49 protein-coding genes and 2 pseudogenes (2 of these 51 only partly in view) are annotated in these 57,671 nt (G+C 47.8%); 9 read left to right on the top strand and 42 right to left on the bottom strand.

Translation table 11 applies throughout. From position 1 onward, the window contains the following. The 21 genes and pseudogenes from QZJ86_RS07795 to QZJ86_RS07695 form a co-directional block, all read right to left on the bottom strand. Positions 1 to 568: the 5' portion of a glycosyltransferase family 4 protein gene (locus QZJ86_RS07795; RefSeq protein ID WP_301937897.1), read on the bottom strand. 539 nt of this gene lie to the left of the window's left edge; the window shows 568 of its 1,107 coding nt (coding positions 1–568); the start codon lies at positions 566 to 568; its stop codon lies off the left edge, out of view. Between the two features lie 104 nt (positions 569 to 672). Next, on the bottom strand, positions 673 to 2,127 hold the full coding sequence (locus QZJ86_RS07790) for a lipid II flippase MurJ (RefSeq protein ID WP_301937896.1): 1,455 nt from the start codon (positions 2,125 to 2,127) through the stop codon (positions 673 to 675). A gap of 134 nt (positions 2,128 to 2,261) precedes the next feature. Further along, positions 2,262 to 2,918 carry a class I SAM-dependent methyltransferase gene (locus QZJ86_RS07785; protein ID WP_301937894.1) on the bottom strand — a complete coding sequence of 219 codons (657 nt, stop codon included), beginning with the start codon at positions 2,916 to 2,918 and terminating at the stop codon, positions 2,262 to 2,264. Further along, positions 2,915 to 3,451, bottom strand: a complete 537-nt coding sequence (locus tag QZJ86_RS07780) for a class I SAM-dependent methyltransferase (protein ID WP_301937893.1) — start codon at positions 3,449 to 3,451, stop codon at positions 2,915 to 2,917. The genes QZJ86_RS07785 and QZJ86_RS07780 overlap by 4 nt, the downstream gene beginning before the upstream one ends. Before the next feature lie 91 nt (positions 3,452 to 3,542). Then, entirely contained in the window at positions 3,543 to 4,295 is a 753-nt protein-coding gene (locus QZJ86_RS07775) for a glycosyltransferase family 2 protein (protein WP_301937891.1), read from the bottom strand. Beyond that, the gene (locus tag QZJ86_RS07770) at positions 4,295 to 5,257 is read right to left on the bottom strand and encodes a glycosyltransferase (RefSeq protein ID WP_301937888.1); all 963 of its coding nucleotides are present in this window, start codon (positions 5,255 to 5,257) and stop codon (positions 4,295 to 4,297) included. Before QZJ86_RS07770 ends, QZJ86_RS07775 begins: the two co-directional genes overlap by 1 nt. Positions 5,258 to 5,438: 181 nt before the next feature. Beyond that, positions 5,439 to 5,546 (bottom strand): annotated as a pseudogene (locus QZJ86_RS07765) (transposase); the annotation flags it as partial. 234 nt (positions 5,547 to 5,780) lie between these two features. Continuing rightward, positions 5,781 to 6,902, bottom strand: a complete 1,122-nt coding sequence (locus tag QZJ86_RS07760) for a glycosyltransferase family 4 protein (protein WP_301937886.1) — start codon at positions 6,900 to 6,902, stop codon at positions 5,781 to 5,783. Between the two features lie 12 nt (positions 6,903 to 6,914). Beyond that, complete coding sequence (locus QZJ86_RS07755; RefSeq protein ID WP_301937884.1) at positions 6,915 to 7,664, bottom strand: glycosyltransferase family 2 protein; 750 nt, start codon at positions 7,662 to 7,664, stop codon at positions 6,915 to 6,917. Continuing rightward, on the bottom strand, positions 7,658 to 8,680 hold the full coding sequence (locus tag QZJ86_RS07750) for a GDP-mannose 4,6-dehydratase (RefSeq protein ID WP_301937882.1): 1,023 nt from the start codon (positions 8,678 to 8,680) through the stop codon (positions 7,658 to 7,660). Before QZJ86_RS07750 ends, QZJ86_RS07755 begins: the two co-directional genes overlap by 7 nt. After that, positions 8,680 to 9,834 (bottom strand): glycosyltransferase family 4 protein, encoded by a 1,155-nt coding sequence (locus QZJ86_RS07745; RefSeq protein ID WP_301937880.1) that lies wholly within the window; start codon positions 9,832 to 9,834, stop codon positions 8,680 to 8,682. Before QZJ86_RS07745 ends, QZJ86_RS07750 begins: the two co-directional genes overlap by 1 nt. A 111-nt stretch (positions 9,835 to 9,945) precedes the next feature. After that, positions 9,946 to 11,268, bottom strand: coding sequence for a hypothetical protein (locus QZJ86_RS07740; RefSeq protein WP_301937878.1), 1,323 nt, complete (start codon positions 11,266 to 11,268; stop codon positions 9,946 to 9,948). A gap of 13 nt (positions 11,269 to 11,281) precedes the next feature. Beyond that, positions 11,282 to 13,699 (bottom strand): hypothetical protein, encoded by a 2,418-nt coding sequence (locus QZJ86_RS07735; protein WP_301937876.1) that lies wholly within the window; start codon positions 13,697 to 13,699, stop codon positions 11,282 to 11,284. 1 nt (position 13,700) lies between these two features. Next, positions 13,701 to 16,016: a hypothetical protein gene (locus tag QZJ86_RS07730; RefSeq protein WP_301937874.1), complete on the bottom strand. Its 2,316-nt coding sequence runs from the start codon at positions 16,014 to 16,016 to the stop codon at positions 13,701 to 13,703. Between the two features lie 5 nt (positions 16,017 to 16,021). Continuing rightward, positions 16,022 to 17,341 (bottom strand): NAD(P)/FAD-dependent oxidoreductase, encoded by a 1,320-nt coding sequence (locus tag QZJ86_RS07725; protein WP_301937872.1) that lies wholly within the window; start codon positions 17,339 to 17,341, stop codon positions 16,022 to 16,024. 13 nt (positions 17,342 to 17,354) lie between these two features. Further along, the gene (locus tag QZJ86_RS07720; RefSeq protein ID WP_301937870.1) at positions 17,355 to 18,419 is read right to left on the bottom strand and encodes a lysylphosphatidylglycerol synthase transmembrane domain-containing protein; all 1,065 of its coding nucleotides are present in this window, start codon (positions 18,417 to 18,419) and stop codon (positions 17,355 to 17,357) included. Next, positions 18,419 to 19,195 (bottom strand): glucose-1-phosphate cytidylyltransferase, encoded by a 777-nt coding sequence (gene rfbF, locus QZJ86_RS07715; protein WP_301937868.1) that lies wholly within the window; start codon positions 19,193 to 19,195, stop codon positions 18,419 to 18,421. The genes QZJ86_RS07720 and rfbF overlap by 1 nt, the downstream gene beginning before the upstream one ends. Before the next feature lie 8 nt (positions 19,196 to 19,203). Continuing rightward, positions 19,204 to 20,178, bottom strand: a complete 975-nt coding sequence (locus QZJ86_RS07710) for a glycosyltransferase family 2 protein (RefSeq protein WP_301937866.1) — start codon at positions 20,176 to 20,178, stop codon at positions 19,204 to 19,206. A 32-nt stretch (positions 20,179 to 20,210) separates the two neighbouring features. Continuing rightward, a complete protein-coding gene (locus QZJ86_RS07705; RefSeq protein WP_301937864.1) occupies positions 20,211 to 21,032 on the bottom strand; it encodes an NAD-dependent epimerase/dehydratase family protein in 822 nt (273 codons plus the stop codon). After that, entirely contained in the window at positions 21,029 to 22,117 is a 1,089-nt protein-coding gene (rfbG, locus tag QZJ86_RS07700) for a CDP-glucose 4,6-dehydratase (protein WP_301937862.1), read from the bottom strand. The genes QZJ86_RS07705 and rfbG overlap by 4 nt, the downstream gene beginning before the upstream one ends. Then, entirely contained in the window at positions 22,107 to 22,793 is a 687-nt protein-coding gene (locus QZJ86_RS07695; RefSeq protein ID WP_301937860.1) for a glycosyltransferase family protein, read from the bottom strand. Before QZJ86_RS07695 ends, rfbG begins: the two co-directional genes overlap by 11 nt. On the opposite strand from QZJ86_RS07695, the gene QZJ86_RS07690 reads away from it, so the two are divergent. Continuing rightward, a complete protein-coding gene (locus QZJ86_RS07690) occupies positions 22,792 to 23,823 on the top strand; it encodes an IS630 family transposase (protein WP_301670818.1) in 1,032 nt (343 codons plus the stop codon). The two genes, QZJ86_RS07695 and QZJ86_RS07690, sit on opposite strands and share 2 nt — an antisense overlap. Here the strand turns inward: QZJ86_RS07690 and QZJ86_RS07685 are convergent. The 14 genes from QZJ86_RS07685 to QZJ86_RS07620 all read right to left on the bottom strand — a co-directional run bounded on the left by QZJ86_RS07685 (position 23,792) and on the right by QZJ86_RS07620 (position 36,587). Beyond that, on the bottom strand, positions 23,792 to 24,106 hold the full coding sequence (locus tag QZJ86_RS07685; RefSeq protein WP_301937858.1) for a glycosyltransferase: 315 nt from the start codon (positions 24,104 to 24,106) through the stop codon (positions 23,792 to 23,794). The genes QZJ86_RS07690 and QZJ86_RS07685 overlap by 32 nt on opposite strands. 8 nt (positions 24,107 to 24,114) lie before the next feature. After that, the gene (locus tag QZJ86_RS07680) at positions 24,115 to 25,749 is read right to left on the bottom strand and encodes a glycosyltransferase family 4 protein (RefSeq protein WP_301937856.1); all 1,635 of its coding nucleotides are present in this window, start codon (positions 25,747 to 25,749) and stop codon (positions 24,115 to 24,117) included. Positions 25,750 to 25,757: 8 nt separating this feature from the next. Continuing rightward, on the bottom strand, positions 25,758 to 26,861 hold the full coding sequence (locus tag QZJ86_RS07675) for a class I SAM-dependent methyltransferase (RefSeq protein ID WP_301937854.1): 1,104 nt from the start codon (positions 26,859 to 26,861) through the stop codon (positions 25,758 to 25,760). A 6-nt stretch (positions 26,862 to 26,867) separates the two neighbouring features. Further along, positions 26,868 to 27,701 carry a class I SAM-dependent methyltransferase gene (locus QZJ86_RS07670; protein ID WP_301937852.1) on the bottom strand — a complete coding sequence of 278 codons (834 nt, stop codon included), beginning with the start codon at positions 27,699 to 27,701 and terminating at the stop codon, positions 26,868 to 26,870. Then, positions 27,691 to 29,076 (bottom strand): ABC transporter ATP-binding protein, encoded by a 1,386-nt coding sequence (locus tag QZJ86_RS07665; RefSeq protein ID WP_301937851.1) that lies wholly within the window; start codon positions 29,074 to 29,076, stop codon positions 27,691 to 27,693. The genes QZJ86_RS07670 and QZJ86_RS07665 overlap by 11 nt, the downstream gene beginning before the upstream one ends. A gap of 45 nt (positions 29,077 to 29,121) precedes the next feature. Continuing rightward, positions 29,122 to 29,556 carry a TA system VapC family ribonuclease toxin gene (locus QZJ86_RS07660; RefSeq protein ID WP_301937849.1) on the bottom strand — a complete coding sequence of 145 codons (435 nt, stop codon included), beginning with the start codon at positions 29,554 to 29,556 and terminating at the stop codon, positions 29,122 to 29,124. After that, positions 29,556 to 29,849: a hypothetical protein gene (locus tag QZJ86_RS07655; RefSeq protein WP_301937847.1), complete on the bottom strand. Its 294-nt coding sequence runs from the start codon at positions 29,847 to 29,849 to the stop codon at positions 29,556 to 29,558. Before QZJ86_RS07655 ends, QZJ86_RS07660 begins: the two co-directional genes overlap by 1 nt. A 33-nt stretch (positions 29,850 to 29,882) precedes the next feature. Further along, positions 29,883 to 30,701, bottom strand: coding sequence for an ABC transporter permease (locus tag QZJ86_RS07650; protein WP_301937846.1), 819 nt, complete (start codon positions 30,699 to 30,701; stop codon positions 29,883 to 29,885). Beyond that, positions 30,701 to 31,249 (bottom strand): dTDP-4-dehydrorhamnose 3,5-epimerase, encoded by a 549-nt coding sequence (gene rfbC, locus QZJ86_RS07645; protein ID WP_301937844.1) that lies wholly within the window; start codon positions 31,247 to 31,249, stop codon positions 30,701 to 30,703. Before rfbC ends, QZJ86_RS07650 begins: the two co-directional genes overlap by 1 nt. Next, positions 31,249 to 32,133 (bottom strand): glucose-1-phosphate thymidylyltransferase RfbA, encoded by an 885-nt coding sequence (gene rfbA, locus QZJ86_RS07640; protein WP_301937843.1) that lies wholly within the window; start codon positions 32,131 to 32,133, stop codon positions 31,249 to 31,251. The genes rfbC and rfbA overlap by 1 nt, the downstream gene beginning before the upstream one ends. Positions 32,134 to 32,136: 3 nt before the next feature. Beyond that, positions 32,137 to 33,033 carry a dTDP-4-dehydrorhamnose reductase gene (rfbD, locus tag QZJ86_RS07635; protein ID WP_301937841.1) on the bottom strand — a complete coding sequence of 299 codons (897 nt, stop codon included), beginning with the start codon at positions 33,031 to 33,033 and terminating at the stop codon, positions 32,137 to 32,139. A gap of 55 nt (positions 33,034 to 33,088) precedes the next feature. Then, complete coding sequence (rfbB, locus tag QZJ86_RS07630) at positions 33,089 to 34,159, bottom strand: dTDP-glucose 4,6-dehydratase (RefSeq protein WP_301937839.1); 1,071 nt, start codon at positions 34,157 to 34,159, stop codon at positions 33,089 to 33,091. A 112-nt stretch (positions 34,160 to 34,271) separates the two neighbouring features. Further along, positions 34,272 to 34,955 (bottom strand): sensor histidine kinase, encoded by a 684-nt coding sequence (locus QZJ86_RS07625; RefSeq protein ID WP_301937832.1) that lies wholly within the window; start codon positions 34,953 to 34,955, stop codon positions 34,272 to 34,274. Positions 34,956 to 34,958: 3 nt separating this feature from the next. Next, positions 34,959 to 36,587 carry a tetratricopeptide repeat-containing response regulator gene (locus QZJ86_RS07620; protein ID WP_301937826.1) on the bottom strand — a complete coding sequence of 543 codons (1,629 nt, stop codon included), beginning with the start codon at positions 36,585 to 36,587 and terminating at the stop codon, positions 34,959 to 34,961. 126 nt (positions 36,588 to 36,713) lie between these two features. Here QZJ86_RS07620 and htpG point away from each other — a divergent pair, with 126 nt between their 5' ends. The 4 genes from htpG to QZJ86_RS07600 all read left to right on the top strand — a co-directional run bounded on the left by htpG (position 36,714) and on the right by QZJ86_RS07600 (position 42,315). After that, positions 36,714 to 38,648, top strand: coding sequence for a molecular chaperone HtpG (gene htpG / locus QZJ86_RS07615; protein WP_301937824.1), 1,935 nt, complete (start codon positions 36,714 to 36,716; stop codon positions 38,646 to 38,648). Between the two features lie 282 nt (positions 38,649 to 38,930). Beyond that, complete coding sequence (locus tag QZJ86_RS07610) at positions 38,931 to 39,350, top strand: type 2 periplasmic-binding domain-containing protein (protein ID WP_301937823.1); 420 nt, start codon at positions 38,931 to 38,933, stop codon at positions 39,348 to 39,350. An 18-nt stretch (positions 39,351 to 39,368) separates the two neighbouring features. Then, entirely contained in the window at positions 39,369 to 40,619 is a 1,251-nt protein-coding gene (locus QZJ86_RS07605; protein ID WP_301937822.1) for a hypothetical protein, read from the top strand. A gap of 34 nt (positions 40,620 to 40,653) precedes the next feature. Beyond that, positions 40,654 to 42,315 carry a diguanylate cyclase domain-containing protein gene (locus QZJ86_RS07600; protein ID WP_301937820.1) on the top strand — a complete coding sequence of 554 codons (1,662 nt, stop codon included), beginning with the start codon at positions 40,654 to 40,656 and terminating at the stop codon, positions 42,313 to 42,315. Between the two features lie 389 nt (positions 42,316 to 42,704). On the opposite strand, the gene QZJ86_RS07595 is transcribed toward QZJ86_RS07600, so the two are convergent. The 6 genes and pseudogenes from QZJ86_RS07595 to tnpA form a co-directional block, all read right to left on the bottom strand. Further along, entirely contained in the window at positions 42,705 to 43,283 is a 579-nt protein-coding gene (locus QZJ86_RS07595; protein ID WP_301937818.1) for a hypothetical protein, read from the bottom strand. Between the two features lie 39 nt (positions 43,284 to 43,322). Further along, positions 43,323 to 44,990 (bottom strand): IS5 family transposase, encoded by a 1,668-nt coding sequence (locus QZJ86_RS07590; protein WP_301670507.1) that lies wholly within the window; start codon positions 44,988 to 44,990, stop codon positions 43,323 to 43,325. A 105-nt stretch (positions 44,991 to 45,095) separates the two neighbouring features. After that, entirely contained in the window at positions 45,096 to 45,857 is a 762-nt protein-coding gene (locus tag QZJ86_RS07585) for a reverse transcriptase domain-containing protein (RefSeq protein ID WP_301937816.1), read from the bottom strand. A 115-nt stretch (positions 45,858 to 45,972) separates the two neighbouring features. Next, positions 45,973 to 46,350 (bottom strand): annotated as a pseudogene (locus tag QZJ86_RS07580) (IS66 family transposase); the annotation flags it as partial. A 61-nt stretch (positions 46,351 to 46,411) separates the two neighbouring features. Further along, on the bottom strand, positions 46,412 to 46,786 hold the full coding sequence (gene tnpB, locus QZJ86_RS07575) for an IS66 family insertion sequence element accessory protein TnpB (protein ID WP_301937810.1): 375 nt from the start codon (positions 46,784 to 46,786) through the stop codon (positions 46,412 to 46,414). After that, positions 46,774 to 47,085 carry an IS66 family insertion sequence element accessory protein TnpA gene (tnpA, locus tag QZJ86_RS07570; protein WP_301937808.1) on the bottom strand — a complete coding sequence of 104 codons (312 nt, stop codon included), beginning with the start codon at positions 47,083 to 47,085 and terminating at the stop codon, positions 46,774 to 46,776. Before tnpA ends, tnpB begins: the two co-directional genes overlap by 13 nt. Positions 47,086 to 47,647: 562 nt before the next feature. On the opposite strand from tnpA, the gene QZJ86_RS07565 reads away from it, so the two are divergent. The 4 genes from QZJ86_RS07565 to QZJ86_RS07550 all read left to right on the top strand — a co-directional run bounded on the left by QZJ86_RS07565 (position 47,648) and on the right by QZJ86_RS07550 (position 57,209). After that, entirely contained in the window at positions 47,648 to 50,083 is a 2,436-nt protein-coding gene (locus tag QZJ86_RS07565) for a DUF1549 and DUF1553 domain-containing protein (RefSeq protein WP_301937807.1), read from the top strand. Between the two features lie 22 nt (positions 50,084 to 50,105). Next, positions 50,106 to 51,554: a DUF1501 domain-containing protein gene (locus tag QZJ86_RS07560; protein WP_301937805.1), complete on the top strand. Its 1,449-nt coding sequence runs from the start codon at positions 50,106 to 50,108 to the stop codon at positions 51,552 to 51,554. A 464-nt stretch (positions 51,555 to 52,018) separates the two neighbouring features. Beyond that, on the top strand, positions 52,019 to 54,937 hold the full coding sequence (locus QZJ86_RS07555; RefSeq protein WP_301937803.1) for a TonB-dependent receptor: 2,919 nt from the start codon (positions 52,019 to 52,021) through the stop codon (positions 54,935 to 54,937). A 562-nt stretch (positions 54,938 to 55,499) separates the two neighbouring features. After that, the gene (locus QZJ86_RS07550; RefSeq protein WP_301937801.1) at positions 55,500 to 57,209 is read left to right on the top strand and encodes an ABC transporter transmembrane domain-containing protein; all 1,710 of its coding nucleotides are present in this window, start codon (positions 55,500 to 55,502) and stop codon (positions 57,207 to 57,209) included. Positions 57,210 to 57,230: 21 nt separating this feature from the next. Here the strand turns inward: QZJ86_RS07550 and QZJ86_RS07545 are convergent, their stop codons facing one another. After that, on the bottom strand, positions 57,231 to 57,671 hold the 3' end of the coding sequence (locus tag QZJ86_RS07545) for a vWA domain-containing protein (RefSeq protein ID WP_301937799.1). 489 nt of this gene lie beyond the right edge of the window; 441 of the gene's 930 nt are visible here — the last part of the coding sequence; the start codon falls outside the window, past its right edge; it ends in the stop codon at positions 57,231 to 57,233.

Below are 57,671 nucleotides of genomic sequence, written 5' to 3'. Positions count from 1 at the left end.
ATGCTATAGGCGAAACAGCGTTGTAATGATTACGACTAAATTCCGAACTTATTGTATTGTAAATAACTGCAATCCTATCCTCCGGCCAACGATAACGATCAATAATTGCTTGCTTAGTAAACTCGGAAACCGTCAACAGGAAATGCGCACGCTTAAGATTAAATCGCAACATTGCCAAATAATATGCTCGGATCTTTAATGGATAAGCTTGAGGCAATTCATCCAGACATAAATCATGAACTGTCATGACGGAAGGTATGTGTTTGGGCAAACGTACATCGTGATAAGGTGAAAAAACAGCTTTAGGCTGAAGAGCACGAATTACGCCAGGAAACTGCACATTATCGTAATAAGGATGCCTACAAGACCTTGGCAGATAGTCTGGCCAAACAACTTCGTACTGACAAAGCCACTTAGGAATGGCAAAATTTTTACGATCAAAGTTAGGACCAATCATAGTTAATAGAGGACCGCTCGACGACCGTGCCCATGCTTGCAACAGAGGCGCAAAAAAATGGGCTATACCTCCACCGTAAAGCGAAAATGTTTTGGTATCTACTGCAAACACACTAATTTTCCATATAAACAAGACAAGCTAATAATTTTTAATAAAAAAACCATTTATTAAGTTTCATATAAAAAATATTAAAATAACCAGACGCGGCTTCAATGCTAGGCTTTAAAATTCAAATTTGGTTTATATATATCAATAAGTCTAAAAATATTAAGACCCAACCACGCAGCAACAAAAAACACACCACCATCAATCGCAGTGTAAACAATAGATCTATTCGCACCAAATTTAATTGTGAGTTGTTCATAGCATATACCTAACAGCATCACAATGATTGAAACTTTAAACAACCAAAAAAACCATATTCGAACTGTATATTCACTAATTTGAAATTTTCTAAAGAAAATTATCACACAAAACAATGTGCCAATTGAGTTTGAAATTAGCCAATGAAAAAGCACAAAGTTGTAATTACCTAAAAAGCTAGAAACTGCCAACACAGCAATACCTGAAAACGAAACAATAACACTAACTAAAGCAAATGCATAACCAGCACCGACAGACATCAAAAAACGCCCAAAAACAGAAAAAAAACCTATCGGTATAGCAGTAAAAATAGCAGCGCGAAAAGTCTTAGAAGCAAGATCAATAGAAGCGCTATCAAAAGCCCCACGAGCATAAACTATTTCAACAATCCTATAGGAATTAGAAAAACAAAATAAACATATTATCAATAAAACAGCATATAAAACTGCCGTTGATCTCAATGCTGTAAAGATAGCATCATCAATATTTTTTTCCGCATTACTATTTAAAAACCTAGGCCATAGCAAATTAGCCAAAGGGTAAGCTATAACACTAACAATCACATTAGTTAATGTCACCCCATATTGGAATGATGCAATAGTTCCCGACTTCATTGCCAACATAACTGACCGCTCATAAATAGCATAACCTTGCGCCAAAAAATAAGTTAACAAAAGCGACCAAAACAATTTATGAAACTTTCCGAGCATAAAAACTGAAAACCTGGGTTTAGCCAACTTTATACCTTGTACTTTTAACGCAATAGCTGAAAAAAACAATACGAATATCTGGCTTAAAACTACCCCGATCACCATACTTTTAACGCCAAGACTAGCGGCGTATAAAAAAAGGCAAGCAATCATTGCTACGCTCCCGGAAAGTCTAGCCATGGTTTGAAAAATGATTTTGTCGTAGCAAGCCAACAGCGCATTCATCGTTTCAGATAAAACGAAAAACAAGATAGAAGGCAGAAACCAGTAAAGAATTAAACCAATACTCCTATCATCAACCTCATTACCATCGGCAACAAGAGCCACCAACATATCTTGGATCAATATCAATAAAATTACTGATAAAATTGCAATCCCACTCAACAATAGTAGTGCTGCCGAAAGCACCCCACCAGCCTCTTTAGCATCCTTAGATTGATGCATAATAGGGACGAGAGCCTCCTTAAAAGCTCCCGTATAAAAACACAGCAAGTTAATTATTGAAAAGGCGACCCAATATTCATCTAAGCTTGACGAAGTACCAAAATAATAAGAAATAAGTAATTGACTACCAAAGCCCAGAAAATAACTTGCCAATGACAGAATTACCAGAGAACCAAACCGGCATTTTAAACTAACCAATATATAACGTCCAAGCTATAGTTATTAACTGAAACAGAACTAGCATAGCCGCTCGATAAAACAAATAAAACTAGACTTAACCATATATTCTATAATTTCCTTGCCTTTATTCTAAATTGACAAACATCAATATCAGAAATAAATAACCTAGCAACACGTGACACTACTCCTTTGAAACCTGAATAGTTATCTCTATTTACTTCTATAACTTCAATTTCAAGCCCACATTGAAAAAACAGCCGATTGATTTCTTCGCGCGTAAAAAAACGAAGATGCCCTATATCAAGCACACCCGAACTTTCATAGCTCCATCGACCTTGAACAATCAGGCGATAAAGAATACCGATATTACGAATATTTGGAACACTCGCAATTATCACGCCCTCAGGAATCAAGTGATCTGTAAAATGCATTAGTAAAGACCATGGGTCACGCAAGTGTTCAAGAACATCTGGAAAAATAATGCAATCATAATTTTTAGGGAATTCAGATAGGTCAAGCTCTTCAATATCACCAATCCAGAACTTCCTATAAGTGCCACGCAAATGGCTTTCTGCGGCGCGGTTTATTTCTATTCCATCGATTTCGCAGTCTCGCTTTGTTTTTAGACCTTGTCCTAGACAACCAAATCCACAGCCAACTTCAAGTATATTTCGGCTATTAATAGGTATAAGATCTTCTATATCAAATCGCGGCTGTTGGAAGTATTCATCCTCTTGTAACTGTAATCCCCGACTATAAATCATAGAGAGACTCGAGAAAAAACAAATAGATTACGATCCCACCGATCAGGGCAGCCGACGCGCAGAATTTTATACTTATTCCTGAGACATTCGCTTAAAACTGACTCAAAATCGCAGCCCCTATTTTCAAAAAACTCAATCCATTTTTGGTCTGATTTTATATTGATATGACCAGGCGTCCGTCGGTCTCGACTAATATTAAGCATCAGCAATGGAATATTGGCTGTAGTCTTCAATACCTCGCCTATTTGTTCATCAGTCATATGCTCAAAAACGTCGAATGATATAAAAACATCAAAATGCTGCGAATCAATATTTTCAAGATTGGCCATATATCTTTCTGGGTATTTACCAAAATGCTGCCCGTACAGGTGCCGCGCTTCGTCTGAATAGTCGCAGCCAACATAAAAAAAACCTGCGTCATTCATGTAATCAATCATTACTCCAGGGCCACAACCAAAATCCAGAAAGCGTTGCTTCGCTCCCAACTCCTTAATCAATTCGCCAAGCACATCTTTAAGAGTTTGCCATTCCATAAACCAAGCATCTCGAAAAAACTGCTCTCCATAAACTACCGTTCTATTAGGCAATAATCGTTGAATCCAATTCCGAATCATCTGTATTTTTTTATCCTAATAACCACTTTTTTACAAAGTAAGCTTTGTTACGCTCATGTAAAGTATGGCTGTCTATAGTTTGAGATAGGTATTTTATTTCAGAACGATAGGCACTAACGCCATGGTGATGGTAGTGGTTAATTTCCAGATTAGGTACAACCAAACACCGCATTCCTACTTTTCTTATGGTAAAACTCATATCGATTTCTTCAAAACCCGCAGGGGAGTAATTTATATCAAACCCTCCTACTTTATGAAAAATATCAGAACGAATGGCAAAACAGTAACCGGAAATAGCATCGGCTTCTTCAATATCATTCTCACCAACAAAACAATCGTGCTCAGCACCACGCCAACGAGCACCCTGCGGCCCCACCTCACCGACATCGGAGGCACCATAAAGTGTTTCATAGAGCATTTCAACGCTACCCTTACCAATCGAAACATCATCATTCAAGTAGAGCAGCACCTCACTTTCCGCCAATTGCGCTCCCATATTCCAAGATCTAGCCACACCTGCATTCTGGTTATTGATACAGAATTTATCAATTTGAGGATGAGTTTTAACTAGATCAATGAGCTCTGGATCATTACCATTGCAAACCACCACAACTTCATGAGTAATTGAAACGTTCTCCCGAATATCATGAAGCACTTCTCGTATCGTATATCGCGGCATAAAGAACCGCTTTTTGTTTAGTGGCCGGCTTAAATGAAGCACTGGAATAATGATACTGATTTTTGGCATGATAGATTGATTCATCAAAGATTTTCTATAGTTTCCCAGAACTCATCAGTAGCATTCCGAAAGTTTTCCAGACATGAAATGTCAAAGGGAAAGGACATCGCCCCCACATTATCGTTGGCAATCAAATTGCATCCGCACAATGCTGCTTCAATAACCACACGTCCTTGCGGTTCCGGCCAGCGCGGCAAAAAAACGAAATTCTTAGCCCGATTCATAAAATGCGGAATTTCATCGTATGGGACATGACCGTGATAGATGCCAAAATCGAGTTTAGTGCCTGGAAATAACTTACCGATCAGGTGAATATTTTTATCGCTAAATTGCTCGCGCATAGCGTTTAGACCTTTAGCTTCACCAATTATGCCGACAAATAGATAATCTATATCTCTATCCAAATTTTGGTTGAAAAAACGTTTGCCATCAATCACCGGTTTCATGATGAAACTTGGAGCTACTTCTATAAGATTAAGTAATTTATGACAAATCAGATGATGCAAAGGTGAAACAAAAACATTCAATTTAGAATGTTGAAAAAGCCGTTGAACCAGCTCATTTCGGGAAAAACACTGCGCCGAAAAATCTTTAGCAGCAAGGTTGCGTAGCAAGTGTGTTGGAGACTTGTGCGGACAAATTTCTAACGCATTATCGCCTGAACAGGGCAGATAACCAAGATTACAAACATCAGCATAGGCATTATTGAAATGGATAAAAGGTCGAGTATCGACGATTTTTTTTATAAACCCCTCTGAAAAATCGCGCCAAGCGCCGAGACTTTTAAGTGTACCGGGATAATTAAACACATCAGCAACAAGATCCAAATCGGCGGAATCGCTATAATTGCAATCACCTGGACGAACAGCGGAGATACCGAATTGATGTCCACGCGTCATTCCGGATTCAATAACGCAACGCATGACCATTTCCCCGCCGCCGCTATAAATAAGCGGATTGAAATAGCCGATATAATTAATTTTCACTTTTCAGAAATAATAATAAGAAGAGAACTCACCCAATGGGTAGTTTATTGCTGCTATAGGCTGGCATTGTACGGTACTTCAATTTCAGAGTATTTTTCTAAAATAAGCAAGACCAGTATTGGATTGCATTGCTTGGAATCGTCATTAGCTCCCCGTCAACAATCTCACAACCTTTCGGCTACGCCAACTCATAGAATATCAATCCTAAATGTTTGCGCAATTGGCCAAACATCACTTTTCGTCTTCGTTTCGGGATAAACACAACGTGATAATTGTAATTCCATCTCATGTGCCTCAGGCACTAGTACTCTCTCCTTTGGATTCCCCAAACTATTGATCAAGTTTCTGAGAATTCAATTGACCGTTTTATACGGTAAAACTTTTTGAGTCCACCTGCATAGCCTGGTGGTTTACCATCATTAATTATCATGAACAAACCCGCAATGCAGCCCCTTTGTACCTACAGATCGATTTTCATTGCGCACAAATATCTACAAAACGGAGATGTAGGACGATCAGCACACTATTTCTGCCGACACTTTAACAAATCGCTGTATAAATCCACATAAGCTTTAACCATCCTCTCGGCTGTGAAGTGTTTCCAATAGCGTCGCTCGGCTCGCTGGCCCATCATTTCAGTTTCATCGGGGTGCTCCCACAAGTAACGCATTGCTTGCCGCAAAGCAACTGGGTCACTGGGTGGAACGACCAATCCGGTTTCCCCGCCAATATTGATGAAAGTCGTGCCAGTACCAATCTCGCTGGAAATCATTGCTTTGCCGTACATGGCTCCTTCCAGTAGAGAAATACCAAATGCCTCTGACCGCAAATGAGAGGGAAAAACCACTGCATAACATAATTGTAAAAGGGCAACCTTATCATCATCGGGTAAATGGCCAAGGAAATAAATATTTTGTAACCCTAATAAAGCGGCCTGAGCTTTCAGTTCATGTTCGATAGGTCCAGCGCCAACGATAACCACAGGATAATCTGTTCCTTGGACAGCTTCCAATAAAATATGCAGCCCTTTGTAATAACGCAGAACACCAACGAATAAAAAAAACTTAGGCCCAATCATCCGGCGCCAATATTCCAACTTTTCTGGCAAAGGCTCCGGATAAGTATTTTTATCCAAGCCTATTGGAATAACGCTAACTTTGTCAGAATATTTCCCTAATACATCACTAGTTGCGAAATAATTCGGCGATGTCGCAACAATCCGATCGACACTCGCCAAAAATTTTCGCTTTAGCGGACGATAAAGTTTTAGTAGGTATTGTTGACGAATAATGTCGGAATGGTAGGTCAATACGGTTGGCTTGTTCACCCTTGTTGCAAAATGGACCAAATCCATAAAAGGCCAGGGAAAGTGGTAATGAATGACATCCGCTTTTTGCGCCAACTGATAAAAACGTAAAAACGCTGATACTGATAAACCCGTAGATGCAAATTCTAAATCTAATCGTGCTCGATGAGCTAAGTAGCCGTTGATTTCAATCGCGTCTGTCACACGATCCGATGTTAAAGAGAGCACATCGGTTTTGACACCAAATTCGCAGGCACCTCTAGCAATCTGATTAATGACCTGTTCAACCCCCCCAATGGTGTCTGGAAGCGAGGTTTTGTAAAAGTGTAAGACCCTCATTTGACCTTTTTATTAAAACTTCGCCACTATCGATTTAAACCACACAGCATAAGGCTGAGCCAACCACCACTTCAATGGCACCGACCCATGATATTTACGAATAACATTGATAGCCTCCTGATAATGTGTCCGACGCTGAGTATTTGTCTTCGTACCAGCATGCTCACGGTTAATTGCTACAAACTCATCCAAAAAATATAGCGGTCCTAAATTTTTAAATAAACGCCACCATAAATCATAGTCCATAACCATATGTAAACTTGCGTCAACGCCGTCAACAAACTCCCAGGCTGAACGCCTAACCAGAGTGGCGGGCTGAGAAATTATACAGCGCAAAGCCAGGCGGCGTTCATTAAATGGCTCGACCCATACAGGATAGTAGTTGCCGGACTTCTCTACCAGGTTCCATGAACGCCCATAAACAGCAGGCGCTTCAGGATGCTTTTCTAACTCAGTCAACAATTTCTTTAAACCACCGGGTAAAAATCGATCATCGCTATTCAACCAACAAACATACGGCGCAACACCTTGCGCGATTCCTTCGTTAATGGCGGCTCCCTGCCCTTCATCTGGAGCACTGCGCCAGCCAGCCAATTTATGTTCCCATTGACGGATAACATCAACCGAGGCATCCGATGACCCTCCGTCAAGTACAAACACTTCAACAGGTATTTCCTGTAGAAATATTGACGCCAACGCATCATCAAGGAATTGACTTTGGTTAAAAGAGGGGACCGCTATCGTCACTAACGGTTCTAACATGTCTTAATTGGAATAGTCTTTAATCTTTGAATCTGAGCATGAACCATTTTCTCGACCATTTCCTCGAAACAAATAGCTGGCTCCCAACCCAATTTTAACCTTACTTTTGTAGGATCGGCCAAAGTCTGGCCAGATTCCAAAGGACGGACAAGCGCCGCGTCACTTACAACAGATTCACGCCAATCTTTATCGACTGACTGATAGGCAAAATCACACAAATCCTTGAGAGTATGAATCTTGCCAGTACCAACCACATAATCATCAGGGGTGTCCGCCTGCAACATCATCCACATTGAACGCACAAAGTCACCCGCATAACCCCAGTCACGCGCAATATTTAAATTGCCCAGAGCGAGTCTCCCATTCTCAACGATAGGTCGCCCCATCTCATTTAGGTCCGGTGAATCAGTTATCTGTAAGGCTGCACAGGCAGCACCATAAGCAATCTTTTGAGTCACGAAATGCAAAGGCCGCCGCTCACTTTCATGGTTGAATAAAATACCACTGGCTATAAAAAGCCCGTAGCTCTCACGGTAAATCTTAGTCATTTGGTGAGCATATACTTTGGCGGCCGCATAAGGATTAACTGGATTGAAAGGGGTTTGCTCGTTCTGAGTCGCGCTGGTTGCTTGCCCAAACATTTCGGAAGAAGAAGCATGATAAACCCGGCTATCTGGACAGTGATGACGGATTGCTTCAAAAAGACGTATTGTCCCCAACCCATTGACTAGCAAAGTTTCTGCAGATCGTACCCACGATTCGCCAGGTCGAGATTGAGAAGCAAGATTATAAATTTCATCAGGCTTTGCGTCCTGAATAGCGGAGGCAATATCAACCCCTTCGGACATATCCCCAAATAAAACCTCTATACGCTGATTTAAATGGCTAGCGCAATTTTGCCGATACCAGCTTTCTCTCCTTGCAAAGCCGAATACCTGATAGCCCTTTTCCAGTAATAATTCCGCTAAGAAAGACCCATCTTGACCGGTAATTCCGGTAATCAACGCCTTCTTCATTACACCATCCGTCGTTTTGGAGAAGCCAGCGCTTCTTCATAAAGTTTCAACAAAGCAGCTGCACTTTGTCTCCAGTCAAATCGCAATGCCTGTTCTACTGCAGCGGCGCTTAATCGATCCCTTTCTAACTTATCCACTGCCAACCCTAGCATCGCTTGCGTCCAACCCTCAATATCCTCAGGAGGCAGCAGTATAGCTGCATCGCCCGCAACTTCCGGAATCGAAGTGGTGTTTGAGCTCAAGGTGGCCGCCCCAAACTGCATGCCTTCCAAAACAGGCAATCCAAAACCTTCAAACAGCGACGGATAGAGATTTGCATAACAGTTTCGATAAAGCCAAATCAACTCATCATCGGACACGTAGCCAGTCATTACGATCTGAGCGCTAATCCCCAGCTCGTTTAAATGTACCTGGAAGTCCTCCATCAACCAGCCTTTACCGCCTGCCAACACCAAAGGCATAGCCTCACCGCCCAACGAAAGATAGCGAGCATAGGCTTCGACCAGCCGGCGTTGATTTTTTCGTGGCTCCACAGTACCCACATTTAGCCAAAATTTACCCGGCTCAACACCATTCAAAGCCTTTGGTCGTTTACCTTCTGCAGATGAATCCGAAAATCGCGAACAGGGGTAGATGACTCGAATGCGTTCATCAGGAAAATGAGGAAACACTTTTAAATAATGTTTTTTTGACGCTTCGGAAATAGCCACCACCCAGTCTGCGGTGATAGACGAACGAAACACGCCCTCAAAACAACCGACTCGGTTAGTTTCTGTTGTCCAGCAGGGGTCAACCGCAAAACCCATATCATAAAATGTGTAAATTAGGCGGCCAGTTGACAATTGAGTTGGACACCAAAAATTGTTGGAATGAATAATGCTTGGTGTTTCTAGAGAATTTTCGACACTAGAGCCATTCCAAAATTGCGCTGACAGTTCTCGTGTTAAGTGCCTTGGACCGTAATGTACGTTATTACCAAAATACGGATTGAGCATGGGCATTTTGGCATCAAAATAAAAATTGCCAAAGCTTGGGAAAAGCGAATAACGGTGTTCTGGTGCAAGCTCAAGCATGGCTCCTATCATTGCATGAGCAAAATACCCGCAACCGGCTTTGCCCGAACCTGTTTGGGAAATGTCGAAACCTATATGCATGGATTTACTCTTTTATTCAAAGTTATTGTTATGAACTTGATGCGATTCAAATAATTGAGACTGCTTATTATTCAATTAATCGCACAAGCTGAAGTAACGTATGCGCAGTATTTATGATTCAAGTCCCGCCCCTATTTTATACACGGAGTATCTACCGACAACCTTTCTGACAGGAAATCGTGTTGCAAGGCGAGCATCTGGACTTGACCCGGTAGGAGCAATCAAATAATCATAACGCTGCTCAAGCTCAGCCCATATTTTATAGTCGTTCTGTGTGAAGCCACCCCAAAAATGTTTAGCACGAAGTCTTCCTTCGGGGGGCATATATGAATCCGTTCGAAGTGGTGAAAAATCAAAGTCTATTTGGCGACCCGAAAACGCCACAAGTTCCTGCTCAGTCGAAAACAACGCGATCCTGGAACGCATAGGAAGACTGTGGATATAACAGACGAAATTTTTTAATCCTGGATCGATAGGGTGCCACGCTGACTGAACAAAATACCTTGTTGTCGGATAATTAACTATGGCAATACCGACAAACAGTGCAGCGACGGCTAAAATTCCCACTACTTTGATCCGTTTGTGTGTGATTTTGCTAGCTAGCATTAGCAGGCCTACCCCGGCAAGCGGAACTAGAGCAATTCGAACCCACAATCCAGACTTGATGCCGGCGCCGGGGTATCCGCCAAACAAGAGCCCAATTAAACCCACCATAACCATTACAGCCAAGCAAATAATTATACGGTTAATACTTCGAACAATGTCGAGAACCGTCATGGGCAATGCTATTGCAATGACCATTACAGCGAACAGAAAAGTTTCAAAAATCGCTAGAGGATTGCCAACTAACTTGGCGATAAACGCCGGTGGAAAATAGAAAAGAAAATTGTACGCAAAAATCTCGTTTGAGAAGAATGGATTGGGCGGGGGCCAATCTTTTGCTTCATAAAGCGAAAGCATTGCAAAAAAATGTTTTGGCAAGTCGAAAATTTCTGGAAACCGGTATTCGGGTTCTACTGTCAGCCAGCTCATAGGAACAAAGGTAAGTGCAATGGCAACTACCCAAGAAACAAGAACTGCAGCAATCAAACCTTCCATTATCTTCTGTACAAAATCATGTGAATTCGGCTGAGTCAGAATATCAATATGAGCTAATTCACTAGCTAAAGGTTCGGTTTTTCCATCAATAGTTCGAGAAGAGTTGAACCGACGTGTTGTCATTGCACCAAGTAATCCGGCAAAAATCAATGCGCCAATCAGGGGGCTATCTAAGTACTTTAAAGATAAAAGTAAGGCTAGCCCAAAAATTCCATACCCTAAAATTAAACTGCCCCCCATTATTGACAGATTATTTACTCCACAGATTGATAAAAGCGACCTACCAAACATGGCGCACCCGCCAAGTACCGCAACGCTAAGGATAAAAACCACCATTATTTTTTCTTTATTAGTTCATTAGTTCAGAAACGTTGGTAGAAAGATTTTTTCTATCTGTTATATGCAACTGAAAAACTTCAAGCTTGATTAATCGCAGATGACCGCTTCCTAAAGCCCATCCACCTAAACCAAAAGATAAACGTTGTCGCGATTCAGATCCGAAGCTAGGCACTATACTCTGATAAACTTTCGAACTGGAGTAGCTGCCAGAGAGCAAAGTTATGATAGGTTGTTTACTATGCACTGATAGATGTGCTGCATGCCCCTCTGATCCTGCTATATCACCATCAAAACTCGCTCTAATAAACATCAAGTGATTAAAATTGAATTCTTGACTAATAAAGCCGGCATCCACCAACTGGTTACTTTCAATCTCTGGCATTCCATCAAGAATCATTAACTTCGTTCCTTCAAGGGGGTTACCCCAAGGTGTCCACTGAACTTTTTTTAACTCACTAATTGGGGTTAATTCAATCCGTGACTTTGGAAATGCGATCACATACTGTGAATTTTCAACGATAATCCAATATCCTTGCTTCTCCAAGACAGAATTTAGATTTGGATCACGACGCTCGATTTTTTGAACGATGGCTAAGGCGTCCCATTGCGGTATCGCCGCTGACGCAATAAAAGCGGGTACGTCTGCTACCGTTTGAAGTTTATTTTGAGCATGGCTGCCAAATAAAGGTATTAATGAGGTATCTATATCTTGGAAAACTAAAATGTTAAGCGGATTATCAGAATCTAGGCCAAGCGCCTCGACTGCCGCGCTTTGATATGGCCCCTTGACAAATAGACTAATTCTTTTGAGGGGTGTGTTTGCTTGTTCAATCTCCATAGCCAAAGCACGAAGATGCCGAGCGGGAAGAACTTCGCCTGGACGTAAAGTGATCGATAAATTAACCGTAACCACCAAGACAGTCGAAAGGGCAAATACCCCTCCCCACCTTGACAAGGTGTTTCTATGAATGATGGTCGCACCTATGACTACCAGCAGCGTTATGATTTCTGGTGCAAAATAACGGAAGACCCAAGGATAAGCCTCCGTGAGTGTCATCAGGGCAACAGTGATTACTAGAATTACCATTGCTACCAAAATCAACCACTTCATACTCGCTTCATGCCCGCTCAGATCAGCGATTCTACAAGTAGAATTATCACCCTCATCTACAAACATCTCGATTGTAGGCATATGATACTGAGCCGACGCTGGATGAAATCGACTAGCAATATAAATCAATGACAGCAAGGCTACGCTGGCAATAAACCAAGCGGCCCACCCCATACTCCCAGCAAGCGCCCACATTGCCCCCTTCCCCAGCGTTTCCTCCCAGACCCCAAACATTCTGTTCCCGACAAGTTCTAGGTTACCGAACATGTGTTTCAAGCTAAATGAGGCTTTCTCCACATCAATACGCTTTAGGGGGTTCCCATAGGCAACCCAGTTTGCCCAGAAGCGGGAGGAAAAAACCAACACGCCGACAACAAGTCCCAGCTTTGGAAGAACCGGTAATCGCCAAAGACCTCGGATGCCGGATCTACCCATTAAGGTGATAGCAAAGGTAAGTATCGCTAATACCGGGGGCACTATCGAAACTTTGGATCCCACAGCTAATGTTGCAGATAGCACTAGCATCCCGAATGCCATCGGGTGTGATCCACCTCTCCTGATATGGATAAGCCAACCAAAAACCATCATGAAAGCTGTGCATGCTAGAAGATCGCCTTTAATCGTACTTGCTAAGCCAAGCATGGCAGGCGAGGAACCCAATACCGCCGAAAGGCAAAGCGCCCAAAATATAGGTGCTCCAAGCAAGGAGGCCACCCAAGTAATCGTGACAAACAGCACCAATAGCACTTCGAAATTGCCGAATCCGAATCCGAAATAGCCCCCTGAAGCAAGCGCATACGCCAGAGCATTGAGTTCTGCATTCCATTCATTCACAAATACATTCAATTGCAAAGTCGGCATGTGTACAAACACAGTACCGTAATTTAGCCAAAACGCCAGTCGAGGAAGTCCGTAAGTTTGCGCATCCCATGTGTAATCATAGAAAAAAAGTGCCCGCAGCCACATGGTGAACAAAACGAAAAATATCGCAATAAGTGGCAATTGGTTTCGCCACGACTTATGATCTGGCCAAGAGTCAAATTGTACTGATCGTGTACACCAATAAATCAAGGAAGCAGATAGGAACGAGAAGGCCAGGAAATAAGGACGGTGCAATTGACCGACTGCTGAGAGGCCGAGAATGATCCCGGACTGCAGCACTTGAATCAGTAGCCAACCAGCAATTAAGCTAGAAACCTGATCGAAAGCCCATTTTAACCGGATGAGTTTAGCTATGGAAATGACCAAGAACAGCTTAAACGTCAAATATGCGAACGCACTACCAGCCTCAAGAAACAATGACGTGGTGAGTATCATTTCAGGGTGACACCGGAGTGATAGTTACATTGCGAATGATCCAGGCCGCCATTCTCGTATCTCGCTCTCCGAGTTGAGATGCTTTTCCATCGGTTTCAATACTAACTTCAGCAAACTCAGTCGGCGGCAAGTCTATGAACTTGTCAAACACTGCTTGCGCATTGTCTTTAGTTTGCAGTAAGAATTCTTGAGTAGAGGCATCGTGTTTGATTATCCGCAAAGTTAACGTCTGCTTTCCTCGGGTTCCATATTCAAAGCGCAGTTTCGTCTGGGTCGCATCATTGGGAATAAACAGAGGTTGCAATTTGAAGGTCACTTTGTGTTCCACCCAGTGCCACCAATTCATTCCGTCGCTTTCACGATCATAAGCACCAGTCACCGATTCAATTCGGATTTTTCCACTACCATCGAAAATACCAACTTTGAATGGTCCAATTTGCGTTCCTTGACTCAACCAACCATCCTGCCTATTACGCTCCACCACGCAATTACCGGGCATTAATTCCTGCGTCCTGCGTTCCTTTGAGAGATGAGTATAGATGTACCCATCATCCATCCAGTCCGATCTGACTTCCCGGTCGTACAGGTACAGTGTCGCCATTTGTCTGAATTTGTGGTTTTCACCACCAAGGGCCAGATAAATGGGTGTACTAGCGGGGCAAGTGGCAAACACCGTATCCCGTAACTTAAGATAGAACCGATTGAGATCACTCAACCCGTTGTAATACAGCATGAGTGGCATAGGTCCTCCTACGCTGGCAAGCGTGATACGAGCCAAACCGGTGAGTGCGGCGCTTACCACGCCAATCGCGAAAAGGGCTACCACTATACCATTGAATAACTTTCTCAATCTCGGTCGTAAACTGGCAATACTAAGCAAAACAAGCACCATCACGAACGGGTGCGACCAGTCAGTTAGTTTGAATTGACTCCAGCTTTGTCCCGCTCCCTTCTGGAAAGGTGAAGGAACGAAATATCGAAAATATACGGTACCAATGGCAAAAACAGTCAGCGCAGCTACGACTGGCATGATCGCGCTACTTATCGTGGTCAGCCATATTTGTCGTCTACCGAAAAACACGAGTGCTAACGTTAAGCCAAGCAGAACAAAACCAAATGCATAGGTCAACGAACCGGCTTTTTCAGGAACAGTCCATTGGAACATATCCCAGGCTCCACCATGAACACCAAAAGCATGCGCCACAAAACCCAACAAAGACCACACGACGGGTGAACCTACAACAGCCCCAGTTTGCATGCTTAGAGCCCAATAAACTCTTATCAATTCCGTATTCAGTAAAAGGATTGAAAGGCCGAGCAAAACACCCCCATATTGGAGCAGATTTTTCCATGCATTAAAGCGAAAAGCTAAAATTAATCCGCTACCGGCAACAGCTACCAGCAAGAATGGGGTAAGTTCTGAATAGGCGAAAGTTGCTCCAGTAAAAAGTGCCATACTTGGCAAAGCCGTTTTGCCAATGCTCTGCCAGTTAGCATTTGTCGTGGCGACCCATCGAAGCATAGGCCCTATCGAAAACAGAAAGCCCCCCCCCAAAGCAAGACCAATGGTTTGCGGCAAGAAACCCATATTGGCGCCAAACACCAAGCCACCGAAACTGAATGCAGGCAGTGCCAATATCGCCAGCCTGATATTTCTCCGAATTTGGCGCAATGCTTGCCCCAAGGGGAATCCTATTGCTAAACAACAGGCTGCTATGGCGGAAATCATGACAGCAGGATATACCTCAGATGACCATTGTAAATTGAGCAGCGCCTGTAGCATCCCAAGCAAGAACGAGCCGCCCATGCGTAACCCTGTTTGCTGGTAAAGGGTCACTTGCGTCGTTAATGGCGTCACCTTCTCCGTCGAAATAACTTCGTCAAAAGCATGATGCTGAAGCCAATTACTATGTGTCAAATAGGTAAAGGCATCATTGTGTGCATTGAAAGCACCGTAAGAGAAGAGCGGACCTAGAAGGCTTACACCACAAACGATTCCAAAAACACTTACCAATAGCGCATGACTCAAAACTTGCTTGTTATGCGACTCGCGAGCGAGCAACCACACCAACAGTAAAATGATTAGCCATGGCACGACAACCGAATTCCCCAGAGGGAGAATTCGCCCGAGAAGACTAGCAATAATGGTTAAGGATGCTAAACCAAGTGCGGGGGCCAGATAGAAGCGAGCATGAGCTCTAAAGCGACAGGGAAACGCATAGCTCCATCCTCGCCCTATTGCAGTTGCCAATGACAGAATGGCAACAACGGCGGCTAGAGTGGTCCAGAAAATTTCTGGACCTAAAATGTTGATCATGGATTCTATTCGGAAATAAGCTTAGAAATGTCCGCAGCAACAGCCCGGCCTTCCCTTATGGCATAGTTTGTACCGCGATCCTCCGGATAAATTTGCGCCATGCTGGAAATATGAGCATTACTAAAAGGCGTTTCTCTGCCAGGGACATAATGAGAATAATCACGCTCGGTAACAGGTTGAGCGTATTCAGCTCGCCAAACTCGGTGTTCCAGCACCCAAGATTCATCCATCTCTGGAAACATACGTTTAAGGTGTTCCAAAGCAAAGGCAACATATTGGCTGTCACTATATGCCCATACAGGATCCTCCACGGCAAGATAACGCGACAAAAAGGCGATATGCGAGCCTTTGTAGTTTTCAGGGGTATCAAAATTGGTATGCTCTATGACGCCGACAAAGGGAAAACCAGGATCGTTGACGTTAAGCCAATAGGTTTCGGAAAGACTATGTTTTAGCCGTAATACCAAGCACATATTGCCAAGATAGCGAACTCTACGCAAACGAGCCAGCCAATCAGCATCCGCATTGCCCTCAAATATATCGGCAATGATCGGAAATGCTGGCGTAAATAAAAACTGCCGACCGGCGATATCACCGTGAGTCGTAGTCACGCTAAGAAGTTGGTTGCCCTCTGTATGTAAGCCGGTCACTTTCTCAGTAAAACCAACTTCGCCACCGTTTCGTTCAATCGCTGTTACCATAGCTTCTGCAAGGCGCCCGAAACCCCCTTTAAAATAAGCAAGCTCTTCGCTACCTTTTTCATTCCGAGTACTACCTCGTAGCACCAGCTTTTTCCACATCCAAACTGCATTTACCGCTTCCGCATAGATTGAAAATTTGGATGTAATCAGCGGCTCCCAAACTACTTTGTAGACGCTCTTTCCACACAGAGACTCTAACCATTCACGAATGCTGAGATGCTCAATTGTCCGCCAATCCTTGACCCGCCTTACTTGAAACACCAATAGACCTAACCGAATTCGATCAATGAACGAAAGCGCTGTGAATCTAAGCAAATCCATAGGTGTAGATAACTTCCACATCTGACCATTGAAGTACATGCCTGTTCGAGACGGCAAAGTAATCACGTCTCCTTCCATACCCAACTCTTTGACTAGCTCAGGCACGTAAATATCGTTGTTAAACCAATGGTGATAAAATTTCTCAAGTCTCACTCCATCAGAAAATTCAAATATTCCTGCAAGTCCACCTGGAGTAACATCTGACTCTATAACCCTTACTTTGCACCCTTGCTTGGACAACACATAGGCCGCTGTCAGCCCAGTAAAACCACCTCCGACTATTACGACATCGTATTTTTTCATATTATTTCTGACATTAATTAGTTGACTCAATTGTTTCGGCTTTGGCTTTTACACTGCCAAACAACTGAGGATTGAATAATATTGCTAAAGCGCCAGCCAATGTCGTAGGCAACCAAACGCCAAGATGTGACAGAACAGCAAAACTCGCCGCTTCTCCCGGTGTCCCTCCCAACATTGAAATCGCCGCATAAGCCGCAAGATGAAATGGCCCAACATATCCTGGAGATGATGGAGCCAGGGTTGAAAGAGTTGCAATAGCCATAACAATCACCGCCGTCTCTGGTGCGGCCACAAGACCAAACCCTAATAACAGTGCCCAAAAAAGACCAGCTTCCCCCACCCACACAAGAACTGACAAACTAGTAAGCCAAATCAACACAGGCAAACGTGACATAGCATCGAAGCTGCTTAGTAAAATTCCAAGCATTTTCAATATCTTTCCCCGACCCGCATCTTCACCAGATGGAGCCTGTTTGGCTAGTCTAATAAACCAGCGCGACAATCGGCCACTTAGCAAAAAAACTAACATCAGCGTTACTCCACCAAAAACACTGAGGCTAACAGCGGTAGTTTCTAACCATTCCGGTAACTTAGTCGTTGGACTAATGGACAAACCGATCATCAAACACGCTAATAAGGTCATAAGATCAATCAACCGCTCCATTACCAAACTACCAGTCGCCGTTGTTTTTCCAACACCAATTGCAGATGGAAACACAAATGCTCTCACTACATCCCCTACACGCATCGGCAAGGTGTTATTAAGAGCAATTGACCCTAAAAATGGAGCAATACAAGCCGAAATATTAATCCGCGTTCCCGATGCTTTTAGCAGAGTAGCCCAGCGTATAATGCGCATTGAGTAACCACCCATTAACGAAAGTAATCCCCACACTAAATATATCCATTGAAAATTAGAAATTGCATTTCTAACTTCATCGAGATCAATGCGCCAAGCAATAAACCCCAAACAAGCCCCGGATACGGCAACCCCCATCAGATTGCGCAACCATTTTCTTAACTTGGCCTTTTTTGCAATGAGTTTAACTTTATTTTTTTTTGTCTTATGTAAGGACATTAATTATCCCACACTCGCCAAGGTGCGGAACCGCTATCCCATAAACATTCAAGATCACGCTTGTCACGCAACGTATCACAAGGCTGCCAAAAACCGGTATGCTGAAATGCTGCAAGCTGACCATCTCTAGCAAGATTACTAAGCGGAGCTCTCTCCCAAGACGTTGCGTCGCCTTCGATGTAATCTATAGCTTTTGGCTCAAGAACAAAAAAACCACCATTGATCCAACCTATTTCATCACTGGGTTTTTCTTCAAAACTAGTCACATGTTTATTTTTATCCATATTCAACACACCAAAGCGCCCCGGTGGTTGAACTGCCGCAACGGTTGCCAGCTTGCCGTTAGCACGATGGAAAGCTAACTCGGCAGTAATATCAATATTGGAAAGACCATCGCCATAGGTCAAGCAAAATGTTTCATCACCCAGATAGGAAGCTACTCGCTTTAATCGTCCACCGGTCATAGTCTCTGGACCAGTATCGATCAAAGTTACCTTCCAATCTTCGGATTGCGAATTTAAAATTTGGTGTTCACCAGTTTTTAAATCGATCAGTAAATCAGATGTATGGCGGTAGTAATTAAAAAAAAACTCTTTAATCACATAACCTTTGTAACCCAAACAAACCACAAAATCGTTGATACCATGATGACTGTAAAGCTTCATAATGTGCCATAGCAACGGTCGACCGCCAACTTCGACCATGGGTTTTGGTTTACTATCGGATTCCTCCGCTATACGAGTACCTAAACCTCCTGCAAGAATAACGGCTTTCATGTTTCCCCCTAAAGCTTAAGCTCGTCCTTCGAAAAATTAAGATTTTGTTCAATTATAGCAACGGGCTCGGCCCTTAAAATTAGATAAATTCGCAGTAAATATTCACCAATAATTCCCATTAACAGAGATTGCAAACCAATCCCAAATAAAACCAGTATGTGTATGCTGGCCATGCCTTGAGGGAGATCAGGATGAAATAAGCGAAGTATTAAATAATACAATGTACCTAACATGCTTATGCCAAGCATGGTGATACCAGCAACTGAGGCGATCCGTAACGGCACTGTGGAATGATTTAATACAGCGGTAAGACCTAGTCGAATTAGACGTGAAACATCAAACTTACTCTCCCCAGCCACACGTGCATCGCGATCATAAGGAACTCCGGTTTGCTGAAATCCAAGTCCTGCGATCATTCCGCGCAGATAGGGACTAGGCGTCTTTATTTTCACCAAAGCATCTATGACTTTCCGATCAATCAGACGAAAATCCCCCACATCACGCGGAATAGGGTGCTCACTAATAATATCGATAAACCAATAACCTATACGGCGAAAGGCGTGAATCATTTTGCCTTCTGGTCTTTTGCGCCTAACACCATAAACAACGTGAAAACCTTTTTGCCAGCGTTCAAAGAAAACTTCAAGCATCTCTGGAGGATCTTGCAAATCAGCATCAATCTGCATAACAGCATCCCCTCTCGTATGTATATAGTTAGCAAAAATAGACCGCTGAAAACCAAAATTCTTAGAAAATCGAATAGCCCGTATTCGATTATCTTGACTTGCCAATTCTGCTAACTTTTCCCAGGTCCTATCTTCAGAGTGGTTATCAGTAAATATAAACTCAAGACAGCAACGATCTGCCATTCTCGCCCCAACATCTTTTAATCGGCCGTATAAAATATCCAAATTTTCATATTCATTAAATACGGGAATGGAAATTGATATCAATGGTTTATTGGAGACAGTATTTTCACTCATAGCAAAAGGTGTGTAATATTTAATATTTACAATCAGGACAGATAAGAACGCAAATATTGGATAACATTTGGAAGTGTATCTCGAAAAACCATATCAGTGAGCTCTACTGTCCGCTCAAACAACAACCCATAATTATCATTAACCGGTTCAGGTAAGGCGCCTATTTTTAACAAATTAGCACACCTGTAACTCTCAAAAATATAAGTAGCCAATTCTCTAAGTGTTACAGGCTGACCATGACTAAGTTCAATCGCCCCGCTTAAGCCAGAGTCAACTAATCTATATATAGCAGCAACTTCATCATCAATATGGTGATATTCGCGCAGTTGCATCCCAGGCGTCATTTTAAATTCTGTCTGTGACTCAATAGCGTGAAGAATTTGACCAAGAAACATAAAACTGCTCGGTCTATCACCACCAAACAACGTATGTATTCTAATATGTAGCGCCAAGTTGCTATTAGAGCAAAATTCTTCAACAAAGTGCCCAAGCTTTGTTTTGCTTAAATAGTAAGGGTTTGTTGTTTTGTCACCAACAACCTTTTCCATAACCGTTCCAAACGTGACAACTTTTAAACCTAGCTTAGTTGCTCCTACAACTATATTTTTTGCCAATTTAAAGTTTATAAGTTCGTGATCTTCATAGTTTAGCTTTGGATCAATTATTCCTGCAGCATTATAAATAATACTCTTAGTATTTGCCGATTTCTCAAAAAAACGAGCAATAGCATCTGCAGAACCATCACGCCACCATTCGGCATAAATAGATCTATGAAGATTATTAGTCTGATTGGACAACGCTGAACCTGCAATTGCACGCCCTAAACGACCATGCGAACCAAGCACGAAAATCATTTCATTAATCCGTCACGCCAAGATTGTATTTGTACTGTGGTTAAATCACGTACTTTTGATGGCGCATTATAATAATCTCGGTACCATTTGGCAGTCTCGGCAACAACACGCTCTGTGTCCCAGGGCGGTATCCAACCAAGAATATTTCGGGCGATTGAACTATCTAACGCGAGAGCATTGGCCTCTGCCAACGGATTGTCCATATACTCTATATTTGGCCGCTGCCAATGCATCGACATCAATTCAAGCACGTTACGCACAGAGTATTGCTTGGGATCTTGTGGCCCCAGATTCCACGCACGTGCATAGAGCTCCGGCTTATCTGAAAGCATACCTGCTAGCAACATTAAATACCCTTGTACTAAAGCTAGAACATGCTGCCACGGGCGAGTCGCATCTGGATAACGTAGCGTCAGCGTACTGTTATTTGTAATAGCCCGCACAAAGTCAGGGATTAATCTATCTTCTGACCAATCTCCTCCACCTATAATATTGCCACCACGCGCTGTTGCAACAACTGGACCTTTAGCATCGCCCCCAAAGAAAGATGCTGCATAACTCTGAATTACCATTTCTGCAGCAGATTTAGATGCGCTATAGGGATCTTTGCCCCCTAATGGATCGTTTTCTCTATAGGGCCATTGCCATTCATTGTTTTTATATACCTTATCAGTGGTAATACATAAAACACCACGAACTCCTTCCACAGTTCTTGCTGCCTCAAGTACATTTGCCGTCCCAAGCGCATTGACTTCAAATGTCCGTAGTGGCTCACGGTATGAGCGGCGCACCAAGGGTTGTGCGGCAAGATGCAATATAAGCTCGGGGCGAAAATCTTCCACTGTTTTCAACAAAAGTGAGTAATCACAAATATCGCCATAAACCGTTTGGACGTGAGTAGCAATAGTTAAATCATCGAATAGACAAGGTATCGTTTCCGGCGGGAGCGAGAAACCAGTCAAGTTGGCTCCTATACTTCCTAACCAATGACAAGCCCATCCACCGGTAAATCCAGTATGCCCGGTTATCAAGATTTTCCGACCTGAGAGCACTGCCTCAAAAGGTAATAAATTATTAAAACTCATTTGTTCCTTTACTTTTTAGAATTGCTGATTTGCCCCATTGAATCAAACTACGTTTCATTCCCTGCGAAACTTTTCTATTCCACCAAAAAGCCGAGAAAATTGATACCAAAGATAAGCTCACCACAAACCATCTAGGCCACTCTGCCCTATTAGGGCTACTAGTCTCGACTGCCGCATGCGCATAATTAAACAACCACCTATCCGGCACTTTTCCAAACAGTTTTTTGAACATATCGTTAATTTCTTTATGCACTTTCACCCGAGAGCCTAAGGTCTTGTTATCTACATAGAGTCTGGACCCGGCTAACTTTTCTTCCAAATAGCCAAATTTCACCCCAGCTTTGCCTAACCTGAGCCAGTATTCATAATCCATACAATAGTTTAATGATTCATCCAGCAATCCACATTGCTCGGCTACGCGTCGCCTGAAAAACAATGCCGGTTGACAAATGAAACAGGTTTCTTTGAGTCGATCAAAATTCCAGGGTTCGCTAGGATAAGCTTCGAAGGCGTGGTCGTCCAAATCGATGTGATCGGCCATGCCATACACCATATCCACTTCCGGATGGTCCGCAAAATAAGCAACGACTCTAGCAACAGCCCCGGAGTAATAAATATCATCGGAGTTACTGCTCTTAAAATAAGTTAAGCCATATTCATGAGATAATATTTCCATGAAATGTAAACGAGATTCAGACGGCCGGGAAATTGATCACCATACTCTGCAAGTGATGCGACAGCAGGCGGTCAAAGCGGTGAAAAATGGGCAGACGGCGGCCAGTGTGGCGGCAGCGATGGGCGTCAACATTCGCACGGTGTTTCGGTGGTTGTCCGACTTTGCAACCGGCGGTCAAAATGCCCTGCTGGCCAAGAAGATTACGGGCCGCCCACCGCTGGTGACGCCCGACGAAATGCGCTGGATCGCCGAGACCGTGCGGGACAAAACACCCTGGCAAATGAAATTGGAGTTTGGCTTGTGGACCTTGTCGCTCATCGGGGAAGTCATCTATCGCCAGTTTGGCAAACGCCTGACCGCGCCGAGTGTGGGACGGATCATGCGGTTGCTGGGTTTTACGCCGCAAAAGCCCTTGTATCGGGCTTGGCAGCAGGACCCGGTCTTGGTGGAAAAATGGCAGTCGGAGGAGTTTCCTGCCTTGAAAGCCGAAGCCAAACGCACGGGTGCAGTGATTTATTTTGCCGACGAAGCCGGCGTGCGCTCCGACTTTCATGCTGGCACCACCTGGGCGCCAGTCGGTCGGACGCCGACCGTGAAGACAACCGGGCGACGATATGGTTTGAATCTGATCTCTGCGGTCAGTGCGCGGGGCGATTTTCGCTTCATGGTCCAGGAAGGCAACGTCACCGCCGACGTGTTTGTCGAATTCTTGAAACGCCTGCTGCGTGGCGCTGAACAGCCGATCATACTGGTCGTCGATGGCCATCCGATTCACAAGGCTAAGATCGTTAAAACGTTTGTGGAGCAACAGCAAGGCCGGTTGCAGTTGGCCTTTCTGCCGCCATATGCGCCACAACTGAATCCGGACGAACAAGTGTGGGGTTATATCAAACCACGCGTGGCCAAGCAGATGCCGGAAAATAAAATCGAATTAAAGAAACTCGTTCAATCTGCCATGCATCACTTACAGAAACTCCCACATGTCGTGAAATCTTTTTTCAGACACCCAGAATGTCAATATGCAGGTTAGTGACAATACTTTCTTTAAGAGCAGTAAGCCAGCCGATAATATCTCCATTCGTGGCGCGTATGCCCTTGTTGACTGCGTCGGTTTGACCATTGTCTTTTTCCGACACCCAGCGGACTGCCGGCTCAAAACGTTTTAAAACCTCAACCGTGTTATCGGTACTGCCGCCGTCAAAAACCACATGCTCGAGTTCAAAGTCAGGTGATGCCTGGTTGGCTACGCTTTGCAGCGTGCGCTCAATGAATTGCCCTTGATTGTAGGAAGGGGTAACGATACTAATTTTCATGCAACAGCCTATTCGGGATATAGAGTGACATATTTTTTTTCACCATCACACGCAACACAACGACACACCATAACTGCCAACTCACGATTATCGTCTCCCATCCCGTAAATGGCTGGCACAAAGACAGGAGAAAACCGTAATTCGTAGACTCCTCCTTGCTGAGTCAGGGGCAAGGATAAAACACCATGATTACCAGCCTGAATTTCAAATGATTTTTCTATTACCTCACTTCCACAATACGCTTCAATCGTCACCTTCGGGTGTGGTAAGAATTCCGGCGCAGAAAATTCGATTTCAAGCGTAGCCAGATCTTTCGCCGGCGCCACTTGAATATTCATGCATGGACTAGCCCAGCTATCAGAATAAATCCCAGTCAACAGGTTTTCACGATTCTTGTTTCTAACAGCAAGTTGAAACAGCTCCCAATAGTCATTGGCCATTCGTGTAGAGTCCGAAAATTCATTAGCTCGCTGCAATCCTGCTTGAATCAATCTTTCTCGAAGCTCAGCATTCTCAGTGAGTGAAATTATGGCCTGAGAAATATCAGTGGGCACACGCGGATCAAATAAAATGGCAGCATCCGCAGCGACCTCCGGCAAAGAGGTTCTGTCACTACACGCCACCGGCACACCAGCCGCCATTGCTTCGATGACAGGTAAACCGAAACCTTCATAAAGTGAAGGGAATACGACGCCCAAACAGCTCCCCATCAACATCGCCAGTTCAACATGAGGGAGGTACCCAGGAAAAATGATGCGTTGCCCCAGATTCATCGTCTGCGCCGCTTTCATCAACCATTCTTGCCGTTCACCTGGCGCTCCGGTACAAACCAGCTTGATATCCGCTGCCACCCCCTCATGACAAGCCATACCAAAAGCTGTTAACAGCATTTCGTGATTTTTGTGCCGCCAAAAATTAGCGGGATACATCAGGTATCGGTGAGGTACCAGTTTAAAGCGATCCAGTATGTTCAAGTCTGGCGGGGATTCTGGGACTATACGCTGGGCCATGCGCAGATAAATGGTGCGTATACTTTTGGGATCGAGCTTGCCATGATCAATAGCGGAATTGCGCGAGTAGTCGGAAATAGCGGTGAGCACTGTTGCTTTTCGGCAAGCTTCGAGAAAAGTATGGTCGCGGTGAGCTACATCTTCTGCGGCAAAAAACTCGGAATAGGTTTTATACTGTAGATCGTAAATGGTACAAACAGTCGGTATACCTAATTCAAAAAAAGTCGGGGCGGTAAACGGGCAAAACAGTAAGTTCACGTTCATATCGCGCAACAGAGAACTGGAGCCTCCCTGTTTTAATTTGGAGTTTAACCGGTAAGCCATACGACATGCGATGCGGTGCAATCGACTAGGCAAATGCGGTAACAGTCGTGAAGCCAAATTCTGTAACCGTAAACGAATGGAATTTGAAACAGTTGTGCCGACAACCATCACCCGCCGCATGTTGGGCCTATCCAAAACTGCCAATTCTTCGTGAGATGCGGCCTGAGTAAGCAGGATAAATTGGGTTTGAGGCTCCATTTCCGATAAACGAACTAGCAGTTCCAATACAAAAATCTTCGCGCCCCCGTTTTCTCCCCCCGGCAGGATAGGGGTTAAATCCACAGCGATCACTTTGAGCGACTGGTTCATTTCGAGATTCAATTTTTTATTATCCTTCGTTTTTTTAACGTATCGGTAAGCGTTTCAATCTGCACTAAGCGTGCGGCTCTGTCAGCTTCCGATTCCTTCAACATCTCAGTAAGCGTTTCAATCTGCACTAAGCGTGCAGCTCTGTCAGCTTCTGATTCCTTCAACATCTCAGTAAGCGTTACGATTTGTTCGCCATGCGCTATCCTGTCTGATTCCGCGTCTTGCAATCGCTGAGTCAAACACAGCTCACGCTCACGCAAATCAAGCAACGCTAAAGTCAACCGCCCATGAGGAGTACCTAACAAAGCCGAATCAATTTTCTCCGCTGTTTTTACCTGAAATGGAGTCCGACTAACCAAAAAAAACATATCATAGTGCTCAAAGATGGCAGGCTCAAACTGGACATATTCGGCACCTAATTGCTGGAACATACGAGCCACTGAACTCTGGCTGAAGAGATAAATGTGCTCTTCAGGTATCAGCATCTCAAGGAAGCGAGCATTTTGTTCTACCAACTCAGAATAAACCATTCCTTCCTTGAACCGCGGCGTCTGAATCAATAGCAATCCATCGGGTTTCAACAACTTTAAGCAGAGAGCCATCGTCGACGAGGGATCTGGCAGGTGTTCCAGCACGTCCATCAGGGCTATAGCGTCGAGGCTGAAAGGCGCAATATCAAGGTTTTCCAGGGGGCCGACGAAAATCGGAACATCAAATGTTTTCTGGCCAAACTCCACAACCCAGGGGCTCATTTCCACGCCGAACGCATCATACCCGGCCTGACATAACAAAGAGACATAGCTACCGTGAGAGCAACCCAGTTCCAGTACTTTGGCTGGCGGTAGGCAATATTTGAGCAGCGTTTTCAACCAATGCAGGTTGCGTTCCGTAGGATCATTGCGGGCGCGGGTATATATGTCACCAAAGCCAAAAGCGTCATGCTGATGTTCCAACCAATATTTTTTGCCATAAAAATCGGTCTCATCGTCACGTACCAAAAACTGTTCACGAGGCATATCCTTGAGATATAGCAAAGTTCCACATGATCGGCATTCTCCGTAGTCAGGGCTAAACGGGAAAAAATCTGTGTTGCCACACCAGCATTTTGTCATACCGATTTAGCCTGGCTTACGCACGAGAAAAACTGCGCCACTGCAATCTCGCCAGTTGAGTTCCATATCCAAAATCCCCTCCAATACCTTGCGAAATCCACCCGGAAATTTCGAGTTAACCGACAAGAAAGGAAATATATCATCCCCCATTTCGCCGCCTCCGGCCCTTTTAATGTGCCAAAGATTATCCATTAACAAAAATATGCCACTGCTATGCTTTGGTAAAATTGGAATATATTCCTCAGCAACTAAGCCTGCTCGCTCAAAGCTTCTCACCCAAGCATCGACAGACAAAGGATTAACAAGATGATGAAAATCGAGAAAATCTTTTTGCAGGGAGGCTGCGGCGGCGCCAAAACCAGCTCTGGCAACCAGCTTGGGTAACAAGGCCCACTCCACAAAACGATCTGTCACCACGCTGCACAGCAAATTGCCACCAGGTTTGAGACAGCGAAAAACTTCCGCCAAAACATCGTCCAGCCGATCCATGTGCTCCAAAGAGCAATTAGCAAAAACATGGTCAAAACTACCATCCGCTTCAGGTATTTGCTGAGCCGGAACTACATGAACATCCTTATAGATTCCACTCTGCCGACCTAACTCAGCCACTTCCGGATCCAAATCCACACCGACCACATCTGTAGCTAGAGGCCAGATCAAGCTAAAATAACGTCCATCACCGCAACCCAAATCGAGAATTCGCCCTTTGAGTTCGTAGTGTCTATAGGCTGCGTACTCCCATGCTCTCCAGTGACTCAATGGCGGAACATAGGAATAAAGAGTACAAACGGCATCATAGCCGCCTAATATTTCCGAAGAAATCAGTGTTTTAGATTGCATGTATTTCAGGTGTCTTGATTTGAAATTCAAAATCGAAATCGCCAGGTAAATCTGCTACACCGTGGTGAGTCATTGGCGTCTTATCATAAATTTTTCGGCGCCCTATCGAGATGACCCCGGCATTAGGCACATGACAAATACGTACAATATGTGCGAACAAGTTTTCGTGGCTTAACTTGGACATATTTTTATAACTTTCTGGATCAATAGTTGCCAAACCTAACTCATAAGAGTATTCACCAACTTCCAACTTCAATTCGATACTCTGACGACAACGAATAATTGATCCGGCCGGCAAATAGTCAGGTGTAATTTCACCATACTCCAATGAGCCCTTTCCATGTACATTTATGCCTCTAGAGTTCTGCAAAACGACGCCTCCTAAGGGAACGCCTATCGGCTTAGATAACAAAAACTCATAATAAAAGACGGCCGTCTCACCTTGCGCAAAGCTATTGGTCAAATTGCCAAATTCGTTACAAATTACAAAGCGAGTACATTTTGCCCACCCATTATCCACCTGAGAAAATTCTAGTGCTTGTTTAAATAAGGCATCCGATGGCCAAAATGTTGAAGACTTGTCATCTGAACAAGATTGCTCGCCTGAATATTCATCGGATTGAAATCTATGCTCAGCGTCTTCAAATTGGTGCTGCAAATAATAACGTTTAGTTGCTTCAGTAGCTGATCCCCAAAATTTCTTACTCCCATGATCAAGCAAGATTGCACGCTCACAAAATTGCTCAACTTCAGTCATCGCGTGAGAAACCAGCAAAATTGCTGCTCCTGAATCACGCAATTGCTCCAAGCGGGTATAACATTTCTGCCGAAAAAAAATATCTCCTACTGCCAGCGCTTCGTCAATGATGACGATGGACGCATCGATATGCGCCTGCACCGCAAAAGCAAGGCGCACAAACATGCCACTGGAATAGGTTTTGACAGGTTGATTAATGAATTCACCAATATCTGCAAATTCGACAATTTGGTGGTAACGGGTTTCAATTTCTTTTTCACTGAGCCCAAGAATACGGCCGTTAAAAAGGACATTTTCCCGCCCAGTAAACTCCGGGTTAAAGCCGCTGCCCAATTCCAGTAATGCGGCGATACGGCCGTTGACTATCACGTCACCATTCGTTTGCGCAAGCGTGCCAGCTAGAATTTGTAGTAATGTACTTTTACCGCTGCCGTTGCGCCCAATGATGCCAAATGTTTCACCCTTCTTAACTTCGAAGGAAACATCCCTCAACGCCCAAAACTCATGAAAATACTGTTTTCGGCCTCGCACAAGCATCTGCAATAAACGGTCATATGGTTTATCGTAGATTTGGTAGCATTTGCTAAGATTTTCTACTTTTATGGCGACTTCAGACATTTTTTAACATATTCAATTTTCAAGATGCGAAGGCAGGTGAATTTTTTAGGCTTGCAGATACACAAGCTGAGCGAGGGAGGCGCCTTTTACTGAATCAATTGTGATGCGGCGGTCGAGCGTTACGAATCTGCCCCCATTCTGCAGGGCCAAAGTCAAAAGATATATGTCCGTGATTTGGCGATGCCCGAGTACTCGCGACCAGTCAAATATCTCCGAATCCAATAAGCTGATGCTGTCTGGCCAAAATTCATGCTCCGTAAATGCTGCGGCCTCTGCCAATCTGCCGGCAACCTGTGCAGCCGGAAGTGCGCCTGGGTAGCCAGGCTGCGACATGATGCGGATGCATCCGTTTTGAGTAATTGGACAAGATGCCCAGCCAGCAGCTAGGTTCTTCTCCAACCAGTTCATCGCTACCTCATGATGCACATGCCCAGCATCCATCAGCGCAATCAACACATTAACATCAAGCAAGGCTCGCATTAAGCGCCTTCTCGATCACGCAGCTCATTGACCATGTCATTGGTTACCACTACACCGCGTGAAACAAAAGGACGAAAGCCGCATACGGCTTTACTTTCAGCATCAGTAGTCGCGGGTAAGCGTTGTTGGCCTGACAATGCTTCCCTCATCAACCGAGAGATAACACGTCCAACCGCTACATTCTGCATGCGCGCCAGTTCTTTGGCGGCCGCTAGGACATCGTCTTCGATATCGACTGTTGTGCGCATATCAAGCTCCTGCAATGATGGCAATTCATCATGATGATACTGCATCAAAAAATACAAAACAAGGCGCAAAACAACAAGTCAAAGCACGTCCGCAAACCCCTTACGGGTTTTTTGAAACCAGGCAAAGCCCAGCCAAGCGCTCACTAGTGCGGCGAAAAAGTAAATCGAGAACATTTTCCAATCCGGCAAGCTTCCCCAAACCAGCAAGGCTCGACCTTGTTCGATAGCGGGCGTTAACGGATTCAATAATAAAAGAGGCTGAAATTCTAGCGGAAGAGCCGAAACCGGATAAAAAATCGGCGACAGAAACATCAAAGTAGTGGTAATCAGCCCAATGATCTGAGCTATGTCACGCACATACACTCCCAAGGAGGCTAAAAACCATGACAGTCCCATGGTGAGCAACAGTAATGGCAGCACTAACAGAGGCAATAGCAGTGCTTCTGGATGCGGAACCCCAAACAAAATACTGTAAAAAACCAGCCAGACCAACAAACTGACAGCACCGTGAAATAAAGCCGACCCCATGCTGACCCAAGGCAAAATTTCCAACGGAAACACTACTTTTTTAACATAGTTGACATTGGACAATATCAAGCCAGGTGCCCGGCTAAAACACTCGGCAAACAGGTTGAAAATGGTCAAACTGGCAAATAACACCAAAGCAAACTCAGTTTTCGAATCGCTTCCACTACTCCATCGCGCTTTAAAAACCACGCTAAACACAAACGTGTAGACCAGTAGCATAAAAACCGGATTAAAAAACGACCACAAAATACCTAATGCCGAACCGCGATAGCGTCCCACCACCTCGCGTTTGACTAAAGCCTTGATTAAGCCACGATTACGTCCCAAACTGGCAACCATTTCACGAGGTGAAATGCTGAAATTTTGCATCAGCCAAAAACCTCTGCGGCATTTAGAGCAAGTCCCAACTGGTCTTTGCCTGATAAAACCGGTTTTTCCAAAAAAGGCCACTGGATACCAATTTTCTCCTCGTCCCAGGCAATACATCTTTCATATTCCGGCGCGTAATAGTCGGTGGTTTTATAAAGAAATTCCGCCGTATCCGACATCGTCACAAAACCATGCGCAAAACCTTCCGGTATCCACATTTGATGTTTATTATCGGCGGATAAGAATTCTCCCACCCACTGACCGAATGTCGGAGAACTTTTGCGAATATCGACCGCCACATCGAACACTTCGCCTTGCACCACCCGCACCAACTTACCTTGAGCCTTTGGAGGCAATTGATAGTGCAAGCCGCGCAATACACCTTTTTGGGATTTGGAATGATTATCCTGCACGAAGTTGACGCTTAATCCGGTCAACTCCCGGAATATCCGCTCATTGAAACTCTCGAAGAAAAAACCTCGTTCGTCGCCGAATACCTTGGGAGTGAACAAAACAACGTCTGGAATGGAAAGCCTAGTAGCTTGCATTAAAACACCTGTTTATTAAGTAGCGCGAACAGATATTGACCATAGCCATTTTTAGCCAATGGTTTAGCGAGTTTTTCGATTTGTTCGTCGGTTATCCAACCGCTACGCCAGGCAATTTCTTCCGGGCAGGCAATTTTCAGGCCTTGGCGGGTTTCGATGGTTTCGATAAAGTTGCTGGCTTCGATCAAGCTGGCATGCGTGCCGGTGTCCAGCCAGGCATAGCCGCGCCCCATGATTTCGACGCCTAGCTGCTGCCGTTCCAGGTAGACCTTATTGACATCGGTAATTTCCAGTTCGCCGCGCGGCGAGGGCTTTAGATTGGCGGCAATATCGACCACTTGATTGTCATAAAAATACAACCCCGTCACCGCGTAGTTGCTTTTGGGCTGAGCCGGCTTTTCCTCTAATGAGGTGGCCTTGCCGTGCGCATCGAAACTGACGACACCGTAACGTTCCGGATCTTGAACATGATATGCAAACACCGTAGCACCGGAATTTTGATGCGCCGCTTTTCTAAGCTGGACGTGCAAATCGTGTCCATAAAAAATATTATCGCCCAACACCAGCGCGCTGGGTTGCGAGCCGACAAATTCCTTACCGATGATAAACGCCTGAGCTAGGCCGTCCGGACTAGGCTGAACCGCATATTGAAGATTAATTCCCCAGTCGCTGCCGTCGCCCAATAAATGCTGGAACAAGGGAGTATCTTGCGGCGTAGAGATAATCAGAATGTCGCGAATACCCGCCAGCAGCAAGGTACTGAGCGGATAATAAATCATCGGTTTGTCGTAAATCGGCAGCAGTTGCTTGGAAACCGCCTTGGTGACCGGATAAAGCCGGGTGCCGGAGCCGCCGGCCAGGATGATACCTTTGCGCTGAGTCATGCTTTATTTTCCATATATTTCGTTCAACATTCGCTCGACGCCTGTTTGCCAATTCGGCAACCGCAAATCGAAAGCCGACTTTAATTTTTCGGTATTCAAACGGGAATTGAGCGGCCGTTGTGCCGGTGTCGGGTAATGACTGGTCGGAATCGCCGTCACTGCCTGCTTTGAAGTTTTCAACGCCATACCAGACTGGCGAGCGTAATCCAACACAAAATGGGCGTAATCGTACCAACTGGTTTCGCCGGCGGCGGCCAGATGGTAAATGCCGGTCAGCTCGGGATTTTGTATCGCTGTACGAATCGCGTGAGCACTGACGTCGGCCAATAATTCGGCTCCGGTCGGCGCGCCGATTTGATCGTTAATCACCGACAGCTGTTCGCGCTCTTGAGCCAGACGCAACATGGTCTTGGCGAAGTTATTACCACGGGCGGCATATACCCAGCTGGTGCGAAAGATTAAATATTCGCAGCCGCTGGCTTGAATGGCTTGTTCGCCAGCCAATTTGGTTTGGCCGTAAACGCTCAACGGGGCAACGCTATCGCCTTCTCGCCAAGCTTGATCGCCGCTGCCGTCGAACACATAATCGGTTGAATAATGCAGCAAAAAAGCACCGCAGTTTTTTGCTTCCTCCGCTAATGCGGACGGCGCCAACGCATTAATCATGTGCGCCAATTCGGTTTCGGTTTCTGCCTTATCAACCGCGGTATAGGCTGCGGCATTGACAATCACATCCGGACGTAACGCACGAACGGTTTCCCGAATACCGGCCAGATTACTTAAGTCGCCGCAATAGTTTAGCGAGTGTCTATCTAGCGCGACCAACTCGCCCAAGGGCGCCAAGCTCCTTTGCAACTCCCAGCCGACCTGGCCGTTTTTACCGAATAGTACTATCTTCACCGCTTACGTCCATGCCTAGCGAGCCTAGCCGGCCAATTCGCACCGAACAATTTAGTCACACTGCCCGCCCGGCGTAGTTTTTATCCAGCCAGGATTGATAGTCGCCGGATAGCACGTTACCGACCCAGGCTTGATTATCCAGATACCACTGCACGGTCTTGCGAATCCCGGTTTCAAAGGTTTCCGCCGGTTTCCAATCCAGTTCGCGCTCCAACTTGCCGGCATCGATGGCGTAACGTCGGTCGTGACCGGGCCGATCCGTGACATAAGTAATCTGCTCGGCGTAGGATTTTCCATCCGCACGCGGCTGCAATTCGTCGAGAATAGTACAGAGGATATTGACCACATCCAGATTGGCCTTTTCGTTCCAGCCACCAACGTTATACACCTCACCAACTTGTCCGGCTGCCAGCACCCGACGGATCGCACTGCAATGATCTTTCACATACAGCCAATCGCGGATTTGCTGACCGTCGCCGTAAATCGGCAAGGGTTTACCGGATAGGGCGTTTTGAATACATAACGGGATCAATTTCTCAGGGAAGTGATACGGTCCGTAATTATTGGAACAATTGGTGGTTAATACCGGCAGACCGTAAGTGTGGTGATAAGCGCGCACCAAGTGATCGCTAGCCGCCTTGCTGGCCGAATACGGGCTATTGGGTTGATACTGGTTGGTTTCAGCAAACGGCGGATCGGTTTTCGCCAGCGAACCATAGACTTCGTCGGTGGAGACATGCAGCAAACGAAAAGCCTGTTTTGCCGCTTGATCCAGATTATTCCAATATTGCCGCGCCGCCTCCAGCAAGTGGAAGCTGCCGACGATATTGGTCTGGATAAAATCCTCGGGACCGTGTATCGAACGGTCGACATGGGATTCGGCCGCGAAATTGACGACGGCGCGGATACGGTGTTTTTCCAACAAACTCAACAGCAAGTCGTAATCGCCAATATCGCCTTTTACAAAAACATGCCGGGCGTCACCTTGCAGCGAGGACAGATTTTCCAAATTGCCCGCGTAGGTCAATTTATCGACATTAACAACGGTTTCGTCACTTTGCGCCAACCAATCCAACACAAAATTGCTGCCGATAAAGCCGGCGCCGCCGGTCACTAAAATACTCATATTTAAAGGTTTTTTCTATTTGTTATCTATCTGACTCAACGAAACACAGCAACGTTGTCGGGCTTATTGTACCTTAGTACTAGCGTTAGCCGCCAGCCAAACCAACTCGACATCAGGGTAAAAACAGATTAAACCTGGCACCGCCCAAACGGCTTTGATTATCCACTTGCACATAGCCACAGACATCGCCCCTCTTGTGCAGCTCGGCTATCACCGAGACAAAATACAACCCCAAACCGGTATTGCCGCTTACCCAATCCAAATCCGCCATATTGTTCAGATCGGCATTCAAAAAATGCTCTGGATAGCCCTCGCCATCGTCTTCAATGGTTATTCTCAAATAGCCGATTTCTTCCGAGACGGAGATTAGGACCGTTTGCTTGGTATAACGCAAGGCATTATTCAACACCGACGCCAACGCGTTGCTGACATTCGGATAGTCGCAATAGCACATCACCTCGTCGTCGCATGCTATCTGCAAATCGATATTGTTCAGCCTAGACAAGCGCGCTTGTTGATCCACGGCTTCGCGAATAATATCAATCGCCGGATATTCGTCGATCAGCAAACTAAATTTTTGGGAATCGATTTTATACATCACCAATAACTGCATCAAACTGTGATTGATCCGCGCCGCTTCAAATTCCAACTGGTTTAAGTCGTCGCTGCAATTATTTTGCTTGGCTAAGGTTTGCCGAATCAACGCCAACAAAGTGCTCAGCGAATTCTTAATGTCATGCACGGTGGACGCGAGAATCGTCGGAAACAAACCGTTATTTTCAATATTAGCCGGCATGAATTACGCCTTCGCCAATTGAGACTGTCGCAATTTTGCATACTCCATTTGCAATATCCCCAGTTTGTGTTGATCGACGCCCGCTTGTTTGGCCTTCTGAAACAAAGCCTTGACCCGTTGATTTTTTTCGACGCTAAACTCATTCGCCTTCAAATCGTGAATCAGGATTTTCAGCATATTGACGATAATGGTTTTATTGTCAGGCATGGTCAGAATGGCCTGCTCGAATAAATCCAAAGCCTCTTTAAACTTGCCTTGTTTATACAGCGCCACGCCCTGATTGTTAGTAGCGATCAAGGCCTGCTTGGTTTTCTGAATCAATATTTCCGAATGATTATCCATGCCGATACCGCTTTGCATCCGGCGCAGATCGTCCAAAAACCGATCGTCATCGATATGGCAATGGATCAAATCCTGCAATATTGCTTCGGCCCGACCGTGCTCGTCGTTCAAAAAACAGGTCCTGGCCACCTCCAATTGCAAGTCTCTGGGCGTCTGGTTGCCGAGACTCCCGCATAAATCCAGAGCCTTCTGCAAAGCTTGCTGCGATAACTCTTCATTCCCCAAGGCCTTATACACATCGGCTTCCAAAGTGCTGGCCCGTAATTCCGCTTCCGGATGATTGGCATATTCCTCGCGCATTTGCGCCAGGGTTTTCAAAGCCTCGTTGCTGGCGTTGGTTTTGGCTTGCAGCTTCGCCAGTCCGGCAAAATCGCTGCATGAACGGTGTACGGAATGTTTACCCAGTTTCACCACTGTCTTGTAGGCTTTTTCGGCGGCTTCCAGATTACCGTTTTTATCGGCGGTTTCCGCTAGTTTCTTTTGTCTCAAAATCGATTGCGGCGACAACTCCAGCGCCTGCTGCAACACATTTTCGACATCGTGATACTGATCCAAGGCCTCATACGTTTTACTCAGCCAGTCGTAACACTCCATCAGCATCGGATTCTCCGCCACCAGACTTTGAAAACCGGCAAGCGCTTGTTCGATATTGTTGTTCTGAAAATCGATGACGCTCAAGCCCAAACGCGCCCAAGGTAATTCTCGATGTTGTAACACTTCTTGGTAAATTTGCCCGGCTTTATCGAAATCGCCGGCGGAAATCGCTAGCTCGGCGCGCATTTTCAGCAAATGCAAATGCATTTTTTTATCGCCCACCGCCAATAACTGATCACAAAGTAGAATTGCCAGCGGCAGATCGCCCTTGGCAATCGCCTTGTCGACATTGGCTAAATAATCCTTGCGCTCGAAATGCCTGGTCAAGCGACTCATCAGCTGTTGGGCATTGAAAGGCTTGGCCAAATATTCATCGGGCTTGCTGTCCATGGCCCCCAGCACCACGCTAGTCGATTGCTCGGCACTGATCAGGATGAACACACAGCGATAATCGATCAACTTACGATGCCGAGCTTCCTCCAGCACCTGCTGACCGTTCTTGCCCGGCCCAAGATTGTAATCGCATAAAACAATGTCGAAATTGCTCTTAGCCACGGCATCGATTGCGGCGATACCGTTATCCGCCTCGACCACGACATCGGCTCGCAAGCTATACAGCATGTCCCGCATGGCTTTGCGGAACACCGGGTTGTCTTCGACAATCAGTATGTTTTTGCCGGCTAAACTGTAACTCATGATGGGAATGGCAATAAAACGCTCAAGAATTCGACTCCATAAAATCCGCGACTCGGCCGGACTTGAAAAATAAAATTATCATCCCCAACTCGCCCGAGTCCACTTTACAACCAAATGAGTATAGACATGACTGTTGAGGCAAACAAACAAACCCTAGGTTTTCAAACCGAAGTAAAGCATTTGCTGCACTTGATGATTCACTCCTTGTACAGCAACAAGGAAATCTTTTTGCGCGAGTTGATCTCCAACGGCTCCGACGCCGCCGACAAGCTGCGTTTCGAAGCCTTGGCCAACGACAGCTTGTACGAAGGCGATAGCGAGTTAAAAATCCGCATCGATTTTGACGAAGCCAACAAGACCATCACCATCAGCGATAACGGCATCGGCATGACCCGCGCCGAAGTGCAGGACCATATTGGCACCATCGCCAAGTCAGGCACCAAGCAATTCTTCGAGCGCCTGACTGGCGACCAAGCCAAGGACAGCGAACTGATCGGCCAATTCGGCGTCGGCTTTTATTCGGCCTTCATCATCGCCGACAAAGTCACGCTGACCACTCGCAAAGCCGGCGCGCCGGCCTCCGAAGCGGTACGTTGGGAATCGGCCGGCGAAGGCGATTACACCATCGAATCAGTCGATAAAGCCAGCCGCGGCACCGAAATCGTCTTGCATCTAAAAGAAGGCGAAGAAGAGTTTTTGAACAGCTGGAAACTACGTTCCATCGTTAAAAAATTCTCCGACCATATTTCCCTGCCTATCGTGATGAGCAAGGAAATTCCGGCCGAGAAAGACGAAGAAGGTAACGAAACCGCGCCGGCCCGCGTCGAAGATGAAACCGTCAATAGCGCATCGGCTTTATGGACGCAATCGAAAGATTCCATTTCCGAAGAAGAATATGCCGAGTTTTACAAACACGTCTCGCATGACTTCCAGGAGCCGTTAACTCACGTGCATAGCCGCGTCGAAGGCACCAACGAATACAGTTTGCTGCTGTATGTACCCAGCCGCGCGCCGTTCGACATGTGGGACCGTGACGCCAAACACGGCGTGAAACTGTACATCAAAAAAGTCTTCATCACCGATGATGCCGAACAATTGATGCCGCGCTTCCTGCGCTTCGTGCGTGGCGTGATCGATACCGACAGCTTGCCGCTGAACGTCTCACGCGAGATTTTGCAGCAAAGCAAACAGATCAGCGCGATCAAAACCGGCGCGGTGAAAAAAGTGCTGGGCATGCTGGAAGATCTGGCCGAGAACGATCCGGAAAAATACCAAAAATTCTGGGAGCAGTTCGGCAACGTCATCAAGGAAGGCCCGATCGAAGACCATAAAAACAAGGACCGCGTTGCCAAGTTGCTGCGTTTCTCGTCCACCCATACCGACGACAAAATCCAGAATGTCTCGTTGGCGGACTATGTCAGCCGGATGAAGGAAGGCCAGGAGAAAATCTACTACGTCACCGCCGACAGCTTCGCCGCCGCCAAAAACAGCCCGCATCTGGAAATCTTCCGCAAGAAAGGTATCGAGGTGTTGCTGCTGTCCGACCGCATCGACGAATGGCTGGTGTCCAGCCTGACCGACTTCGACGACAAGCATCTGCAATCCATCGCCAAGGGCGAACTGGATTTGGATAAATTCGACTCTGAAGAAGAAAAACAGCATCAAGAAGAAATCAACAAGGATTTCGAATCGGTCCTGAAACAAATCCAGGAAGTGTTGAAAGACAAAGTCAGCGAGGTAAAAGTCAGCCACCGCCTGACCGACTCCCCTGCCTGCTTGGTGACCGGCGCTTACGACATGAGCCTGAATATGGAGCGGATCATGAAAGAAGCCGGCCAATCCATGAACATGATGGGCATGGGCGGCAGCAAACCGATCTTCGAGATCAATCCCGACCACGCCATCGTCAAGGCCTTGAAAAACGAGCAGGACGATGCCCGCTTCGCGGACATCAGCCATATCTTGTTCGACCAAGCCATCCTCAGCGAAGGCGGTCAGCTCGACGATCCGTCGGCATTTGTGCATAAGCTGAACGGCTTGCTGCAAGGCTTGTTAGCGTAAACTTAGCCACAACACAAAGGCCGGGTAACCGGCCTTTTTTTGACACCATGCCATAAAGAACGCCAAATGCTGGCCAAGTCATATCCAGTGCGCCCCAAATCGCAAACAGCTCCCTCAAAATAAACATCTCCCTGTCCGAAAGCCTGAAAACCAGTCAAACGACTAATCAATAACATCGACAGCCTCACTCCCATATCGGTCAGAGAAGGTTAGGTGGTAGAATCGCCGGGGCGGGTACCATTCTCACTCAAAATTTCCGGGTAGTTATCGACGATGCATCCCTTGGCGAAATTTCTGCTGTTGCTGGTCACACTCTGGTCGCCGACCGGTGTCGCTCAGTCACGCATCGCCATTATCGTCCACCCGGAAAGTAGTTTTACCGATATATCCCGCAAACAAGTGGTCGACATCTTCATGGGCCGTTTACTGAGCCTAACTAATAACCGCATCCCGTTGCCACTCGATCAGCAAGGGGGCTCCCCGATACGAGAACGATTTTACGAAGCCCTAACCGGAAGGCCACTGGCGCAAATCAACGCCTATTGGGCTCGGCTAATGTTCAGCGGCCGCGCCACACCGCCACGCATGTTGCCGGACAGTCTCAGCGTATTGCAGGCCGTATCGCAAAATCGCGATGCGATTGGCTATGTGGAAGAGGATAGAGTCACCCCGTCGGTACGCGTTCTGTTTTATCTTGAATAGCTATCAGGAGTTCATGCGATGAAAACTCTCACTGCCCTTCTCGCCGCCTGCGGACTCCTGGCGACCACGACCGGCCAAGCGGAATGGAATATCGATCTCGGCAACCAATCCCGATTGCGTATCAGCGGCTTCGGCACGTTAGGCCTGGCGACCAGCGATCAAGCTCATCACGCATTGACACGTGACATTGCCGATCAGGAAGGCATCAGCAGCAGTAGCTTGCCGCTGTCCACCGACAGCCGGCTGGGGATGCAGATCGATGCAGTCATCAACCCCCAATGGTCGGCTACCGTCCAGGCCGTGCTAAAAGACCGGCCAGCGCAAACCATCGAAGAAAGCCTGCAATGGGCGTTTATCAGCTACCGGCCCAACGCCAATTGGCAATTGCGCGCCGGCCGGGTGGGTCTGGACATGGGCCTGGTATCGGATCAGCGCAATATCGGCTATAGCTATTTATGGGTGCGGCCACCCATCGAATTTTATGGGCGCTTGCCGCTGTTTCATTTCAACGGCGGCGACGTCACCTATTCGTTCGATATCGACGATATCAGTCTCAGCATCAAGGCCTTTGCCGGCGAAGCCTCGCCGTTTTATCCCAGCACCCCAAACTACAAGATCCAGATTGCGCCACTGTGGGGTGGCAACGTCAATCTGCGCTGGCAGGACTGGCATGCTCAGCTATCTTATGTTGGCACCCAATTGCAATCCAACCATCCGGGTTTACAAGAGTTGCAATCCAATATCCAGCAACTGCCCGACTTCCTCTATCCGGACGCAGCCAGTCTAAGCAGCCGCTACACCTTACGCGGCAGCCAGAATCATTTCCTATCGGCCGGCCTGGCCTACGAAGGTGATCCCTGGCGCGCCCAGTTTGAGTTCGGCCGCCTGTTCCACGGCAACGGCTTTATCGCCGACGTTTATACGGCTTATGCAACGGTCGGTTACCGGCTCGGCTCGGTCACGCCGTTTATCGGTTACAGCACACTCTGGCCTGCCAATGGCCGGCCGGAAGTACCCAGCCCACTGCCCTTCCCTGACCTGCAGGCCGCCGCCGAGCGCCCGTTCGCGGAAAGCTATTCCAACCAGGAAACGATTTCCCTGGGCGGACGTTGGGATTTTTATAACAACTTGGCCCTCAAGCTACAGTACGACTTGGTACACGTCAGAAATAGCGACGGCATCGGCTTATGGCGCACCGATCAAGACGGCGTCCCCCAGCCCAAGGAATTTTCCAACATATTCTCGGCCACCTTGGATTTTGTGTTTTAATCGGTTTGCCTTCCCGCGCCGCTGACTCAAAGCCATGACTAGCCAAGTAGTACACAGTCTGAAAACCCGGTTATCGATACTGGTCTTTTTGGGCATGCTCTTGCTCAGCGCGCTGATCGTGCTCGGCGTTTACGCGCTGACCTTCCAAGATGCCGAACACGACGCTCAACAGCAAGTCGGCGAATTGATCGACGCCATGGAATATTCCGCCGCCATCGCCCTCTACGCCGGCGATCCGCAGATCGCCGACGACGTGGTACGCGGCGTGTTGCGCAGTAGTTTCGTGGCTTCCGTACATCTAGCCAACGATACCGGCCTGGATGTCAAAAAGGCCAAATACCCAAACTTGGCGGCGCAACCCTTGATCACCCGCTTACTCAAATCGCCGTTCGACGACAACGAAACAGTCGGCACATTGGAAGTGGCCCTACATCCCCCCGTGATCCACCAACGAGCCACCGCCAGCGCAAAAAAAATGGCGATTGCCCTTGGCAGCTTAGTGTTATTTCCCACTCTTATATTTTGGCTGATCATCAGCCGCCTGGTCAGCAATCCGCTGCTCAGACTATCGCAACAACTCAGCACGCTTATACCCGGCACCGAACAACGACTGACCGTCGTCAACTCCCATCATCGCGACGAATTAACCACCTTGGCGGACAACATCAACACCCTGCTAACCGCCGTCGCGGTATCGATGCGTAAAGAGCGCGTACTACGGCGACAAATCGAAGCTTTAGAGCGGCAATACGAAGCCATCTTTACCCAAGCCTCAACCGGTATCGCCCTACTCGACCAACACGGCCATTGTCTGATCGCCAACCCCGCCGTCAACCAGCTGTTCGAAGATTGGCCCGACAAAGTGCAAAGCGTATTTTCCTTGCTGGCACATTGGGAAATTGCCTTGTTTTTCGAGCCGAACGAGTTTCGCGGTCTGTTGGCGAACGCGCTGGTGAGCCATACCCCGCAATCTCAGGATTTACGCTTGCGTCGGGCCGACAATAGGCAAGATTGGGTACACGTGCTGATTTCCACTCATTCGCATCCGGAATACAAGCTGGTGGCCGAATGTTTATTCATGGACGTCAGCAGCCGTAAACAACAAGAAGACGAAGCGCGTTTCCAGTCGCACCACGATGCCCTGACCCAATTACTGAACCGCCGCGGACTGGAAGTCCGCCTCAATCTAAATTATACCGACCGAGAAAACGACAACGTCACCTTGCTGCTGCTGGACCTGGATCGTTTCAAGCAAATCAACGACCAATGGGGCCATCTGGCTGGCGACAAAGTATTAATCGAAATCGGCAAACGCATGAAAACCATGGTACGCGGCGTCGATCTGCTGGCCAGATTGGGCGGCGACGAGTTCTTGATCTGTTTACACAAACACCCCGGCGCCCAGACCCTGCATCAATTTCTATTGAGGTTGATCGGCAACATCAGCCGCGACATTGATTTGGGCGACTCGCGCCACGATTACGTCGGTGCCAGCATCGGCGTCGCCCAATACCCGCTGGATGGCACCGACTTGGTGGAATTACTGCACAAGGCCGATGCGGCTTTGTACGAGGTCAAGCATAACGGTCGGAATGGTTATTGTATTTATTCTGATGAGGGGTTGGTGCCGGTGATATTGGGGCGGGATGAGGGGCGGTTGGCTGATGTTTTGTTGGAGCCGCCGATTCGGGGTTAGTTTTTTGTGTCGCTATCGCGACGGCTTTTTAATGTCGGTTCGCGGACCGACAGCCGCGATAATTTCGCTACGAAAACCATCCCTGGTTTTCGCCCTGCGGGCCAGCCTATCGGCTGTTCAAATTCGCTCCAGGCGAATTTGTGCTCCGCCAAAAGAAAGTACCCAAAGAAAAAGCCACCCGGATGCCGCTTGCTTCCAGCGCTCCTCGCTTTTGAACGGGGTTGCCGAAAGGGGCTTCCTGCCCCTTCGGCAACCCCGTTCAAAAGCTCCAGTGCTCGGCGCAGCATGCGGGAGAAAACCATACCGAAAGTTGAAGGGAACCTTGTTTATTTTCTGGTGGCGCGGACGTTCGGTATGCAATACTTTTCTACCCAACCCTAGCCAGCTAATCAAGTGACATATAAGCAAAACTGACCTTCAAGGGTAATCGGATAAGCATTGTTGATCACCATGTTGTTAAGAACTGTACCGTAGAACTTATTTTCTTCGAGAACACCAGTTGCTGAGGCCGACACACTGATAAGCATGTTGCCCGGTAACCTAACCATTTCCCACGTATTCATATCAAGTAACTCTTCGCCAGCGGGGAAAATGACTGTTTTTGAGCAAGTAAAACTCGTTGGCCTTGTGCGGTCAGTTGATATATTTACGTCGTTGGAGACCAACTCAACGGTAGCCAAACCCAGTCGCTCATTGAGTTCTTGAAATGAACGAGTTGGTGCACGCGATTCTAAAAAAGCAACCATTCTGTTTTCTGAATCCCTCTCTACCGCTCCAGAAGTTATCGAAATTTGTAACGCCTCCAGCGCTGGCATAGGGAAAGTAGATTTTTCGTAATAAATATGTCCGCCTGTTATCCGAGCAATTGATCTAAGACCAGGACCAAGAGGAGGATATATATCAATAACTTGTGCAGGATGATCTCTGAGTACAGCCTCAGGAGATAATAAATTGAACAGAATACCCATGGTATCTTGATCACTCAGTTGTTCGTAGTTAGAGTCTGCTCAGTAAATCAGCTGTGGCAATGACGAGCAAATCGGGTCGGCCAAGTTAGAATGGGTGCGCAGATTCCAAATCTTTTGTTTCCAGGCGCGCACGATCATTTGCAGTAACCCGACCAGGCGGCATTGACCGAGGGCAAAAAAGATCCCTTGCAGGACCAGCAGGTTCATCACCAAGAAGATGGTGTTGATCCAGGCGAACGAGGTGTTGGCGCGCTTGGCGCGGATGTCGGTGAGACGATAGCCGTTTTTACCTTGGCCGAATTTGCCTTCGATGGGGATGCGCTGCAGGTATTCCTGCCGGCGCTGTTCTTTGTCGTGTTTGAGTTGCTCCCGGTTGGCCTCGGTTTCGCGTTTGGGGCGGCCGAGCGGTTTGCCGGCAAAGCGGATACCGTGTTGCTTCAGGTAGTCGCGGTTGGCGCGCGTGCCGTAGATCGGATCGGCGAGCACCCGTTCCGGATAGTGGCCGTAGCGCGCCAAGTACGCTTCGACTTGCGAGACCAGATCCAGTCCTTCGTGAAAGGCATCCCATCGCAGGTGATCGACATGAGCTAGGCCTTCGCCGCTCAGGCTGACGCTGAGTTTGGCGCCGAATTCGACCGGCTTGTCCAACTTGCCGCGCACCATCGGCCGCACATAGGGTTGACTGATACTGACGATGCGGCGGTCGCAGCGGCGGGTCTGGTTTCGATACATGTCCCATTGTTGCTGGTACAGATGCTGAATCACCCAGTAGCGATGCAGCAGCCAACCCGGCAACGGCAGCGGCGAACCCTGAGGGATGGGCGCCAAGAGTTGTTCGATGTGGCTCAGGTTGCGGCGCAGATATTGCCACTGTTGCTTGATGCCTCGGCGTAGCACTTTCCGGCCGGGGCGCTTTTGTTTGGCGACGGCCAGATACGCACTGCGGGCTTTGTGGCGATAAGTCCTGGGTTTGTCCGTGACCTTCAGGCGCTTGCACAGGGTGTCGATGATCCGTTCCGTTAATTCCCGCGCTTCGTTCAACAGGCTCAAATCGGTGGGAAAGCGGATGGCTTGTTCGACCACGGTGGCATCCAGAATCAATTGGCCGCGCGGGGCGGCCGGTGCTTCCGGCTCCGGTGCCGATGGGACACCGTCTTTATCGGCAAAATCCAAGGCCGCTTCGGCCGCCTCGGGCTGAACCTCAGCTTCAGGCGCGGTCACGCTAGCCGCGGCCTTCGGCTCAGACGCAGCGGGCGTTGCCGCGGCCGGCGGCGTTTCCAGTTTGGTCGGGGTCGGCTTTTGCCCCTCGTGCGCCTCGATGATGGCGCGGTGAAAGCCTTCGAACACGGCTTCGCCCATGCGCTTGCGCACTTCGACCAATAACGACGGCGCAAACGGCGCCGCCGCTTGGTAGCCGGGCAAGCCGACGAAGTATTGCAGGTACGGGTTTTCCTGGATTTGCTGGACGGTTTCCACGTCTGACAAACACAGTTTGTGCTTGATGATCACCGCGCCGATTACGCGCCGCGCGTCTTTCAGCGGCCGGCCCCGGTCCGCCCTCATCCCTTGGTAATAGCATTCCGCCAGTTCGTCCCACGGGATGCACTCACTCAGTTTTACCCAGCGATTGTGTTTATCCAGGGCTGTCTCGAACGGCCAGTCGAATTCAGCTATCGTCAGTTGTTTTGAGCTCGTGGTTCGAATCATGGCTGCACGGTTTTTGAGGCTAATGGCATGTTTTTCGTGCAGCAATTATACCAAAATTCCTCAATAACTACGCTTAATCAATGGGTTATATTTTCTGAGCAGACTCTAATTAATTGACAAGATAGGGGGCGATTCAGCCCCACGGTTGGTTTGATAGACCGATAGACGTTTGCCATTACATAACGAAAAATAAACCGCACGTACTTCTGGATGATTCGCGTATGTCCATGCTTGTTCTATTTCATCCGCGTCAATGGCACAAGATGGCGCTTTACCCTCGATGACCCAACGTACCTCTCCGCCTGCTTCCAGTATGTAATCTGCCTTCCCTCGCAAGACCGGATCCTTTTTTGAATCCTTTCGACCCAGATATACCGCCTGCTCTTTGCTCCGACAATGTAAAACGCCATCATCGGCATATCGCTCAAACGGAATTTCAGGGTAATGCTTCTGCATCCACACATCAAATGTGTAGTGTAGAAACAAATTAGCTAGCAAGGGGCTAGCTACTCCCCCTTGCGGGGTTCCTCTATCCCTTGGCTGTAGTGTCCCATCTGTCATCTGCACCGGCGCTTTCAGCCACCGCTCTATGTACAACAGCACCCATTTCTCTTGGGTGTGTTTCTGCACCGCCCGCATCAAAAGACCATGATCGATATTATCAAAATAACCTTTAATATCAAACTCTAACACCCATTGGTAAGTCCAACAGCGTTTCCGCGTCATAGACAATGCCTGATGTGCTGACCTTCCAGGACGGTATCCAAAGGAACCGGGATGGAAATGTTTCTCCAATTCCGGTTCCAGTACCTGCTTGATCACCGTTTGGGCGATTCGATCCGCAACCGTTGGAATACCCATAGTCATCAGTGGTTCACTTGCGTTCGACTTTACGACCAATACCTGACCAAATCGAGTTCAGCATTTTCCTATCTCGCTCACCACCAGCGGCAGATGGTCCGGTAAGGGTTGCCGTCAAGCCACAAGGATGTGGCGAATGCAGAAAATGCAGGAGCATTTTTCTGCCGGCACGTGGGCGTTTGGATGGCCTAGTGACCGTCTCGCCCGCTTGGTCGCCTTGCAGCTGTTCGACCTCGGCCTCGATAGCCGAGATGTCGGTGTTCCAGGTTTCCTCGAACACATCACGTTGCAGCGGTGCTAAGGCTTCGCTCTTAGTACTGAAGCGGATGCGCTTGTAATAGGCCAGTTCGTAAGTCAGGGCTTCGATTTTGACCTCTTTGGCTTGGATGATCTTGGCATCTCGTTCCGCCTGTTCGATCAGCGATTGAATCAGTGCCGCCACCTCGGTTTTGGCAGCCGGCTCCAGATTCAATTGCTCAAGTTTTGCTAGCGGATTCATGGGGTTATTATACCGCAATCTCCCGCTGAAAGCCTTGATATGACTGGGTTCCAGTAGTTTTTTACCCTCGGGCTTTGCCCCGCATTCGCACCTGCCAGTCTGCTTGGGGCTGGGTGGATAAGCGCTGCCAATCGACACCACTAACCAACCATTGCCATTGGCTTGAAGTCATCGCAAACACCCCATCACCGACCTTGGGCCACACAAAAGACCCCTGATGCAAACGGCGCTGACACAGCCAAACGCCATTGCCGTCCCACATCAACAACCGTAGCCGGTTGCCGGCACGATTACGAAAGATAAACGCTGATCCGGCGTACGGCGAATGCCCCAGACTCTGTTGAACCATAGCTGACAAGCCATCCAGGCCACGCCGCATATCGACCGGCACCACCGCCACCCAAATCTGCGCGGGATAATCGATTAAGCCAGGCATCGTAGCAACTCTGCCACCCAACTAGCCGGCACAGAAGGCGAAAGTTCCAGTCGATGACCGTGGACGTGGGTAAAGACAATGGCCGCTATCGCCGGTGTCGACACAGAACCAGGCTCAGTCGGTGCAATCTGCACCGGCACTAACGCGACTAACTCTGCCGCAGGCTGTTTGTGATAGTCGCACAGTCTGGCAGCCAATGTTCTGACATTGATACCTTCCTGTACGCAATACTCGGATTGCGACAAACCGCTGCTTTGCCAATTTTCAATGTGCTGACGCCATTTCGATGTAACGGCCATACTCACTCCTGATCGAAAAATCACAGGATGCCGCAGGTCGCATAACTTTTACAGGTGGACGGGATGGAGCCTTACATTGCTATCCAATCCAAACCCGTAATACCGCACCACATTCAAATCTAATTTCCTGACTGGAATCCAGCAAAGTGAACATCTATCACTGTTTTTGCAAAAACAAATCCTGTTTGCACACTGATGAATAAACAGCAAAAACATATTACGACGTTAAAGATATTGAAAAAAAATTCAAAGACAAAAAACTTATAAATTCAAATTATAAAAATAAATCAATCATATAAATATCGTTTCTTTCGGAATCCAACTCTGAAAAATACTATTGGCACGTTAGCTGCATTTCAAACGTCAGCCACTCCAAAAATATCATATGAAATTACTGTTATTTAGCTTTAGAAGCATATAAAAAACATGTCGCTTAGCAAAAATGTCTATTAGGCATTCTAAAAATAGAGGCAGGTAAATACACAAAATACCGACTACGTGCTGATCTAACGTTGAAGGGTTTCGCCGCCTATAACGCGCTTAAATTTTAAGGAGGAAATAAATGAAAAAAGCAGCTTATCCCCCACTACTGTTCGCTCTGACAGGCGTTGTAATTGGGGCTGCCGTATTGGCGAATTTTAATGATTTCTGGAATGGGTTAGCTCCAAAAGCAACAGCTCTCTCGCTAGATGGCAAGCAGACCAAACCTGAAGCAGAAGCACCGCAAGTTTCCGAATCGCAAATTCTACCGACGACATCAACAGTCTCCGAACAGAAACCAAGCGGTGATACCTCCGGCAGCAAAAGCAAACTATGGTCTTATCAACCGGTAGACGCTCCAACCATACCGGTCGTTAAAAATCAAAATTGGGTACGGACGCCCATAGATGCGTTTGTACTCGCGCCATTGGAGGCAAAAGGACTTTCGCCGTCCACGGATGCTGATCGCGCCACTTATATCCGTCGCGCAACCTTGGATGTATGGGGACTCATTCCCACGCCCGAAGAAGTCGCCAACTTTGTCAACGATACGGCACCCGACGCATATGAAAAACTGGCCGATAAATTACTCGCTTCCCCTCATTACGGCGAACGCCAAGCCCGGCGCTGGCTGGACCTAGCACGATATTCAGACAGCGCTGGCTTCACTCTTGATGATACGCGTCCCAACATGTGGCGTTATCGCGATTATGTGATTAACGCATTCAATCAAGACAAGCCCTATTCACGCTTCATCCAGGAACAGTTAGCGGGCGATGAAATAGCCCCGGGAGATCAAGATGCCTTGATTGCTACCGGTTTTTTGCGCGGTTACCCCGATGATCCGTTTTCCCGCTTAGTCGTGGACAGAAAATACATCAGCACCACGGATATTACCGATACCGTAGGCGAAGTGTTTCTAGGTAGCACGGTCGGTTGCGCCCGCTGCCATAACCATAAGTTCGATAAGATCAGCCAAAAGGATTATTTTTCGCTGCAAGCTTTCTTCGCAAACCTCAGCGCCAGCGACAAGATTCCCGCCGCAATCGGCCCGCAAGAGATTGAATATCGTAATAAATTGGCCAAATGGGAAGCAGCCAGCCAAGGTACACGGGCAAAGCTGAAAGCCCTACTCGACCCGATCAGGCAAAAAGCCACCAATTATTTCCGCGAACGATATACAAAGGATGTGCAAGCTTCTTTGAACAAACCCCGCCAGCAATGGAGTCCTCATGATCGCTGGGTAAACCATTGGTTTTCCGAAGCGTTTACCGAACGAAGCCTCCGCGAATGGCTGCAAGATACCGCCAAGGATAAAAATGCCCCCGGTTATGACCCCAAAAACCCGGAACGCTATAAACAATACCTTGCCCTGCAAGAAGAACTAAAAAAATTCGACGCTCTCAAACCTAACGGTTCCGACACTATTTCGGGGATGACTGAACTCGGTTACACAGATGCACCGCCGACGCGCGTGCTCTTTGGCGGTATTCTAGATCGCCCACTGGAAGAAGTGCAACCGGCATTCCCGGAAGCCTTATCCAGCGAAAAACCCGTGATCGTGCCCACGGCGTTTTCATCCGGCCGCCGTACGGCATTGGCCAATTGGATCGCCGACCAGAAAAATCCCTTAACTGCACGCGTCTTCGTGAATCGGATCTGGGAACAGTATTTTGGCCGCGGCATTGTAGAAACCGTCAGCGATTTCGGTAAGGCGGGGACTAAACCCACCAATCCGAAACTTTTGGATTATATCGCGGGCAATTTCGTCAAAAATAACTGGAGCGTCAAGAAACTACATCGCCAGATTTTGTTATCTAGTGTTTACCGGCAATCTTCCGCGCATCGAGACGATGTCCATCAGGCGGATCCGGAAAACAAACTCTTAGCCGTTTTCCCGCGCAAACGTTTGGAGGCTGAAGAGATTCGAGATTCATTGCTGGTCGCTTCTGGAAAACTCGAAGAAAAAGTGGGCGGGCCTAGCGTTTTCCCACCCATTCCTGGCAATTTAGGGGTCGGCGACAAATGGGTCGTATCCAAGGACGCCCAGGACCATAACCGTCGTAGTTTATACATATTTACCCGCAGCAGCGTGCCCTACCCGCTACTGGAATCTTTCGATATGGCTTCCGCGCAGCATGTACACCATAAACGGGAAGTAACGACCACGCCACTCCAAGCGCTGACATTGCTAAATAGCGACATCGTCCTCGATTGGTCACAAGCGCTGGCCGGCCGGGTGATCCGTGAAACGGGCAGCAACGAAATCGCCCAACTCGACCGGCTCTACCAAATTCTCTTTGCTCGAGCCCCGGATGACACCGAAAAATCCACACTACGAACTTTCCTAGACCGCCAAGAACAAGTGATCAAAGAAAAAGCATTGACGGGCAAATTTGAGATCAGTGTACCGACTGGCTTGAAAGACATTAAAGACTTGAACCCGATACGGGCCGCTGCTTTTGTCGACTTGGTGCACACCGTCGCTAACTCCAACGATTTCGCTTACCGCTTTTAAATTGAATCAAAAGGAATATCTTATGAGTAATTCATCACGCCGCGATTTTCTGGTTAAGGCGGGCTATGGATTGGGTGGACTTAGCTTGAGCGCCTTGCTACCAGGCGGTGGCGTTCTGGCCGTCCCAGCCCTGGCAACCGAGTTGATTGATCCCCTTAGTCCCAAACCACCGCACTTCCCGGCCAAAGTAAAAACGGTAATATGGCTGCATCAGGACGGAGCACCCAGCAGTCTAGACTTGTTCGATTACAAACCGACTCTAATCAAGTTAGCGGGAAAAACCATACCGACCTCGTTCCTAAAAGGCATTAAGCAAGGCATACGAGGAGGCAACGATGCCAAATTGTTTGTTTCAAATCGTGCCTGGAAGCAACACGGCGAAAGCGGTGCGTGGTTCTCCGACTTGCTCCCCAATCTGGCCCAACACGCCGACAAAATCGCTTTTATCAAAGGCAGCACGACGATTGGCGCCACCCATAATATTTCAGTGCAGAAGCTGAATACCGGCGATGTCAATCCCGGCCGGCCTTCACTTGGCGCCTGGATCCAATACGCCTTAGGTTCAGCCAATCCGGATTTGCCCGCCTATACGGTGCTTTACAACGACAAAAAAGTACCGAATGGCGGCGCCGCCACCCATTGGAGCGCCGGTTTCCTGCCGGCAGTTTACCAAGGTACGCCGTTCCGACCTGGGGCATCGCCGATCCTGCATTTGGAGAGCCCGGCATTAATTGCCGCTAAGCAACAACGAGGCGAATTAGACCTGTTAAAACGCCTAAATGAGTATAGAGCGGCCTCTTATCCAGAAGACACCGAACTCAAAGCTCGCATTAATTCTTATGAACTAGCGGCGCGCATGCAAGCGACTGCGCCGGAAGCCGTCGACATTAGCCAGGAGTCAGATGCCACCAAGTCCCTATACGGTCTCGACGACAATGCCAGTAAAGACTTCGGCACCACCCTGCTGCGAGCACGCCGCCTGACCGAACGGGGTGTACGGTTCATTCAGGTAATCTCAGGTCCGTTGATGATTGATGGCGAACCATTAAATTGGGATGCCCACCGCGATCTGGAAAAAAACCACCGCGCCCACGCAAATGCCGTCGATAAACCCATCGCCGGCCTGATTGCCGACTTGAAAGAGCGTGGCCTATTGGATTCTACGTTGATTGTCTGGACATCCGAATTCGGCCGCACCCCGTATGGGCAAAGCGGCAACGGCCGCGACCATAATCCTTGGGGCTATACCCAATGGCTTGCCGGAGGCGGCATCAAAGCCGGAACCACTTATGGGCAGACAGATGAAGTGGGCTTGCAAGCCGTAGGTGAAACAGTCGATACCTATGATCTGCATGCCACGATTCTCCAATTGATGGGCTTGGATCACTTAAAAACAATTTTCCTGAATAATGGCCGCTCCGAGCGACCTACCGTTGTATATGGAAAAGTGGTCAAGGAACTGATTGCCTAGGATTTGTTTATAGAAAAACCGTGATTAAGTGTCACCGCCAATCTTTCTGGTCTGTTGTGATCCATATAAGCAATTCCAAGAATTATTCATTTGCATATTTAAAAGACCAGAAAAGCTCTTTGTTATCTACATAACATCATAATGCACTTATTTTATACCCAAAAATTAATTTTAATTGCTTATTTTCGGCCACAGTATCCACAGCGATTGTTTATATTTCATCAGCCTTATCTGTCAATATTATCGATAACGATTATTTAGCCGGATATTTCCCAAAACAAGCCCAAAAAAATAAATGGCACGCTATTTGCTTTTAAAGAAATATCCCAACTTTTAATTTGTATATTAATTTAAAAATAGTTGATATTAAATTGAATCATCATGCATTAACTAGCCCTAAAAGTTAATGTTCATGACGCAGTAACAAGGGATGGAACGTTTAAAATAAGGAGGATTCGAAAATCATGAAGTATATATTGTCAGATCTTAGTTTAAATAGCGGATCGCGTCAGGACGTGCCGAGTGTCGTCAGCCTGCGTCGGCAACTATCTTTAGGCATTGCCACCGTACTAGCTATTTCATCTATGGTAAGTGTCAAAGATGTACAAGCGGTGTCTAAAAAAGCGGCAAATACGAAAGCACCCAGCGCTAAACTAGCCAATGAGGAAGATTCTGAATTAGCCCGTTTACGAGCACATTTGCAGGCTATCGAGCAAAAAAATGAATTGCTGCAAAAAGAAAATGAGTTGCTTAAACAAGGTGTAGCCGCAGCACGTTCTCCCGCGGCGGACGTTGGCGCATCGACCGCTGACTCAAATCCCCCTGCCCTCCCTGAAACAATCGTAGCCAAAGAAGATGCCGAAGAGACGACAGAACTTGGCGAAGTGGTATTGCGAGCGCGGCGGATTAGTAAACTCGAAAAATTAAAGGACACCCCGAAATCCGTCTCCATCGTCGCTGGCGAAGAACTGGAAAAGCAAAATACCGTCGATTTTCGCGACATCATTACCCGTGTTGGCAACGTCCGACAGACTTACACCAATCCGCAAGCGGGTAGCTTGATGATACGTGGTGTAGGCTGGGCGACCGGTGTCGGTCAGCTCGATCCGAGTGTGGGCATGACTGTGGATGGCGTCAGCTATGGCACCACCGCCATCGGCGCAACGGTAAACTTTATCGACATAGACAGCTTCGACGTTACCCGCGGCCCACAAGGCACTCAGGGCGGAAAAAACTCCAGCATCGGGCAAATTACTGTCAATACGCGAGCCCCCGGCTTTACACCCGACGCCTCCGCATCCCTGACTTTTGGTGAACGCAATACGATTAGAACCCAAGCGGCTGTTGGCGGTCCGATTTTGGACGGTTTGCTCGCCTGGCGCGGGACGTTTTACCGCGATCAGGCCGAAGGCCAGGAAGTCAATGTCAACGACAGGAATTTCAGTTACACCAACACTGATCGAACATACGGTCGGCTCCAGTTCCTGTTAACGCCATCCGAAGATGTCACGGCCAAAGTGAGTCTGGAATACACGCCAGTCGGCCACGAAACATCCAACAATTACCTGAATTTTTTCAGAGCAACGCCGGACTTTTACGACTCGGTTAACGCAGCGGGAAATCGCATCGCCGTCAACCAGGCGCTCGAACCGACCGGTAGGCTTGGCCGCCGTTGGTTCGCGCAAGAAAAGAACTACACGGTCAACGGCGACTTCCTTGGAAACAAAATCAACCGGCTGAATCAGAACACCAATAACTACGGCACCAAAGGGGGAACCTTCAATCTGTCATGGAAGGCCTTCAATCACACGCTCACCTCGATTACAGCCTACAAAGACTTTTATTTCGACTCCGGTGGCGGCCCGATCTCGGTTTTCGACATTGACCGCTCGCCATCGACCGGTCACGTCGAATACCAGCAGTTCAGCCAGGAACTGAAACTAAGCTCGCAAACCGGCGGCTTCGTCGACTACCAGACAGGTCTGTATTTATTCAAGAATGAGATACCGGAGCGCTGGACTACCGCCAGATATGGTTCCGATGCGGGGGCTTACTATGCCAATGTCGATCAATACAACCGCTTGGACGCCAATGGTAACGGCCGTTATCTGATGTTGAATTCGATAGACCGGCTTTTTACCAAAACCAAGGACGACATTCGCAATACCAGTATAGCCGGCTATGGCAATCTCGATTTACACTTTACCGATGCGCTGACAGTCAACACCGGCGTGCGCCTGACTAACGAAAATCGCAATACCACCTCGGAACGCCGGATCGAAGACCAGGGTTTCGGCGCTGAATTGAATCCGGCGTCAAGAAATAACGTGGCCCTGGGCGGGTTTAACAGTAACGCCAGTGGTGCCTTGACGACCAATTCGGCGGAACAGCTCGCACTGGCCGATTCGGTCGCGCAAAAATACTTCAACGCGGCCAACTACGCGGCGCTAACTAACGCACAGAAACAGCAAGTCGCCGACGCCAAGGCCGTCCGCAATGCCCGCATCGGTGGTCTGTACCAAGCTACCGAAGCCGAAGCTTATCAAAAGGTATTGCCAACGGCCACTTTCAGCCCGAGCTATAAAATCAATGACGACCACACGGTCTACTTTACCTATCAGCATGGCGAAAAAGCCGGGATTTCCCAAATCGTCGGCGCCACAGCCAACGGTGGTAAGTCGGCACTAGCCCAGGAGGAAATAACCAATAGCTATGAAGTGGGATTCAAGTCGTCTTTCTTGGATAAATCCCTGTTTGTCGCGGCCGACGTATATTTAACCGACATCGACAACTACCTCCAACCGATGTATTTTGAGGACAAGGCCCAAACCATCCTAAACAATGACGGCAAAATTGCTTATACCAGCGGTCTCGGCAACGTGCCGGCGGTGCAATCAAAAGGCGTTGAACTTGACGTGACCTATTCCGGCATCGACTACACCACGTTGCGATTCGCTGGCGCTTATAACGACGCTCGTTACGTAGACTTTAAGTTTCTCGCTAATCCACTGGAACTCGGGGGTAATTCGACGCCTTACTACGATGCGAGCGGTAAAACCTTGCCGGGTGCCGCCAAGTTTAGCTTTAGCCTAAATGCCGATTATGTGCGGCCAATATTTGACAAGCTAAATTTCCATACCAACGTCAACTATCGTTTTACAACAAGCTACAACAACGATCCATCGCTATCCCGTTATTCCGTGGTTGACGCCTTTGGCATTACTGATTTTGCGATCGGCGTGGGTAGAAGGGACAAACTGTTTGACGCCAGCGTGATTGTGAAGAACCTCTTCGATACCGACTACGGATTCAATTCCAACTGGAACACTTACGTCCCAAGTCTGCCTCGTTGGGTGGGGGTTATGGTGAGTACCAAGCTCTAAGAAGCTGTTTAAAAACTGCTGCACTTGTCCCTGACTGTGTTGAAAAATCGCTCAAAATCCTCATGTACTCCATGTACACTTCGGTTTTTCGCGTTTTTTCGCCTTGCCATGAACAAGCTCGCGACGTGTTTAAACAGCTTCTAAGGAAAACGCCGATTAAGTCCGTAGACCGGCTTGTACCTTAAAGCATAAGGAATCGGGAAAACATTGGAGGTCGAAATCGCGAGAAATCGACCTCCTCTGCCGAGGTTTTTATAAACGTCTGCAAAAATCTAGCGACAAACCGGAGTCTCGTGCACAAATTTGCTCAGTGGACGCCGCACGCCAATTTTCTTATTTCCTATCAGCCAAACCCACCGGCGTTAAGCCGGTGGTGATTTAAGGCAATTTACGGTGACATCGAAAAGTTAACCGGTAGGGATTCGGTTAGAATGGCATCCCGTCCAATTTCTCAAACAACCCACTCAGGATGCCTATTTCAAATTCGAAGCAAGTCGGCGCGAATCAACCTACGGCGTCTTTAAAAGAGCTGTGGCCTTTTCTAAAACCCTATCGGGGTAGAATGGCATTGGCTTTCGTGCTGCTCTGCCTGGGCTCGGCCACCATCCTGCTGGTGCCGCTGGCGTTTCGCGACTTGATCGATTTTGGCTTCGGCCAAGGCCAGAGCAACGGCAACGGCGGCGGCTTATTAGGTTCCTTGAGTTTGAACGGCCATTTTGTCGCGCTGTTTGGCTTGGCCAGCCTGTGGGCGGTCGCCGTGGCGACCCGCTATTACACGGTAAGCTGGGTGGGCGAACGGGTGACGGCGGATTTGCGCGGCGCGGTGTATGCGCGGGTACTGAGCCAATCCCCGCAATTTTTCGAAACCTTGCAAACCGGCGAAGTGTTATCGCGGCTGACCGGGGACACTACGCTGATCCAGACCGTAATCGGCAGTTCCATTTCCATGGGCTTGCGCAGCCTGTTTCAATTTATCGGCGGCATGGTCATGCTGGCGGTGACCAGTTTTTATCTGTTCTCGCTAAACCTGGGCCTAATGGCCTTGTTAACGCTGCCCATAATGGCCATTGGTCGCCAAGTGAAAAAACTGTCGCGCGAATCGCAGGATAAAATCGCCGACGCCTCGGCACTGGCCGGCGAAATTCTCAATGCCGCGACCACGGTTCAGGCCTACACCCAGGAAGCATCTGAAATCCAGCGCTTTGCCGAGCGCGCGGAGATCAGCTTCGTCACCGCCATCCGCCGCAGCCGCTTTCGGGCGGCGTTGACGGTGCTGGTGATCACAGCGGTGATGGGCTGCATTATTTTCGTACTGTGGATCGGCGCCCAACAAGTGCACGCCGGCAGCATGACCGGCGGCCAACTCGCGTCCTTCGTGCTCTACGCCACGTTGGTAGCCGGCGGCGTCAGCACCATGGCCGAAGTCTGGGGCGACGTGATGCGCGCCACCGGCGCCACCGGCCGTTTACTGGAACTGCTGCGCGCCGAGCCGGCCATTGCCGAAACCGCTACGCCGCAAATCTTGCCCAATCCGCAAACATTGGCGATCCGCTTCCAACACGTCGGCTTCCATTACCCGTCGCGTCCGCAAACCGCCGCACTGAGCGACATCGAGCTGAGCGTCGCGGCCGGCGAAAGCGTGGCGCTGGTTGGCCCGTCCGGCGCCGGCAAGACCACGCTGTTCCAATTGCTGCTGCGGTTTTACGATGTCGCGCAGGGCGGCATTCTTTTCAACGGCCTGGATATTCGGCAATTATCGTTACAGGAGTTGCGCAGCCATATCGCCGTGGTGTCGCAAGATGCGGTGATTTTCTCGGCCGATGCGCTGGAAAACATCCGCTACGGCCGCCCTAGCGCCAGCGACGCGGCCGTGATAGCCGCGGCGCGCTCGGCGCAGGCCGACGAATTTATCCAGCGCCTGCCGGACGGCTACCGGACTTTTCTGGGCGAACGCGGCACTCGCCTGTCCGGCGGACAACGCCAACGCATCGCCATCGCCAGGGCCATTTTGAAAAACGCGCCACTATTGTTGCTCGACGAAGCCACCAGCGCGCTGGATGCCGAATCGGAAATTTTAGTGCAACAAGGTTTGAATGCGGCGATGCAGGGCCGTACCACGCTGATCATTGCCCATCGGCTGGCGACGGTGCAAAAAGTCGACCGCGTCGTGGTGCTGGAGCAAGGCCATATCGTCGAAATCGGCGCGCCGGACGATTTACGCAAGCAAAGCGGGCTTTACGCCAGACTGGCTAGCCTACAGTTCGACATTTAGGCCGTGAACCGGCAATGCCGCTTATCTGAAATACACCGCCGCCAGTAACAACAAGGCCAAGCCGGCATAGCGCCAACCGGTATCGACATTCTGTTTGCCTGGTTTGGCGAAATCGGCTTGCTGCAAGGCTTGATCCAGGCTATCGGCATCGGTCAATCGCCGGTACCGCAAACCGCTCTCGGCGGCCAGCTGACGCAGATAGCTTTCATGCAGCCGGCTCATATGCTCGTCGCCGCTTGCCGCCTCGCTGCCGAACGGCGCGTTACGGGCGTCGTAGCCCTGGATTTTCTCGGGGTTCAAGTCCGATTCACCAAACGATGAGCGGTGCGGCACGTCTTCGGGTTTATAAAAGCCCTGGCGTTGGCCTTTGGCGTCGAACTTGGGGATCGGCGCCAGTTGCTCGCCGCCGACACCGACGATGACGCCCTTAACTTTATCCTTGACTGCCGACAGGTCGGGTTT

It is taken from the genome of Methylomonas montana, from assembly GCF_030490285.1.
Classification (GTDB): domain Bacteria; phylum Pseudomonadota; class Gammaproteobacteria; order Methylococcales; family Methylomonadaceae; genus Methylomonas; species Methylomonas montana.
This window is presented reverse-complemented; position numbering and strand designations above follow the sequence as displayed.

Bases quoted from the DNA above. Each gene is read 5' to 3' on its own strand.
- QZJ86_RS07785 (WP_301937894.1), bottom strand. From the start codon at position 2,918: ATGATTTATAGTCGGGGATTACAGTTACAAGAGGATGAATACTTCCAA.
- QZJ86_RS07780 (WP_301937893.1), bottom strand. From the start codon at position 3,451: ATGGAATGGCAAACTCTTAAAGATGTGCTTGGCGAATTGATTAAGGAG.
- QZJ86_RS07775 (WP_301937891.1), bottom strand. From the start codon at position 4,295: ATGAATCAATCTATCATGCCAAAAATCAGTATCATTATTCCAGTGCTT.
- QZJ86_RS07760 (WP_301937886.1), bottom strand. From the start codon at position 6,902: ATGAGGGTCTTACACTTTTACAAAACCTCGCTTCCAGACACCATTGGG.
- QZJ86_RS07755 (WP_301937884.1), bottom strand. From the start codon at position 7,664: ATGTTAGAACCGTTAGTGACGATAGCGGTCCCCTCTTTTAACCAAAGT.
- QZJ86_RS07750 (WP_301937882.1), bottom strand. From the start codon at position 8,680: ATGAAGAAGGCGTTGATTACCGGAATTACCGGTCAAGATGGGTCTTTC.
- QZJ86_RS07745 (WP_301937880.1), bottom strand. From the start codon at position 9,834: ATGCATATAGGTTTCGACATTTCCCAAACAGGTTCGGGCAAAGCCGGT.
- QZJ86_RS07740 (WP_301937878.1), bottom strand. From the start codon at position 11,268: ATGGTGGTTTTTATCCTTAGCGTTGCGGTACTTGGCGGGTGCGCCATG.
- QZJ86_RS07735 (WP_301937876.1), bottom strand. From the start codon at position 13,699: ATGATACTCACCACGTCATTGTTTCTTGAGGCTGGTAGTGCGTTCGCA.
- QZJ86_RS07730 (WP_301937874.1), bottom strand. From the start codon at position 16,016: ATGATCAACATTTTAGGTCCAGAAATTTTCTGGACCACTCTAGCCGCC.
- QZJ86_RS07725 (WP_301937872.1), bottom strand. From the start codon at position 17,341: ATGAAAAAATACGATGTCGTAATAGTCGGAGGTGGTTTTACTGGGCTG.
- QZJ86_RS07720 (WP_301937870.1), bottom strand. From the start codon at position 18,419: ATGTCCTTACATAAGACAAAAAAAAATAAAGTTAAACTCATTGCAAAA.
- rfbF (WP_301937868.1), bottom strand. From the start codon at position 19,195: ATGAAAGCCGTTATTCTTGCAGGAGGTTTAGGTACTCGTATAGCGGAG.
- QZJ86_RS07710 (WP_301937866.1), bottom strand. From the start codon at position 20,178: ATGAGTGAAAATACTGTCTCCAATAAACCATTGATATCAATTTCCATT.
- QZJ86_RS07705 (WP_301937864.1), bottom strand. From the start codon at position 21,032: ATGATTTTCGTGCTTGGTTCGCATGGTCGTTTAGGGCGTGCAATTGCA.
- rfbG (WP_301937862.1), bottom strand. From the start codon at position 22,117: ATGAGTTTTAATAATTTATTACCTTTTGAGGCAGTGCTCTCAGGTCGG.
- QZJ86_RS07690 (WP_301670818.1), top strand. From the start codon at position 22,792: ATGAAATGTAAACGAGATTCAGACGGCCGGGAAATTGATCACCATACT.
- QZJ86_RS07695 (WP_301937860.1), bottom strand. From the start codon at position 22,793: ATGGAAATATTATCTCATGAATATGGCTTAACTTATTTTAAGAGCAGT.
- QZJ86_RS07685 (WP_301937858.1), bottom strand. From the start codon at position 24,106: ATGAAAATTAGTATCGTTACCCCTTCCTACAATCAAGGGCAATTCATT.
- QZJ86_RS07680 (WP_301937856.1), bottom strand. From the start codon at position 25,749: ATGAACCAGTCGCTCAAAGTGATCGCTGTGGATTTAACCCCTATCCTG.
- QZJ86_RS07675 (WP_301937854.1), bottom strand. From the start codon at position 26,861: ATGACAAAATGCTGGTGTGGCAACACAGATTTTTTCCCGTTTAGCCCT.
- QZJ86_RS07670 (WP_301937852.1), bottom strand. From the start codon at position 27,701: ATGCAATCTAAAACACTGATTTCTTCGGAAATATTAGGCGGCTATGAT.
- QZJ86_RS07665 (WP_301937851.1), bottom strand. From the start codon at position 29,076: ATGTCTGAAGTCGCCATAAAAGTAGAAAATCTTAGCAAATGCTACCAA.
- QZJ86_RS07660 (WP_301937849.1), bottom strand. From the start codon at position 29,556: ATGCGAGCCTTGCTTGATGTTAATGTGTTGATTGCGCTGATGGATGCT.
- QZJ86_RS07655 (WP_301937847.1), bottom strand. From the start codon at position 29,849: ATGCAGTATCATCATGATGAATTGCCATCATTGCAGGAGCTTGATATG.
- QZJ86_RS07650 (WP_301937846.1), bottom strand. From the start codon at position 30,701: ATGCAAAATTTCAGCATTTCACCTCGTGAAATGGTTGCCAGTTTGGGA.
- rfbC (WP_301937844.1), bottom strand. From the start codon at position 31,249: ATGCAAGCTACTAGGCTTTCCATTCCAGACGTTGTTTTGTTCACTCCC.
- rfbA (WP_301937843.1), bottom strand. From the start codon at position 32,133: ATGACTCAGCGCAAAGGTATCATCCTGGCCGGCGGCTCCGGCACCCGG.
- rfbB (WP_301937839.1), bottom strand. From the start codon at position 34,159: ATGAGTATTTTAGTGACCGGCGGCGCCGGCTTTATCGGCAGCAATTTT.
- QZJ86_RS07625 (WP_301937832.1), bottom strand. From the start codon at position 34,955: ATGCCGGCTAATATTGAAAATAACGGTTTGTTTCCGACGATTCTCGCG.
- QZJ86_RS07620 (WP_301937826.1), bottom strand. From the start codon at position 36,587: ATGAGTTACAGTTTAGCCGGCAAAAACATACTGATTGTCGAAGACAAC.
- htpG (WP_301937824.1), top strand. From the start codon at position 36,714: ATGACTGTTGAGGCAAACAAACAAACCCTAGGTTTTCAAACCGAAGTA.
- QZJ86_RS07605 (WP_301937822.1), top strand. From the start codon at position 39,369: ATGAAAACTCTCACTGCCCTTCTCGCCGCCTGCGGACTCCTGGCGACC.
- QZJ86_RS07600 (WP_301937820.1), top strand. From the start codon at position 40,654: ATGACTAGCCAAGTAGTACACAGTCTGAAAACCCGGTTATCGATACTG.
- QZJ86_RS07595 (WP_301937818.1), bottom strand. From the start codon at position 43,283: ATGGGTATTCTGTTCAATTTATTATCTCCTGAGGCTGTACTCAGAGAT.
- QZJ86_RS07590 (WP_301670507.1), bottom strand. From the start codon at position 44,990: ATGATTCGAACCACGAGCTCAAAACAACTGACGATAGCTGAATTCGAC.
- QZJ86_RS07585 (WP_301937816.1), bottom strand. From the start codon at position 45,857: ATGACTATGGGTATTCCAACGGTTGCGGATCGAATCGCCCAAACGGTG.
- tnpB (WP_301937810.1), bottom strand. From the start codon at position 46,786: ATGCCTGGCTTAATCGATTATCCCGCGCAGATTTGGGTGGCGGTGGTG.
- tnpA (WP_301937808.1), bottom strand. From the start codon at position 47,085: ATGGCCGTTACATCGAAATGGCGTCAGCACATTGAAAATTGGCAAAGC.
- QZJ86_RS07565 (WP_301937807.1), top strand. From the start codon at position 47,648: ATGAAAAAAGCAGCTTATCCCCCACTACTGTTCGCTCTGACAGGCGTT.
- QZJ86_RS07560 (WP_301937805.1), top strand. From the start codon at position 50,106: ATGAGTAATTCATCACGCCGCGATTTTCTGGTTAAGGCGGGCTATGGA.
- QZJ86_RS07555 (WP_301937803.1), top strand. From the start codon at position 52,019: ATGAAGTATATATTGTCAGATCTTAGTTTAAATAGCGGATCGCGTCAG.
- QZJ86_RS07550 (WP_301937801.1), top strand. From the start codon at position 55,500: ATGGCATTGGCTTTCGTGCTGCTCTGCCTGGGCTCGGCCACCATCCTG.